Here is a 57079-nt window from a genome sequence, read left to right as displayed (position 1 = left end):
TCGCGTCCATGTTCGTAGTCGAACGGATTCTGTTCGCGCTCGGGTACAAGAAAATTTTAATTCTCGGAATCGCTATGGAAACAGTGGCTATTCTGCTGATCCCCGTATGGGGGAATCTTACGTTCTGGTTTATTTTGCGGTTTATTATCGGATTCGGAAATTCCATCCTACATTACACGACGCAGCTATGGATTCTCACCTCGGCTCCTCCGGAACGACGGGGCCGCTATATTTCTTATTACGGCATGGCCTACGGAGTCGGATTCAGCATCGGTCCGGCGGGCATCAATCTGCTCGCGCTCGGTTCCTACGCGCCGTTTTTGACGGTGGCGGTGTTCTACACGGTCGTTATATTGCTGCTGCAAAGGCTTCCCGACCAGAAGGTTCAGTCGGAAGGAAAGGAGTCTCCCGCCCAGAAGCGGTACGGCATCGCGGCCAAAATCGCCTGGTTCGCGCTTATCCCGACCTTCCTGTACGGCTACACCGAAGCGGTGCTGAACAGCAGCTTCCCGCTCTACGGTCTCCGGCTCGGACTCAGCGATACGTCGGTATCTATGCTGCTTCCGCTTGTCGGTTTCGGCGGACTGATTCTGCAGCTGCCGCTCGGCATGCTGAGCGACAAAATCGGCCGCAAGCCGGTGCTTCTGGCAGCCGCCGCGATGGGAGCCGCCGCTTTCCTGGCCGTGCCGTTCGCCGGAAGTTCCGTATGGGGAATCGGCCTTCTCCTGCTGACGGCAGGGGGGATGATCGGGTCCTTCTTCTCGCTGGGACTCGCGTACGCGGCCGACCTGCTCCCGCGGGAGCTTCTTCCGTCAGCCAACGTGATCGGCTCGATTCTGTTCAGTATCGGCAGCGTTGTCGGGCCTAATCTGGGGGGACTGGGCATCCAGTATATCTCCCTCAGCAGCCTCTTCTTCCTGCTTGGCTCCGTGTATGTCTTGTTCGTTCTTACCGGGCTTGCGGTCCGGACCCGCAAAAGGGGAGGGGCCGACGCCGGAATCGGGCAAGCGTAAACTGTCCCGGGGATTATCATCCGGTTTGCGAGCCGCCGACGGCCGTCAGCGTCTATCTATTCGCGCGGCTGTGCCCATGTGTTGGCAGCCTGCCGGCCGGATGCCTGCTTATAGCAGTCAGCAGACGTCGGCTTACGAGGCGGCGATCCTTTTCCGACATAAAAAAGACCTGAATGCAGCCGAGGCTGTATCCAGGTCTTTTTTTATGCGTCTACGGTTGCAGCCGTTGCTTTGCTTTGGGAGTTAATTAAGATCCGTCAGCAGGGTATCCATGTAGCTTTCCGTTAAGGTGGTGAGCAGGCGTATGCCGATCTCGTTTTCTCCGCCTTCAGGAATGATGATGTCCGCATACTTTTTGGAAGGCTCGATAAAGGCATCATGCATCGGTTTTACCGTCGTGATGTACTGATCGACAACCGATTCCAGAGAGCGGCCTCTTTCGTTCGTATCCCGCATAATGCGGCGCAAAATTCTGACGTCCGGGTCCGTATCGACAAATACTTTGATGTCGAGCGCTTTGCGCAGGTGCTCGTCCGTCAGGACGTGGATGCCTTCGATCACAATGATCGGCGTGCCTTGAATGTGCAGCGTTTCCGAGGAACGGGCATGTTGTGTAAAATCATATATGGGGACCTGAATCTCACGGCCTTTCCGAAGTTCGCCGAGATGCTTCAGCAGAAGTTCATTTTCAAACGCGTTCGGATGATCGTAATTGATTTTGGCGCGTTCATCCATGGACAGCTCGCTGCGGTCCGCATAGTAATTGTCCTGGCAAATGAGTGTTACGTTTTTCGTTCCGAGCTCGTCTATGATCGAACGGGCGACCGTTGATTTCCCCGAACCGGTTCCCCCGGCTATCCCAATGACTAACATAAATTATGAAGGCCCTCCCTGTTCAGCGCCCTTTAAGATAAGGCCGGCGCTTTATATACCCTGAATAGTTTATCATACTGTAGAATTTTTTCAAAAAGAAAAAGCTCCTTTCGGAGCGTAATTCACCGGACTTGCTTAGGCGTATGGTAATGATCTTCGCTTACTTCCAGATCCTGCTTGGCTTGCTGCAGCTGTTCGATCGTCTGTTGGAGCTGCTGACCGTACCGATCCCCGTCGAACGAACGGATTTGGGCGGCCGCTTCGGCTACCTGACGTTTGGCCGAGCCCAGTTTGGCCTGTGCCCGCTGGATGGCATTCGGATCGGCCTGTGTAATGGCCCCCTGAAGCTCGTGCTCCGCTTCCTGCGCCGCCAGAATGGCCGCGTCCGCCGCCTCGACGGCATGCCGGATAAACTGCTGGTGCTGCTGACTTTCTACCATGCGTAACAACCTCCTTTTTCTATACGATGTACATTTGCGGGCAGATTCATTCGGTTATTTCCCTTGGCGGAACTATATTTCCTGGGTAAGCGCAAAACTCGATAAACGTGCCGAAATTTCGACACAATATTCTGACAATTCAAAAGGCAATCCGTAATTGTTGAACAACTCGTTATGGAGCGACGCGATTTGGGCACCCTACGAAAGATAACGACAGCGGAGGTGAATGTGCAATGCCGTTCAACAAATCGACCAAAATAGATGACAAGCAAAACAAAAGCCGGTTGAAATCGGAAGCAGTGACCTTAAATTCACGCAAAGCATCGGAGTATGCGCCGAACTTAAACGAAATTAATAAAAACGAATCGTAAAACCCTGAGGAGAGTTCGCCCGCTTGTGAAATTCTCATGAATAGACTTGATCCGGCGCTGCTTCCGATAAGGACAGCGTTTTTTTTGCTTGGGCCAGAAAAGTTTCTAAAGGTTAAAAAAGTTTCCCTATTGCAATATTTATTGTTTTAGGGAATAATAACAGTGAAAAGAGAACTTTTTTTTGCTCTTTATTTTTCCTTAGGGAAACATATTTTCCTCGAAGAAAGAATGTGTCTAATGAGGGGCAAACCGCTGAATAAGTTCGCTTACTAAGGATCAGGAGGAGAAACAAAAATGAATCGATTGCATGAACGAGCTTCGAAAAGACTCGGGAGATGGAAGAGCCTATCCCTGGTGATTTTGATCGTCGGAAGTGTGATGGCTTTGTCGGCCTGCAGTCCCAAACCTTCCGCAGTGGCCGGGGATAAGGCCGGAGACGCAGGCAAGGTGCGCATTACGACCACGATCGGTATGATTGCCGATATTGCACGCGAGATAGGCGGGGAACATGTAGAAGTAACCAGTTTGATGAAATCGGGGGTCGATCCCCATCTATACAAAGCTTCCCAAGGAGATATCTCGAAGCTTGACAAAGCGGACATCATTTTTTATAACGGTCTGCATCTGGAAGGGAAGATGACGGAGATTTTGGAACAAATGGGAGGCAAAAAACCGACGGTTGCCGTGTCTGATCCCATTGACCGCAAGGAGCTCCGTTCGGGAGACGATGCCGGTACCCAGTATGACCCCCACATCTGGTTTAATGTGAAACACTGGATGACCGCTTCGGAAAAAGTCCGGGATGAACTGATCCGATTCGATTCCGCTCACGAACAGGATTACCGCAGCAAGTCCGACGCCTATTTGGCGAAATTAAAAGAACTGGATACCTACACCCGGTCCGAAATTGCCACCATACCTGAAGGCGCCCGGGTTCTCGTTACCGCGCACGACGCCTTCGGCTATTTCGGCGACGCATACGGCATCAAGGTTATGGGCCTTCAAGGGATGAGCACGGCTTCCGAATACGGGTCTAAGGACGTGACCGATCTGCGCGATTTTCTGGTGGCCAACAAAATCAAAGCCGTTTTTATCGAATCCAGCGTTCCCCAGAAAGCGATAGACGCCGTTATCGAAGGCGCGAAGCAGAAAGGCCATGAGGTCAAGATCGGAGGTACTTTGTATTCCGACGCCATGGGTGAGGAAGGCACGAACGAAGGCACGTATATCGGAATGGTCCGCCACAATGTCGACACGATCGTGAAAGCTTTGAAATAAACGAACCAAGGAGGATCTATCATGCAGATTCAGCATCTCGCGCAGGAAAACCGGCAAAAGCCGCCCCTGCTCATAGAAGAAATGACCGTCGCTTACCGGAAGCAGCCGGTACTCAGGCAAGTCACTTTCGCGGCTCCCGAAGGAAGTCTGGTCGGCATAATCGGACCGAACGGCGCGGGAAAATCGACCCTGATCAAGGCGGCGCTCGGTTTAATCCCGCGGGTAGAGGGGCGGGTGTCCATTTACGGCAAGCCGTACCGGGAACAGCGCAAACGGGTCGGTTACGTTCCGCAGCGGGAATCGGTGGACTGGGATTTCCCGACGAATGCGCTTGATGTCGTCACGATGGGGACCTACGGCCGGCTCGGCTGGTTTCGCAGACCCGGCGGGGCCGAGCGGAAGCTGGCGCTGGATTGCCTGGAAAAGGTCGGGATGGCCGACTTTGCTTCCCGTCAGATCAGCCAGTTGTCCGGCGGGCAGCAGCAGCGCGTTTTTCTGGCAAGAGCTCTGGCTCAAAACGCGGACTTGTATTTTATGGATGAGCCGTTCGTCGGTGTGGATGCCGCAACGGAGCGTGCGATTATTACGCTGCTGGAAGAGCTGAAAAATCAGGGGAAAACGGTGTTGGTCGTCCATCATGACCTGTCGACTGTGGAAGAATACTTCGATACGGTCATGCTGCTGAATGTCAGTCTGATTGCCGCGGGTCCCGTATCCGAAGTATTTAACCGAAACAATCTTCAAAAAACTTACGGGGGTCGTCTGGCTCTGCTGGACCGGCGTTTGTAGAAGCTAACGGAAAGGAGTGGGGTTGCTTTGCTGAATTGGTTAGAAGCTTTGAAGGATCCCAATACGCAGTGGATTCTCTACGGCAGTTCGCTGCTGGGACTTAGCGGCGGTGTGCTGGGCAGTTTTGCTTATTTGCGGAAGCAATCTTTAATGGGAGACGCGCTGTCTCACGCGGCGCTGCCCGGCGTGTGCGCGGCTTTTATGGTGACCGGGTCCAAGTCTATCCTAGGTTTTCTTGCAGGAGCCGCTATCTCGGGTTTATTAGCTACGTTAAGTATCGGCTGGATGACCCGGCACTCCAAAATAAAGCAGGATACGGCTCTAGGCATCGTTTTATCCGTCTTTTTCGGTTTCGGCATTGTTCTGCTGACTCAGATTCAGCACAGTGCCAGCGGCAATCAGAGCGGACTGGATAAGTTCCTGTTCGGGCAGGCGGCATCCATGGTCATGAAGGACGTCTACACCATGGCAGGCGTTTCCGTGCTGCTCTTGCTCGTTTGCTCGCTGTTTTACAAAGAGCTGAAGCTTACCAGCTTCGATACGGGATTTGCCAAAGGAATCGGTTATCCGACCGCGCTGCTCGACCAGTTTGTCCTGCTGCTCATTCTGGTTGCCGTCGTTACAGGCATTCAAGCGGTGGGGGTCGTTCTGATGGCGGCGCTGCTCATCACCCCGGCGGTCGCGGCAAGATACTGGACGGAAAAGCTCGGAACGATGGTCGTTCTGTCCGGCTTGTTCGGTGCGATAAGCGGTGCGCTGGGTACACTGTTCAGCACGATCGGCAGCAATATGCCGACGGGTCCGCTCAGCGTTCTTGCGGCAACGACCTGGTTCCTGGTTTCGCTCGTGTTCGGCACGCGCAAGGGACTCATGCCCAAACTTCTGCTTAAATGGTCGGTATACCGTTCGGTTCAAAAGGCGAAACTCCCGTATGGGGGCAAGGGAGCGCAGAGGGAAGGGGTGAGTGTCGGTGATTAGCGCGTGGATTATTCTAACCGGCGTTCTTGTCGCTTGCGCCTGCTCTCTGGTCGGGTGTTTCCTGGTATTGAGGAATATGGCCATGATCGGCGACGCCATCAGTCATTCCGTTTTGCCGGGTATTGTGATCGCATTTCTGATCAGCAGCTCCCGGGATTCCTTCGTCATGATGCTGGGGGCATCCGCGGTCGGTCTGCTTACTGTTTTTTTAATCCAGTTTTTTAAGCAGAGCGGAGTACAGGCCGATGCTTCCATCGGTGTCGTCTTTACGGCGCTTTTTGCGGTAGGGGTCGTACTTGTCAGCCTTTATGCGGGTCATATCGACCTGGATTTGGATTGCGTTCTGTACGGTGAAATTGCTTACGTGCCCTGGGATACCCTCACGATTGCCGGAATAGCCGCGGGGCCCAAAGCAGTCTGGGCGGTCGGTCTGACTCTTCTCCTCAGCCTGCTGCTCATCGGAATGTTTTTCAAGCAATTTAAACTCTGTTCCTTCGATCCGGCGATGGCTGCCGCTTTGGGAATTCCCGTGGCGTTGTTTCATTACTTGCTCATGGGGCTCGTTTCGATGACGACTGTAGCTTCGTTCGAAAGCGTAGGGGCTATTCTCGTTGTCGGTATGCTCGTCGTGCCGCCTGCGACAGCCTATCTTCTGACGGAACGGCTGAGTCTCATGATTCCGCTCAGTATGGGAATCGGAGCGGCAAGCGCGGTTTTGGGTTACGGGTTAGCCTACCTGCTGGATGCATCCATAGCGGGCTGTATCATTTGTGCCGCGGGAGGGCTGTTCGTCCTTGCTTTTCTGTTTTCTCCCGGTCAAGGCGTCGTAGTCCGCAAGTGGAGCCGGACCCGCCTTTCTGATAACCGGAAACCCGCATAAAGCGGGTTTTTATTTTGCGTTCAGGAAGCGGATTTGATAGGGAAAGCTCGGGACGGCCTCCAAAAGTAAGAAAATCCCCGTAAAATCACGATGCATACCGTTTTGTTTAGCGGTAAAATTGTAGTATGCTAATCATACTGGAACGAGAGATATAAAGGGAGGGGCGGAAATGGCTTCACTTGGTTTGGTGCTTGAGGGCGGAGGAATGCGCGGCGTTTATACCGCGGGGGTTCTCGAGTATTTAATGGAGAAGGACTGGTACGTTCCTTACGTAATCGGCGTTTCTGCCGGCGCATGCAATGCGGCATCGTATCTTTCCCGGCAGCCCGGGCGCAATAAGAAAGTCACGATCGGTTTCATTACCGACCGTAGATATATCAGTTACCGCAATCTGATCCGGGAAAAGAGCATCTTCGGAATGGATTTTATCTTCAACGAGATCCCGAATAACTTGGTTCCATTCGATTTTCAAACCTTTTACGGAGAAAGTCATGAACTGGTCATCGGAACGACGGATGCGCTAAGCGGAGAAGCAGTCTTTTTCCGGAAAAACGAAGCGCCCGAAATGTCGCTTTCGCTTATCCGGGCTTCAAGCTCGCTGCCGTTCGTCTCTCAGCCCGTGCTGTATCAGGAGAGAACGCTGTTTGACGGCGGCATCACGGCACCCATTCCGATTCATCAGTCGATGAAAGACGGGAACGAACGCAACATCGTGGTGCTCACCCGGCCGAAGGGCTACCGGAAGAAACCGTTCAAACAGCAGTGGCTGGCTCAGCGGTTTTATCCGTCCTATCCGGGTCTTGTCCGTGCAATGGTGGAGCGCAGCCTGGTTTACAACCGGACGCTGGATGAAATCGAGCGGCTGGAACGGGACGGCAAAGTCATCGTGATCCGTCCGTCAGCTCCGTTCAAGGTAGGGCGGATGGAGAAAGATGCGTCCAGGCTCGAAGCGCTGCACGATCTGGGCTACAAAGATGCCTCGGAAGCGAAAGAAAAATTGCGGGAGTGGCTGTCTTAGCGGACAAGCCCTGCTCTTTACCTGGACAAACGGGGACCGTATGCTATAATAGACCCAGAAATGCACGACAACCGAATAAGACGCAGGGGTGCTGGAATCGGCCGGCTGAGATTGTATCCCATAAAGATACTGACCCTTACACCTGATCTGGATAATGCCAGCGTAGGAAACCGTACGGATACTATCGACTTTATGTGCGCTCCCGATCAGGGGGCGCTTTTTGGCTTGTCTGCGGATAAAGAAGGAGAGAAGACGATGAAACGGGTCATACGTACAACAGCGCTTGCCGCGGCTTTTGCCGTTGCGCTTGCCGGATGCGGCAAATCAGGGGGAAATGAAGGGGCGCAATCGTCGCCGGAAGCGGCTCAGACGCCTGCAGCGGTTCAGAAAACGGACATCAAAGTCGTTCTGGACTGGTCGCCCAACACGAATCATACCGGCCTCTACGTCGCTAAAGCCAAAGGTTATTTTGCGGAAAAAGGGTTAAATGTAGACATCATCCAGCCGGGAGCGGGAGGCGCGGACGCCATGGTCGCTTCGGGTGCAGCGGACTTCGGCGTAAGCTACCAGGAAGGAATTACGCAGGCCCGTACGCAAAGCGTGCCGATCGTTTCCATTGCGGCGATTATTCAGCACAATACGTCGGGTTTCGCCTCTCCGGCCGCTAAAAATATCAAGAAGCCCAAAGATTTCGAGGGCAAAACATACGGCGGGTGGGGATCTCCGGCCGAGAATGCGATGATCGACTCGCTGATGCAGACCGATAAGGCCGATCCGTCGAAGGTGAAAATCGTCAACATGGGCGACGCGGATTTCTTTACCGCCGTGAAGCGCGATATTGATTTCGCCTGGATTTATTACGGTTGGACAGGCATTGAATCCGAGCTTCGCAAGGAGCCGTTGAATATGGTTTATCTTACCGACTACTCGAAACAGCTCGATTACTATACACCGGTCCTCGCCACCAGCGAGAAAGTGATCAAAGAAAAGCCCGAGCTCGTCAAATCGTTCCTGGAGGCGGCTTCGAAAGGCTACCAGTTCGCGATCGACAAGCCGGAGGAGGCGGCGGGAGTTTTGTCCGAAGCGGTACCGGAGCTGGACAAAAATCTCGTGCTCGCCAGCCAGAAATGGCTGAGCCCGAAATACAAGGACGATGCTCCGCGTTGGGGCGAGCAGAAAAAAGAGGTATGGGAAAATTACGCGAAATGGATGCTCGATCACAAGCTTCTGGAGAAAAGCCTGGAAGCCGATAAGGCCTTTACGAACGAGTTCCTGCCCGCTTCCGGCAAGTAATGTCCGAAGCGGTGAAAATGTTCATCCGATTTGCCTTATACGTTCATACATGATGCCGTTCTGCCAAGTGCGGCGAGGAGGATTTTCTTATGGCTAATGCACTCGTCAGTATTCAGATTATCCCGAAAACGAAAAACGGGGAAGATGTGATCCCTTATGTGGACCGCGCAATCGAAGTGATTCAGCAATCCGGCGTCAAGCACGAGGTTCATCCGCTGGAAACGACGATGGAAGGCGATTTGAACGAGCTGCTGGACGTGATCCGGAAAATGAACGAAGCGATGATCGAGTTCGGCAGCCCCAATGTCATCTCGCAAGTGAAGATCTATTTCAATCCCGAGGGCGCATCGATGGACAAGCTGACGGAGAAATATCGTCCATGATCCGATCCTTATGGAAGAAAGGATGGCCGCCTTTACTGACGGCCATCCTTCTGCTGCTTTTATGGCAGCTTGGCGTCACTTGGGCCGGTACGCCGGCCTGGAGGCTTCCGGCGCCCCTGCAGATCGTGGAGGAAGGCATCCGGCAGGCGCCCCTGCTGGGCAAGCATGTGAGCTTTACGGTCTCCATCACGCTGCTTGGCTTTGCAATCGGCTCGGCGCTCGGGCTGCTCATCGCCTGCCTGCTTCATGTGATCCCCGGAATGAAAGCGGCCTTCTATCCGCTGCTGGTCTTGTCCCAGAACGTTCCGACGATCGCGCTGGCTCCGCTCTTAATGATCTGGTTCGGCTTCGGACTGCTGCCGAAGCTAATTGTCATCACGCTTGTCTGTTTCTTCCCGGTAACGGTAGCGGCGCTCGGAGGGCTGTCAAACCCCGATCCGGGCATGCACCGTTACCTGGAAATGATCGGAGCACGGCGCAGCCAGCTGTTCTGGAAGCTGGAGCTTCCCTACGCGCTGCCGTCCGTCTTCTCGGGGCTCAAAATTTCCGCCACTTACAGCGTCATGGGCGGGGTAATCGCCGAATGGCTCGGTTCCGACAAAGGAATCGGCGTTTTTATGCTGCTGGCCAAGTCTTCTTTCCGCACGGACCGCGTGTTCGTGGCCATCTTCCTTATTGTCGTTCTGAGTCTCCTTCTGTTCGGAGCCATCGTGCTGCTGGAAAAATGGACCGTCCGCTGGAAACCCGATAAACATTAGGAGGAGTGAAACGATGAAAAAGCTGGAATTAAAAGAGATTTCCAAGTCGTTCTCCACAGGTGGGAGCGATACGAAAATTCTTAACGGGATTAACCTTCATGTAAATGAAGGGGAGTTCGTCTCCCTGATCGGTCCTTCCGGCAGCGGGAAAACGACGCTGTTTCATCTCATAGGCGGATTGATCCGGCCTTCGTCGGGACAGATTGTTATGGAGGGCAGCGACGTGACCGGCAGGAAGGGGCTTGTCAGCTATATGCCCCAGCAGGCGTCTTTGTTTCCGTGGAGGAATGTGGAAGAGAACGTGATCCTCGCCCGGGAAACGGCAGGCTTGCCCAAAGCGGAATCGCTGGAGCTGGCCAGGGAATGGCTGGCTAAAGTAGGTCTGCAAGGCTACGAGAAGGAGCATCCTCATGTCTTGTCCGGGGGAATGCAGCAGCGTGTCTCGTTTCTGCGGGCTCTGCTCAGTCCTCAGGAGCTGATGTGCCTGGACGAGCCGTTCGGTGCGCTGGATGCGTTGACGCGTGAGGAAATGCAGCACTGGCTGCTTAAAATATGGGAACAGAATAAGCGCTCCGTACTCTTCATTACGCACAGTCTGGAAGAGGCTCTGCTGCTTTCGGACCGCATCTATCTGCTGTCGGATAAGCCGACCAGGATCGAAAGAGAGGTCATCGTTCCTTTCGAGCGTCCGCGTGCGCTCACGATTACGGAAGATCCGGCGTTTATCTCGATGAAAAGAGAACTGATCAATCTGATGAAGTCCGTAGGAAGCGGAAGCTGAAACATTCAGCTCCTCTGCCTGCGGGCTGTCTTGTATATCCGCACGCAAGTCACGGAGTAAACGGAAACGGAGGTCGAAAGAAATGAACAAAACGATGAGTGAATCGATCAAGGAACCGATGAATGAAATGAAGAGGGACGAACTCGGAGCCGGCGGTGATCGTAAGGCGAACGGCCCGGAAAAACTTCGCTATATCGATGCTCACATCCATCTGGAGCAGTATGGAGAGCAAGAACGTTCCTTGATTTTCCAAGATATTGCGGACGGTATTCCCGTCTCCATGCTGCTAGCCGTGTCCATGAACCTCCCTTCATGTCAGAGAACCCGGGAGCTTTACCGCCGGTATCCCCACATAGTCCGGCCCGCTTACGGATTTCATCCCGAGCAGCCGCTTCCCTCGGAGGATGAGCTTGCGGAGCTGCTGGCCTGGATGGAGCAAACCGTTCACGAAGCCGCGGCTGTAGGGGAAGTCGGTCTGCCTTATTACATGCGAACGGAAGTTGAGCAGGCCGGGCAAGCGTTTTATATACAGCCTTACATTGATTTGCTGGAGCGCTTTATTGCTTTTGCCGCTAAACACAACAAGCCGGTCGTTCTGCACGCCGTTTACGAAGATGCGGACCTTGTGCTTGACCTGCTGGAAAGGTACCAAATAGAACACGCTCATTTTCACTGGTTTAAGGGTTCTGAAAAAACAGTCGAACGTATGATCGGTTTAGGGTATTATATATCTATAACCCCGGATATCTTCTACGAAGAGGAAATCAGGCGGTTGGCGGCCCGCTATCCGCTGGAGCTGATGATGGCCGAAACGGACGGTCCATGGCCGTTCGAAGGAACATACGACGGCAGAATGACACATCCCCTGATGGTGGCTGACGTAGTACGACATATTGCCGGGATTAAATCGGTCGCGGTAGAAGAAGCGGCTGCGCAAATGTACGGCAACACGTGCACCTTCTATAGGCTGCAGCCGCAGGCTTCCGGGTGACAGATTATGCAGGAAACGGGAGGGGTACATACAAATGGAGCTTGTACGATGCGGTTGGGTCAATCAGGACCCGCTCTACGTGAATTATCACGATCACGAATGGGGAGTTCCGCAGAGGGACGACCGGAAGTTGTTTGAAATGCTGTGTCTCGAAGGCGCTCAGGCGGGTTTGAGCTGGTATACGGTGCTTAAGAAGAGGGAGCATTACCGGAACGTTTACGACGGGTTCGACGCGGAGAAAATTGCGGGATACGGCGAGGACAAACTGGCCGAGCTGCTTCAGGACCCGGGAATCATCCGTAACCGGTTGAAAGTAAACGCGTTTGTCCGCAATGCGCAGGCGTTTCTGAAGATCAGGGAGAAAACCGGCAGCTTTGCGGACTATATCTGGAGCTTTGTGGATGGGCAGCCCGTACAGAATCATTGGAGTTCGCTGCACGAAGTACCTGCGAGCACACCTCAATCGGACGCGATGAGCAAAGCGCTAAAAAAAGACGGATTCACTTTCGTGGGCTCGACGATTTGTTACGCGTATATGCAGGCATCGGGACTTGTCAACGATCATTTGACAACCTGCATGTGTCATCCGTCTAACCCTAAATAAAAAAGGCCGTTCTTAAGCGGGTTGAATGGATGCCGGGAAAAATCAAGTTAAAAGAGGAATCATTCATAATCGTTCGAGTGGAACAGGATTGGAATACGAGAAGAAACAAGGGAACCTCCGCAGCCGGGGGTTCCCTTTTGATTACTAGAGGGGGCGAACCGGGCGGTTCAGGCGTACATCAGGATCTTCTCCTGCAGGCTTACACGGATGAATTCGATGCGCTTGCGGATATAAAAATCGAGTGCCGCGCCTTTAAGCTCTTGGGGAGAAACACGAGTGTCTGTATCGTTATCTATAATGGTGACGGAACCGTCATCAAAAAACTTAAAAGTCAAATCATCCCATTGAGCATTCGTTTCGCCCAGCAGGTCGTTGATCTGCCATGAATGAAGAGCTTCCGTATCATTCAACATTTTCTGAAACCAAAAATCGCGTTCGATGAAGCGAACATTTTTCCACAGACTCATAGCAAAACCCTCCTTGGGACGCATACGATAAGTATGCGAACGAATGTTTGTTTTTAGTATATCAAACGTTTGTTCCCGTGTGAAGTAGTTTTGCCATATTTTTTCTGAAAATGGCAATCATTTTCGTGGAAAATCCGTCATTTTCTATCCGAAAGCGGGAATAATAGGGCAAACGAATGTATGGATCAATTGGAAAATACCCAAACCGCTTTGAAAAATACGCTTAAAATGGCGAAAACGAAAGCAGTCGGAAGCAAACAAGGTGTTCTGCAAAGCGGAATGATGAACAATAAGGAATTATTTTCAATATAAAGCGTCCTGAAAAAAGAACAATTTTCCGTTTTATAGAGCGCTTTCAAAAAGAGTGTTTACAGAATCCATGAACGGAGTTATGATAAAAACATATCTTGTATACAAGTATACCAGAAGGGGAATTAGACATCATGAGAATTGGTATGGTCGGTTTGGGTAAGATGGGTTACAATCTCGTTCAAAATTTGCTCCGTCACGGACATGAGGCAGTCGTATTCGATAAAGATCCCGCTCCGGGAAAGCGGCTCGCCGGGCTTGGCGCCGTTTCGTCGGAAAACTTGGAGGAACTGGTAGCGAACCTTCCCGCTCCCAGAACGGTGTGGATGATGGTACCCGCAGGTAAAATCGTCGACAGCGTGATTGATTCGCTGCTTCCGCTTCTTCAGGCGGGCGACGTGCTTATCGACGGCGGAAACTCCCACTATAAGGAATCGGTGGAGCGTTCCGAAAAACTCGCCGCGCACGGGATTCATTACATGGATGTCGGAACTTCCGGAGGAACGGAAGGAGCCGAACACGGCGGCTGTTTCATGATCGGGGGAAACAAGGAAGCGTTCGAGAAAATCGAGCCCCTGTTCCGCGACATGGCCGTCGATAAAGGGTACCTCTATGGAGGCAAAAGCGGTTCGGGCCATTTTCTCAAAATGGTTCACAACGGAATCGAATACGGGATGATGCAGGCGATCGCGGAAGGCTTCGAAGTGCTGGACAAAAGCGGCTTCGACTTCGATTACGAGAAGGTAGCCGAAGTTTGGTCGAACGGTTCCGTTATCCGGGGCTGGCTGATGGAGCTGGCCGGACAGGCTTTCTCCAAAGATCCCAAGCTGGAAGGAATCCGCGGCGTTATGCAGAGTTCAGGCGAGGGCAAATGGACCGTGGAGACTGCGCTGGATCTCGGAGCGAATGCGCCGGTGATCGCGATGTCGTTGTTCATGCGCTACCGTTCGCTGGAAACGGACACGTTCCACGGCAAGGTTGTGGCCGCGCTTCGTAACGAGTTCGGCGGACATGCCGTCGTACGCAGCGGCGATTGAGACGAACGCATACGGACCGCAGGTCGGCTGACCTGAAGCTTGCCCGGCATGGATGCTCCGGCTGAAGATATGCTACAATTGACATGACTTCGGAAGGCGGGAAAAGAAGGCCCTTTGGCCGGCTTTTCAACCGCCGGACAAGGTCAGCGTACCTTTAGCCCATTGGTAAGGAGAGTTGTGCATCATGCGTTATCCGTCTGCGTGGCTCAGAGGCGTTTCTTTGGGAGAGTCCATCGCCAGCGAATTAAGGCTGCAAATTATTAACGGGAGCATCAAACCCGGTGAAGTGATTTCCGAAAACCGCATAGCATCCGACTTCGGCACAAGCCGTTCGCCTGTCAGGGAAGCCCTGAAAGCGTTGTCCATCGAAGGTTTGATCCGTCTGGAACGAATGGGAGCCGTCGTGCTGGGGCTAAGCCAGACAGATGTGCAGGAGCTGTACGATGTCCGTTTTATTATCGAGAGTTTCGTGCAAGACAGGCTCGCACAGGCAAATCAGGCATCTCTGATCGGTAAATTGAACCAGATTATCGACAGGATGGAGCTGGCGGTCAAGCACGGCGACCCCGAGGATTTCGCCTTTCAGGACATCACGTTTCACGAAACGATTATCGAAGCGGCCCGTCATAAAAGGGTGCTGCACTTGTGGACCAGCATCCGGCAAATCGTCATCACGGTTCTGCTGATTACGACGGATGAAATTTTTTCGCAAGGGGAAGAGAAGCTCCTGGACGTAATCGAGAAGCACCGAGCCATCGTGAGAGGTCTTGAAACTCATGATCCGGCGGTCATCGGGCAAGTGGTCCGCAATTATTTCGCCGATTCACGGCAAACTCTTGAAAACAGTTTACCTTCTTAAAAAACAGGGGAAAATGTAAGCGGCCGGTAAAAGGACGCTTGCACACGAATAAACTTGTCGACATGTATACAACATGCCTATGTCGGCGTTAACCGAATGAAAGCGCTATTAGACGATAAAAGTTTTTGAATCACACATCTGGAGGTCAGTCATGAACAGCATTTTCGGACTTAGTCATTCCGTCACTTTATTAGTCTGGACTCTGATTTCGATTGTGTTTTTAGTGGTGTTTATCGCTAAATTCAAATGGAATCCGTTCGTTACGCTCATTATTTCGGCTCTCATGCTCGGCCTCTTGTCCGGAATGAAAGCTCAGGATGTCATTAAGGCGGTCACCGGCGGGTTAGGCGGCACTTTGGGCACGATCGCGATCGTCATCGCGCTGGGCACCATGCTCGGCAAAATGATGGCGGAATCCGGCGGCGCCGAAAAAATCGCGACGACCCTGGTCGACCGGTTCGGTGAAAAACGCGTCCACTGGGCCATGATGGTGGTCGGTTTTATCGTCGGAATTCCCGTATTTTTCGAAGTGGGGCTGATTCTGCTCATTCCGATCGTCTTTACCGTGGCACGCAAAACAAAAATGCCGCTTCTGCAGATCGGGATTCCGATTCTGGCCGGTCTTTCGACGGTGCATGGCCTGGTTCCGCCCCATCCCGCGCCGATGATCGCCATCGATGCGTACAAGGCGGATTTGGGCAAAACGATTCTTTACTCGCTGCTGATCGGACTGCCGACCGCGATTATTGCCGGACCGCTGTTCGGTAAATTTATCGGGAAACGGATTAAGGCCGAACCGCCGGCCAAATTGGCCGAACAGTTTGCCGTAAACGAAAACCGGAATCTGCCCGGCTTCGGTATTACGCTGTTTACGATTCTCCTGCCGGTTATTCTCATGCTGATCGGTTCCGTTGCCAACATTGTCGATCCGAAAAGCACGAGCAGCCTGACCGTTTTCTGCGAATTCATCGGGCATGAAATTATCGCGCTGCTGATCGCCGTCGTGTTTTCTTTCTTCTCGCTCGGCTTTGCCCGCGGCTTCAAAAAAGAAGACATTTCACGCTTCACGAGCGAATGTCTGGCGCCTACGGCGACGATTATCCTCATTATCGGCGGTGGCGGCGCGTTCAAGCAGGTTCTGATCAGCAGCGGCGTGGGGGCGGCAATCGCCGAATTCGCCACGCAGGCGAACGTTAACGTGATCCTGTTCGCGTGGCTCGTGGCGGCGCTGATCCGGGTTGCCACCGGCTCCGCGACGGTAGCGATGACGACCGCGGCCGGTATTGTAGCGCCGGTGCTTGCGCAAACGCCGGGCGCTAACCTGGAGCTTGTCGTGCTTGCGACCGGCGCCGGCTCCATCGTCCTGTCCCACGTCAACGACGCCGGGTTCTGGATGGTGAAAGAGTTTTTCAACCTGTCCGTTCCGCAGACCCTGAAATCATGGACGGTCATGGAAACCCTGCTGTCCGTTATCGGACTGGCTTTTATTATGATGCTCAGCGTGATTATCTAAGAAACGTTCCACAGACAGCCCGGACACATGCGTCCGGGCCGTCAGTCTTAACAGAGAAAGAAGGAGTAGGAAATGAACAGCATGACCCGCTATATGATCGGAGTCGATATCGGAACAACGAGCACTAAAGCGGTGCTTTTCGAAGAAAACGGAAAGGTCGTCGCCAAAGCGGGCGACGGCTATCCTTTATATACCCCGACCTCGTCTACAGCCGAGCAGGACCCGGATGAGATCTTCCAGGCCGTCCTGAAATCGGTGAGAGGCGTCATGGACCGAGCCCGGGTACTGCCTGGCGAGGTTCTTTTCGTTTCTTTCAGCTCTGCCATGCACAGTGTGCTTCCGGTAGACACGGAAGGAAAACCGCTCATGCGCTGCATGACATGGGCGGATAACCGGAGCGCGGAGTGGTCGGGGCGGCTCAAGAAAGACCTGGGCGGCCACGAGCTTTACCTGCGCACGGGCACGCCGGTCCATCCGATGTCTCCGCTGACCAAGCTGATGTGGCTCCGCCACGACCATCCCGAGATTTTCGGCAAAACGGCCAAATTCATTTCGATCAAAGAATATGTATTTGCCAAGCTGTTCGGGACGTATCTCGTCGATCACTCGGTCGCTTCGTCCACGGGCCTTTTCAACCTGCAGGCGCTGGACTGGGACGCGCAGGCGCTCGAGCTTGCCGGGATCACTCCCGACAGGCTGTCCAGGCCCGTACCGACGACTCACATCGTCGAAGGCTTGAGCGCGTCTTACGCGGCCGAGATGGGGCTTGCGCCGTCTACGCCGTTTGTCGTCGGAGCGAGCGACGGCGTCTTGTCCAACCTCGGCGTAAACGCGATTGAGCCCGGAGTCGTCGCCGCGACGATCGGAACCAGCGGAGCCATCCGCACGGTCGTGGACCGGCCCGTAACCGATCCGAAAGGGCGCATATTCTGCTATGCGCTGACGGAGTCGTACTGGGTGATCGGGGGGCCGGTCAACAACGGGGGAATGCTGTTCCGCTGGGTGCGCGACGAGCTAGCCGCCTCGGAAGTGGAGGCCGCCAAGCGGCTCGGCATCGACTCCTACGATCTGCTGACGCAGATCGCCAGGCAGGTTCGTCCCGGGTCCGACGGGCTTCTTTTCCATCCCTACTTAAGCGGGGAGAGGGCTCCTCTGTGGAATCCGGACGCGCGGGGGTCTTTCTTCGGCCTGACCCTGCACCACAAAAAGGAGCATATGATCCGTGCGGTGCTGGAAGGGGTCATTTTCAACCTGTACACGGTGCTGCTGGCCATGGAAGAGAAAATCGGACGCCCGGCGAGAATACACGCCACCGGCGGCTTTGCGCGTTCGGCTCTCTGGAGGCAGATGATGGCCGACATTTTCGATCAGGAGGTTATCATTCCCGAAAGCATCGAGAGCTCCTGCCTGGGGGCGGCCGTGCTGGGCTTGTATGCGACAGGCCGCGCGGATTCATTCGGTGTCGTTTCCGGAATGATCGGAGCAACGCATAAGCATGAGCCGGATAAAGCCAATGCCCGTATTTACCATAAGCTGCTCCCGATCTTCATCGGCCTGTCGCGCAAGCTGGAAGATGAATATTCGGCGATCGCCGCTTTCCAGCAGGAAGTTTTTAAGGATAAAAACGAACCTGTCAATTAGATGGTGAAAATCTTTATAAAATTAAAGCATAACGGAAAATTCCGTTATGCTTTTTTGGTTTAAATAACTATTATTTTGATGTCCGATAAATATAATTAATCAATAGAATTAAAAAAGTGTTCACCTCTTCTTCAAATAAGCTTGAAGACGCTTCCTTTTCATGTAAGAATGGAATAGATTCAACCTTATAGATGTGGAGGAGAAGGAGAAGCATGTCAAAACTTAAAATCGGCGTTATTGGTGCCGGCTCGATTTCCGAACTGCATTTCGGCGCGTACGCCAAAAATGCGCAAGTCGAAATTCATGCCGTTTGCGATTTGAACGAAGAGCGGGCCAAAGAGAAAGCTAAACAATACGGTGCATTGAAAACGTTTACCGATTACAAACAACTTCTGGCCGATCCCGAAATCGATGCCGTCAGCATCTGCACCTGGAACAATACGCACGCGGAGATCAGCAAAGCGGCCGTAGAAGCAGGCAAGCACGTGCTCGTTGAGAAACCGCTGTGCAAAACCGTGGAAGAAGCGCACGCCGTGCAGGAAGCCGTCCGCAAGTCCGGCAAAGTGCTGCAGGTCGGTTTCGTACGCCGTTTCGGCACGAATACGAATGTTGCGAAACGCTTTATCGATTCCGGCGAACTCGGTTCCATTTACTACGCCAAAGCTACCGTGCTGAGACGCCTGGGCAATCCCGGCGGATGGTTTTCGGACGTGGAGCGTTCCGGCGGCGGTCCGGTTATCGACATCGGCGTTCATGTGATCGACCTGTGCTGGTACCTGATGGGCAAACCGAAGGTAAAATCCGTTTCCGCCGTTACATATGACAAATTAGGCAACCGTTCACATATCGAGAATTTGAATTTCTATAAAGCTGCGGATTACGATGCGGCAAAAAATACGGTCGAAGACATGGCGTCCGCCCTGATCCGTTTCGAAAACGGCGCGGCGCTGTCCGTTGAAGCCAGCTTCACGCTGCATGCGAAGAAAGACGAGATTTCCGTCAAGCTGTTCGGAGACCAGGGCGGGGCCGAGATCGAGCCGGAACTGATGCTCGTGACCGAGAAGCACAATACCATTCTGAATGCGACGCCTCAGATCGATCATCTGACGTTCGACTTCGAAGCGGGTTTCCGCCGTGAAATCGAGCACTTCGTGGACTGCTGCCTGGGCAAGCATGAAACGATTTCGCCTGTGGAAGACGGTCTGGAACTGATGAAAATTCTTTGCGGAATCTATGAATCCAGCGCAGCCGGCAAAGAAATTCAAGTGAATTAATTTATAGTTGAGGGGAGAACTCCAATATCATGAGTATCCGCGTTCCGAACCCGATCGGGGTTATCGTAGACAGCTTCGGGCTTCCCGTCCGCGAAGGTCTTCAGAAAGCGAAGGAAGTCGGCGCCGACGGCGTACAGATTTATGCCGTTAAGGGCGAGATGTACCCGGACAACCTGACTGCCGCGCAGCGCAAGGAGCTTAAAGCTTACATCGATTCGCTCGGGCTGCAGGTCTCGGCGCTCGTAGGCGACTTCGGGGGACACGGCTTCCAAGTCCGGGCCGAGAACAAAGAAAAAATCGAGAAATCGAAGCGCGTCCTGGACCTGGCTCTGGAGCTCGGCACCAATATCGTGACGACTCATATCGGGATCGTTCCGTCCGAGAAGGACGACGTTTACGAAGCGATGCAGGAAGCGTGCGAAGAGCTGGGCCAATACGCCAAAAGCGTGGACGCTTACTTCGCGATCGAAACCGGTCCTGAGCCGGCCGCTCACCTCAAGAGCTTCCTGGATACCCTCAGCACGAACGGAGTATCCGTCAACTTCGATCCGGCCAACATGATTATGGTGACGGGCGACGATCCGGTCCAGGGCGTCTATACGCTGAAAGACTATATCGTTCATACGCACGTAAAAGACGGCCTGCGCCACAAAGAATTCGATCCCCGCATCCTGTACGGCGCGGTCGGTTTCGAGCCGATGGCGCATGAACGAATTGCCGATATGCTCCGCGAGGGCGAATTGTTCGAAGAACTGCCGCTTGGAGAAGGCAAGGTCGACTTCGACCGCTACTTCCAGGCGCTGCAAGAAATCGGTTATCAGGGTTACCTGACGATTGAGCGCGAAGTGGGCGACGATCCTGCGGAAGATATCCGCAAGGCGGTCGAATTTATCAAGGCTTATCGTTAAACCGGCAAGACGCCAATAAAAAAACCTTTCCGGCCGGTTATCCGGCGGAAAGGTTTTTCGTTCCTGTTCGTCGTTCTTAGAACGCCGGCAGGACGGAGCCTTGGTATTTGTCTTCGATGAATTTCTTCACTTCAGGCGTTTGCAGAGCTTTGATCAGCTTCTGAACCGCTTCGGACTTCGCATTGTCTTCGCGAGCCGCGATAATGTTGGCATAAGGGGAATCTTTGTCTTCTACGAAGAGAGCGTCTTTGGCAGGAACCAGCTTCGCTTCAAGCGCGTAGTTCGTATTGATCAGGGCAAGATCGACTTCGTCCAGAACACGCGGCAGCATAGCCGCTTCGAGTTCTTTGATTTTGAAGTTCTTCTTGTTTTCTACGATATCTTTCACGGTTCCGGCGATGCCGACGCCTTCTTTCAGCTTGATCAGGCCGTTCTTCTCCAGAAGAACCAGAGCGCGTGCGCCGTTGGAAGGATCGTTCGGGATGGCGATCGTTGCGCCGTCTTTCAGTTCGCCAAGCGCCTTCACTTTACGGGAATAGCCGCCGAACGGTTCGATATGAACGTTGCCAACGCTGACAAGTTTAGAGCCTTTGCTTTTATTGAACTCTTCCAAGTAAGGAAGATGCTGGAAAAAATTGGCGTCCAGCTGTTTCTCGTTAAGCTGCGTGTTCGGCAGAACGTAGTCCGTAAACACTTTAATGTCCAGGTTAACGCCTTCCGCTTTCAGTTTGTCTTTAACGGACTCCAGAATCTCGGCTTGCGGTACGGCAGTCGCGCCGATTTTCAAGGTAACGGCGGCTTTCTCGCCGGTACCTGCGCCGGAAGCCGGTGTAGTCGTAGCCGAAGGTTCGGCTTTTTGTTTGCCGCAGGCTGCAAGAGCCGTCATTGCGACGATCAGAAACAAGACGATCAGTGAACGTTTTTTCATAAGGGTTTCCTCCTTGGATTCGGTTATCTATCGCATCATTTGCGCGTGAAATAGAGAACGAAACGGTCTCCGATCATCTGCAAAATTTGCACGAGAATAAGCAAAATAACGACGGTCGCGATCATGACTTCCGTCTGGAAACGCTGGTACCCGTAGCGGATAGCCAGGTCACCGAGGCCGCCGCCGCCGACCATACCGGACATGGCCGTGTAGGATACGAGCGTAACGGTGGTGATCGTAATGCCGGCGATAAGGCCGGGAAGAGCTTCCGGCAGCAGAACGCGGCGGACGATCTGGAATCGGCCCGCGCCCATGGACTGGGCGGCTTCGATAATGCCGCGGTCCACCTCGCGCAAAGCCGTCTCGACGAGACGCGCGAAGAAAGGCGCGGCCGCGATGACAAGCGGCGGAATCGTTCCCTTGACGCCGATGGAAGTGCCGACGAGAAGCTTCGTCAGCGGAATCGCGGCGATCATCAGAATGATGAAAGGGAAGGAACGCAGCACGTTGACGATAAACGAGATGACGATGTTGAACGTGCGGTTTTCCAGCAGACTTCCTTTCGAAGTCAGATAGAGCAGCACGCCGATCGGCAGCCCGATCACGAACGTGAACAGGGCCGAAAGGCCGAGCATCATCATCGTATCGTTCGTGGCGGTTCCGATTTCGCTCCAATCGATTTTAGACCAATCCATTCGAATACACCTCCACATCCAGGCCGTGCTCGCGCAGGAGACGGATCGTATTCTCCGCCGCATCCCGCGGGCCCTGCAGTCGAACGACGAGCTGGCCGTAAGGCGTGTTTTTCATTCGGGAAATGGTTCCCTGCAGAATGGAGAACGTCACGCCTGTCTGCTGAACCGTTCTGGATAAAATCGGCTCGTACGTAGTTTCACCGAGAAAGGTGATTTTCAGCACCGTGCCGTCCTGGGCGGGAACTCCCGCAGTGTCCGGCTTGTCGATCTCAACCGAATCCGCAACCTGTTCGATGAACTGCCGGGTTACGTCGTGGCGCGGCTTTAGGAATACTTCCGCCACAGGCCCGTGCTCCACGATCTGGCCTTCATGAATGACGGCAACGCGGTCGCAGATGGAGCGGATCACCTGCATTTCGTGCGTAATGAGCACGATGGTGATCTTCAGCTTGCGGTTGATGTCCAGCAGCAGATTGAGAATGGAATTCGTCGTTTGCGGGTCGAGTGCGGAAGTCGCTTCGTCGCACAGCAGGACGTGCGGGTTCGTCGCAAGTGCGCGTGCGATGCCGACACGCTGCTTCTGGCCCCCGGACAGCTGGGACGGGTACTTCTTGCCGTGCTCGGTCAGACCGACCAGGGCAAGGAGCTCGGCGACGCGGCGCCGTGCTTCTGATTTGGCCGTACCGGCCAGGCGAAGCGGGAATGCGATGTTCTCTTCCACCGTGGCGGAGGAGAGGAGATTGAAATGCTGAAAGATCATGCCGATCCGGCGGCGCTGATCTTGAAGCTTCTTGGTACTGAGTTTCGTCAGGTCAACGCCGTCCACGACGACGCTGCCCTCGGTCGGGCGCTCCAGGAGATTGATCGTCCGGAGCAGGGTGCTTTTGCCGGCGCCCGAGTGGCCGATAATGCCGTAAATCTCGCCTTTATCAATCGTGAGATTAATTTCTTGCAGCGCGTGTGTTATGCGGGATCCGCTGCCGTATTGCTTGCGCAGCTTCCTGATTTCGATCAATTGCTTCACCTTCTTTGCTTGAAAATAAGAAAAAGCCCATTTTGTAAAGACAAAAAGGGCTTTTCCGGTATCGAAAACGACCTTCTCATCTGCCAGAATCCGCCTGGATCCTGAAGGAATTGGCACCATTGTCATCGCGCATATTGCTGCGATCGGTTGCCGGGCTTCGCAGGGCCTTGTCCCTCCGCCACTCTTGATAAGAATCGGTATAGTATGAGGTTGTCCTAAATTAGACGGTAAAACGACAATTCCGAGTATAACCTAAGGATTTTTTGAAGTCAACGGTTATTTTACCCCTGGTAAATATAAACAAGTAGGAGATGTGCAGCATGGCTTTCATTCAATGTGATTTTTATTCCGAAGTACTCGGCATGTCCACTTCTATCCAAGTGATTCTGCCTCAGCAGACGACCAGTCAAATCGGGTTGGAAGGCAGCGCAGGGGGGCGTAGGCACCCGACCTTGTACCTGCTGCACGGATTGTCGGACGACGATTCGATCTGGATGCGGAGAACGGCTATCGAGCGGTACGCCGCCCCTCTCGGGCTGGCCGTCGTGATGCCGAATGCGGCGCGCAGCTTCTATACGGACATGGAGAACGGGTACGATTACTGGACGTTCCTGTCCGAAGAGCTTCCGCAGGTTTGCCGCTCCTTCTTTCCGCTGTCGGACCGCCGGGAGGACAATTTCGTGGCCGGTCTGTCGATGGGAGGCTACGGAGCTTTCAAATGGGCGCTGAAAAAGCCGGATCAGTTCGCGGCCGCCGCCAGTTTGTCGGGCGTGACGCAGGTGAAAGAGATTGAAACACGGTTCCCCAAAGATTTCCGGCTCGTGTTCGGAAACAACCAGGAGCTGCTGGGAGCAAGCGATCTGTTTGCGCTGGCCCGTCATGCGGCGGAGAAGAAGACGGAGCTGCCGGCTCTTTACCAGTGCTGCGGGACGGATGATTTTCTATACGAGGAAAATATCGCCTTCCGCGATTATGTGCAAAGTCTGAATATTCCCCTCCTTTATGAAGAGGAAGAGGGGAGGATCCACGACTGGAGCTATTGGGATCAGCAGATCAGCCGGGTTCTGGAATGGCTTCCGCTCAAGCGTCAGACCGAGTAGAACGCCTTGCCGTTACACGGGCTGCGTGCCGCAACCGAAAAAAAGCTTCCCCGCCGTATGGCTGGGGAAGCTTTTTGTTTCGCGCCGGGTTTCGCGCCGGACGTTTATGCTTCGAGTTCAATCTCGAACGTTTTGATTTCATAAGGCTGGAGCACGAAAGAAATCGTTCCATCATGGACGACAGGCCCTTCGGGCTTCTCCATCAAGTTCGTTTCCCGCCAGGAAGCGATGCGGAAATCGCTTGTCAGTTCAAGTGCGTTGCGGCTTCCGGAGTAATCGTGAACACGGACGATGACTTTGCCGGAATCCTCGGCTTTTTTGACGGCCGATATCATGGCGGTGTCTCCCGACAAAGTGAACATCGAACGGGACGGAACTTCCGCGGTTCCCGCTGAAGCCCGGAGCGGGCAGTTCAGCATCCACGCCTCTTTCACGGTCTGGCCCTGCAGCCAATCTCCCCGGTGGGGCAGCAGGGAATAGGTGAAGGCATGATGACCCTGGTCCGCATGGGTATCCGGATGGGTCGCGCATTTGATCAAGGTGAGGCGCATCACGTTCCCCTTGATGTCGTATCCGTACTTGCAGTCGTTGAGCAGGCTGACGCCGTAGCCCCGGTCCGAAAGATCGGCCCACTGGTGCCCGACGGTCTCGAAACGCGCCCAGTCCCAGCTCGTGTTCCAGTGATTCGGACGCTTCACGTTGCCGAACTGGATGTCGAAGGTCGCTTCCGTTGTGCGGATATCGACGGGGAAGGCCGCTTTCAGCAGCTGCTTCTGTTCATGCCAGTCGGCTTCCGTCACGAAATCAATGCGCGGGTGGCTGCCGTACACCACCAGATCTTGGCTGATCGACGAATTTCGGTACACCCAGTTGAAGCGGATCACGGCACGAAGCGGCCCTTCCTCGACCAGTTCGGCGCCCTTGAAATCCCGGATTTCCTGCATGTTTTCCTGATAAAAGAGGTCGATATCCCACGCCTCGTGAGCGAGCGGCTTATCCTCGAAAAGCTGGAGCACGTTGCCCTTTGCGCCCGGCGCCAATACTTCACGCCGCTGATTTTTATCGTAGATGCGGGTCAATTGACCCTGCGCGTTCCATTCCAGCACATAAAACGGCGTCTCAATCCCGCTGTGATTCCACGCGAAAGGACTCGGTGATTCCGCTTGCCCGGAACCCCCTGCGAACTTGACGGTGGTGTAGCCCATCGGCGGAATGTTTTTCACTTCTACGGTCCACACCTCTTCGTGAAGCTGCGCCTGAAGCACGCTGCCTTGCAGGTCGAGCCATTGCCCGGATACTCCCTGCTGCGGAGCCGCAATCGTCACGAGCTCCGTTACCGCCCAGGGAGACGAATTCCAGACGGTGTAGGCAGAAGCGCCGGAAGGGTCCTTGCCTGCGGCGATCGCTTCAACCGCCTGCGTGTCGACGGCGCGGCCGATCGCTTCCGCTTCTTCATACTCGATAACGCTGTCCTCGTACACTTCACGGATAGAAGAACCGGGAATGATGTCGTGGAACTGGTTGCGGAGAATGATTTTCCAGCCTTCGGTAAGTTCCTTGCCTTTGTACAGGCTCCAATCGTTATGCAGAACGCTCTGCATGGCATTCAGCCATTCCGCTTCGCGGTAGGCGAGCTCCAGCTTGCGGTTCATCCGTTTGTTGTAAGCCTGGCTTGTGTAAGTGCCCCGGTGATACTCCAGGTACAGTTCCCCATCCCACGTGTGCATGTATGCATCGGTGTCCGCCGCTGTTTCCTGCAGCCTTTCGAAGTAGGCGTCGGCGCGTCCCGTCTCCACGTTCGGCAGGCCCGGCAGGCTGTTCAGTCTCCGGCGCATCTCCAGCATGTCGCGGTTGACACCGCCGCCTCCGTCCCCGTAACCGTAAGAGAGCAGAAGTTCCTGGTTCATTTCCTTATCGCGGTAGCCGTCCCAGATTCCTTTCACGGTTTTCGGGATAATTTGACCGTTGTACGTGTAGAACCAGGAGTCGGGCCCGGACCACGGCTCCGGCGTCGTAATGAAGTGAGTGAGCACCTCGGAACCGTCGATCCCGCGCCAATGGAACGTGTCGAACGGCATCCGGTTGTACTGGTTCCAGCTGATTTTCGTCGTCATAAACGTATGAATGCCGGATTTCTTCAAAATTTGCGGCAGGGACCAACTGTAGCCGAAAACGTCCGGAAGCCACAAGTATTTGCATTCCGTGCCGAACTCGTCCGCGAGGAAGCGGGTGCCGATCAAAAGCTGCCGGACCAGCGATTCGCCGGAAGTAAGGTTGCAGTCGGCTTCCAGCCACATGCCTCCGCCCGCTTCCCAGCGGCCTTCCGCCGCACGCTCCTTGATCGCTTCGTACAGCTCGGGGTAATCCTCCTTGACGTACTCGTACAGCTGAGGCTGGGTCTGCAGGAAGGTGTAGTCCGGGAACATCTCCATGAGCCGCATCACGGTGGAGAAAGAACGGGCGCATTTCTCCCGGGTATGTTTAAGCCTCCACAGCCAGGCCACGTCGATGTGCGTATGGCCGACACAGGTGACGGTCACATCGGATCTTTTGTCCATCCGCTCGATCCGTGTAGTCAGTTCGGTTCTCGCGGCATTTACCGACACGTAAAAATCTTCGGAACCGGGCTCAGTCCAGTCCATGAGCTTGAACGACTGATTCAGGGCATGAAGCAGCGCCGTCCTTTCGGGAGCGTTGGCATCCAGAATGCGGACGGTATCGAGTGCCGCCTGCGCGGTGAAGTACAGGTCGTCCGTGGCCTCGTCCAGCCAGCAAAATTCGGCCTGCCGGATGGCATGCGTCTGATCCTGGGGCTGCCCGCCACCTTCCAGTCCGGACCACAGGCGGAACAGGAGCTGCCGGGATGTACCCGCCGCATCGTCCGGGAGGAACACTTCCTTGTGATTGGAATCGACGCCCTGATACGGCTTGCCGTTCCAGTAAAACAAGGACTCGAACCCGGAGTTGTTGCCGCCGCCCGTATCGCCGAAATCGAAGCGGCCGAGAATGCGTTTGCCGGACCAGTCTTGCGGGATATGTATTTCAGCGGACAGCCACAAATAAAGATCGCGGCCCGTCCACGTATTTCCGACGTTCATCGTCTTCCAGTCCTCAGCGGGAGCGGGAAGGCTCGGATTGATTTCTTTGCGTTTGTCTTCAAGGGAAAGAAAAGACGGAATGGGATGCTTATCCCGGTAGCGAAGCTCGGATAGTTCACGGATACGCGATTGCAATTTGTGTTCGGTGAGGAACATGTCGAAGAAACCCCCTGTTGGAACCGGATTATAGGGAGCGAGTATAGGAGGAAAATCCTGTTTGATGGAACTGCGGGTGATTATAGGGTAGCTCTATTATAGTCCGCGGAGAGAGGGGAATGCAATTGCCTAATTTCCCCCATCGGTGATAAGCTTATACGCGAATTGACCGAAAGTGACGGTGCTGACCTCATGCCGAGCTTAAAAACGTTTTACCGGATTCACCTGAAAAAACGGATGTTTAACAAAATTCTTCTTTTTTACTCGATTGTCATGGTGCTGCTGTTTCTGGGCGTGTCGATCCTGGCTTATCAGTACTATGAGCAGCGCAGCATGCGGGAGCAGACGGACCGCGTCCTTAAAGATCTGGATATTGTAAGCGTTAACTTGAATCAGCTGTACGAACGGATGTATTCGGCCATCCAGCAGCTGTACACGGACGCGGCGGTTAACGAGGATTTGACTTATTTTTTATCGCACGAGTATGAGGATTATTTGAAAAGGCGGCTGAACCGGTACATCCAGAGCAGCGGAACGGAACCCAAAAATTTCGACAGCCAGCTCCGGTCGTTTCTCAAAGACGAGCCTTCCATCGCGAATATTCTTTTGTACAGCAAGGGGGAGCGCTTTTTTTATTTTATGAATCCCGGCAGCCAGCGGTTTTATTATCCGTCGGAGATTCCGCAGGACAACCCCGGCTGGTTCGATTCCACCGTCAATCATCAGTGGCAGCTGACAGATAAACGATCCGTCCTGTGGGAGGCGCGGAAAGATAGCGGACCGGTCTACTCGTACACCCATATTTTAAAAGATACCGTGTCGCTTCAAAAATACGGGGCCATTGTTTTCGATCTGAATACGGATGCGATCAAGCGTCTGGTAGAAAGCAAGCTGAAAGACCGAGGGGCTAAAATGCTGCTGATGACTTCCGGCGGGCAGGTCATTTACGATTCCGAGAATCGTTATCAGGGACAGATCTATCCGTACTGGCTGCAGCTTCAGGAGCAGAAAGACTGGGTGGAGCTCGAAGAGCCGTCCAAGGTGAACGTGCTGACCGTCGGGAATACGGGAATGACGATTGCGGGGATTATCCCGAAATCCCGGATCGAGCAGAGCATGCACACAATCCGGCTGAGTCTGATCGGGATAACCGCCCTTTGCATTGCGGTGAGTTTTATGTTTACGTTTACGATCATCCGGCAGTATTCCAAAAAGATCCGCAAAATCGTGACGCACATCCGGCGTCTTCAGGAAGGCGATTTGAGCGCACGCATCGTGCTGACCGGCGAAGATGAGCTGCAGGATATTTCGCAAAATTTCAATTACATGTGCGACCGGCTCGAAACGTACATCGACCAGGTGTACCGCTCGGAGATCAAGCAGAAGAATGCCGAACTCGTGGCGATGCAGGCGCAGATCAACCCTCACTTTCTGTACAACACGCTGGAAAGCATCCGCATGAAGGCCATCACGTCCGGGGCGAGAGATGTCGGTCAAATGATCTATATTCTTGCCGCCCTGTTCCGGGACATGATCCGCAAGCAGACGAATGTGACCCTGGCGGAAGAAATGGAGATGAACGGCATGTACCTGAAGCTTTTCCAGTACCGCTTCGAGAACAGGCTGGAGGTCGAGACGTATCTGGATAAAAACGCGGCCAACTGCCAGGTGGTCAAACTGCTCATTCAGCCGGTCGTCGAAAACTACCTCGTGCACGGGTTCCGGCCCGAATCGGATTCGAACCGGATCGCGGTAACTGTCGTGCGCGAAGAGGAGAACATCGTCGTCCGTGTGGCGGACAACGGGAAAGGAATGCCGCCGGAGAAGCTGGCCGAAATCCGCAAGCGGCTGGCGAGGAAGCCGGATTCCGGTGCCCTTGGCGGCGGTTCGCTGGGCCTTCTCAACGTGAACGAGCGGATCCGGTCCCATTACGGAAGCGATTACGGCCTCACGGTAAACAGCGGCCCGGATCAAGGCTGCGAAGTGACGTTGAAGCTTCCGGCCGTACAGGGGGAGATGCTGCCATGAGAAAATTATTTTTTGCCGATGACGAGCCGCTTATCGTCCAAGGGCTGTACAACCTGCTGCCCTGGGAGCAGTTCGACTTGCAAATCGCAGGCTCCGCCCGGAACGGTCTGGAGGCGCTGGAGAAGCTGAAGGAAGAGCCGGTGGACCTGCTCATCACGGATATTATGATGCCGGAAATGACCGGTCTGGAGCTGCTGCGCCGGGTCAAACTGCTGAATCCGCGGACCAAGTTCATTATTTTGAGCGGCTACGACGAATTCAAATATGTAAAGGAAGGCATTTTGCTGGGCATTGAAAATTACCTGCTCAAGCCCATCAATATCGACGAACTGGAAGCGACGATCAAGCACATTTTGCGGGACTGGGAACGGGAAGAAATCAGCCGCTTCCGCCTGGATGAAGACTGGAAAATATTGCGCAACAATATTTTGCACCGCTGGACGAACGGGACCATCGACAACAAGGAGTTCAGGGAGCGCGCGAGAATGCTCGGCATTCCCATCGACCACGAGGTCTATCGCTCGGCAGCGCTGCGGATCGTGACGGAAAACGAGCCTGCCTTCCAGTTTTACCGTCTTCCCGGTCTGGCAGAGGAGTGCGAACGAATCGGCACGGAAGAGCTGCCGGAGAACTGCGAAGTGATCGCCTTTCCGGGGGACGGCGATGAAATTACGCTCCTGTTCGCTTTAAGCGGGAGCGAAGTAAAGGTGCTTCCGGCCTTGCGGAGAATGTCGGAGTGGATCGCCGGCTTCACCGGGTTTCGGGTCTGGTGCGCGGCGGGTCATCCCGAAGAGCTGTACCAGGGCTATCCGGCAAGCGCCCGCGCCGTGCAAGCGTGGTATCAGGCACACTTGATGAATGAGCAGCCCGGTGTGATCGTCGACGACTTGGCGGCTTACGCCTTCCGGGAAGAAGACCGTCCGGCTCTTCAGGAGCCCGCGATGGACCGGTTCGTCAAGCTGCTGGCGGAGGGGAGGCGGGATGAGATCGACGAGTTCGCGGACCTGTTTTTTGTCCGGGGCGACAGCGCTCATCCCGTACCGAGGCACCCTTACTTCAATGCGGCCATCCAGCTTATGCTGGCGGTCAAGGAGATGGAGAAGCAGCCGGATTACAGCGAAGTTTTCGCGGCACTCTTCCGGATTCAGACGCGGAGCGGGCTTGCCTTGCAGGTCAAACGGGTAGCAGCCGGGATGCTGGACAGCCAGTCCGATGCGGCCCGCGAGTACAGCCCCCATGTAGCGGCGATGCTGGAGCAGGTGAAAGAGCACTACTCCCGGGAGCTGTCGCTGAAGACGCTCAGCCAAAAGCTGCACATGCACCCGAATTATCTCGGGCAATTGTTCCAGCAGGAGATGGGGACCAGCTTTTCGGATTATGTGAACCAATACCGGGTGGAGCGGGCTACGCACCTTCTTCTCCATACGGACCGGAAGACGGCCGAAATCGCTCAGGAGGTCGGCTATTGGGACTCGTCGTACTTTTACAGGACATTTAAGAAATACGCCGGCGTATCGCCGACGGAACTCCGTTCCATGTACACTAAAAGGTAAAAAAGGGAAAAAGCATGCGTGTGCATTTGCACCTGCATGCTTTTTTTTATGATATCGCTAAAGATTTCTTTAATTTCTCCATCTTGGATTAGATTTTTCAACTATACGGGGGAGGCGGTCAGCGGGGATAATGAAAACGGGAGCGAGACGGAAAGTCCCGCGTGAGCTGCCGTTGTTGATTATAGGGGATTAACAACCGTAGAAGACAACCTAAGAAAAGGCAAAGGAGGGAAAAGCGCCGTGCCTGGCATCGTGAAAAGTTTAGTGAGAAACCGGGCGTTTCTCTTGTTGGTGCTGCCGGGAGCGATCTGGTTTATCATTTTTGCCTACCTGCCCATGTTTGGTACGATCGTGGCGTTTAAAGACTTTCGTATTCATCCGGACGGCTTTTTTGCAAGCGTTTTTAACAGCGAATGGGTAGGTCTGAAAAACTTCGAATTTCTGTTCTCCACCAATGACGCGTTTATCATCACACGCAATACGATTTTGTACAATCTGGCTTTGATTTTTCTGGGGCTGGTCTGTGCGGTCGGGTTCGCGATCGTCATGAACGAGCTGCTGAACAAACGGCTGACCAAAGTGTATCAGACGGCCATGTTTATGCCGTATTTCCTGTCTTGGGTTATTATCAGTTACTTCGTGCTGATTTTTCTCAATATGGAAAAGGGTGTGTTCAACCAGCTTCTCGCGTATTTCGGAGCCGATCCGGTCAACTGGTACAGCGAGCCGAAATATTGGCCGTACATCCTGATTTTTATGGGCATCTGGAAAAACATCGGCTACGGCAGCGTCGTCTATCTCGCCGCCATTGCGGGGATCGACCGTTCGTATTACGAAGCCGCAATGATCGACGGAGCCAGCAAATGGCAGCAAATCAAGTACATAACGCTTCCGCAGCTCAAACCGCTGATGATTATTTTGACCGTGCTGGCGCTTGGCGGCATTTTCCGCTCGGACTTCGGCTTATTCTTCCAGGTGACGAAAAACTCGGGTGCTTTGTATCCGGTTACAGACGTGATCGACACGTTCGTTTACCGCGGACTGACGGTTATGGGCGATACGGGAATGAGTACGGCTACGGGACTTTACCAGTCGGTTGTGGGCCTGATTCTGGTCCTGACGGCCAATTATGCGGTGCGGAAGATCGAAAAAGAATATGCCGTTTTTTAAACGTAAAAGCAGCAAGGATCCGGCTAGGGGGTGCCAGCAATGTCAGACTTGAGCGGATCGGTTAAGGCAGGAGCGACGGCGCAAGCCCGGAAGGGCAGGAAGCCGAAAGATTTGAATGCGATTTCGCCGTTCTGGAATTTCGTGTTCTCGACGGGCGTGGGTTTGTTCGCTTTGTCCTGCGTGTTTCCGTTTCTGTTTATTATTATCATTTCGTTTACCGACGAGAAAACGCTCGCTATCGAGGGATTCAGCCTGGTGCCGAGCCAGTTAAGCACAGCTTCGTACCGGTTTCTGATGAACTCGGGGCAGCAGCTGCTTCAGTCGTTCGGAGTCACGCTTCTGGTGACAGTGCTCGGCACTTTGCTCACGCTGTATCTCGTCGCCACGTATGCGTACGCCTTATCGCGGAAAAGTTTCGAGCAGCGGAGATTTTTCAGCTTTCTCGCTTTCTTCACGATGCTGTTCTCCGGAGGCCTGGTGCCTTCGTATATCGTGGTCACCCAATTTCTGCATCTGCGCGATTCGATTTGGGCGCTCATTCTGCCGTCCGTGCTGAACGCTTTCTACATTCTGGTGATGCGGACGTTCTTCTCCACGACGGTTCCGGACGCCATTGTAGAATCGGCCAAAATGGACGGTGCGACCGAATTCGGCGTATTCACGCGAATCGTGCTGCCGATTTCACTGCCGGGCATTGCGACGATCGGCTTGTTCAGTACGCTCGCGTTCTGGAACGACTGGTTCAATGCGCTGCTTTATATCGACAAGCCGACGCTGATTCCGCTTCAAACGATGTTGATGCGCATTCAGAACAACATGGATTTTGTCGTTCAGAACAGTTCCAAGGTCGTGTCGTATGATATTGCGGCCTCGCTTCCCACGGAAACGGTGCGTATGGCGATGGTTGTATTAGCCACACTGCCGATTGCGCTCGCTTATCCGTTTTTCCAGAAATATTTTATTCAGGGGCTGACGATCGGTTCGGTCAAAGAGTAGGGATTAGGGCTTACGGCCTTCTCTTCCGAAGGGCTGAAGGAGAGGTCACACCAATAAAGAAAGCGTTATCATTATGATGTTGTCAGGGGGAATTAAGCATGGCGGGAAAAAAAACGCTTGTGTTCATGCTCGCACTGATGCTGGCATTCGGGTCTTTGCTCGCAGGCTGCGGAAGCAAGAGCGAGGGCGGAGACAGCAAACAGGGGGCCGGCGATTCGACCGAGAAGGAAGTTAAATTAAAAGTGTACCTGATCGGCGGTCCGCAGCGGGATTTGCCTAAAGTTCAGGAAGAGATCAATAAATATGTGAAGGAAAAAATCAACGCGACGCTCGATATCACCATGATCGACTGGGGCGATTATTCCAAACGGATGCAGGTGCTTTCCGCTTCCGGCGAAAACTTCGACATCGCCTTCACGTCTTCGTGGGCGTTCGAGTACCGCACGAATGCGGCTAAAGGCGCGTTCATGCCGCTGAACGATCTGCTCGATAAATACGGCAAGGGGATCAAAGAAGAGCTGGACCCCCGTTTTCTCGAAGGAACCAAAATCGACGGAAAGAATTACGCCGTTCCGGTCAACAAGGAGCTCGGCGAGCAGTGGGTATGGCGCTTCAACAAGAAATACGTGGACAAATACAAGATCGACATGACCCAAGTACGTACTCTTCAAGACCTGGAGCCGTACCTGAAGCAGATTAAAGAAGGCGAACCGGAAGACATTACACCGCTTGCCGTACCGAAAGGATTTAAGCCGTATATTCCGTACGACTTTATTCTCGGGGATGAATTCCCGGTCGGAATGAAAATTCAGGACAACGCTTCGGACTTCAAATTCGTCAATATTTTGGAGACCCCCGAGCTGAAAGCTTCTCTGGAAACGATCCGCAAATACTACCAGGCGGGATACCTGCGCAAAGATGTCGCTACGCTTGACGGCATCGACAATATCAAGACGGGCAAATGGTTCGTGGACCGCGAAATTACGCAGCCATACGCGGATCTGGGCTGGTCCCGGAGCGCAGGCTACGACATCGTATCGACTCCGATGCAGGATCCGGTCGTGTTCACCGGTTCGGCTTCCGGCGCGATGCATGCGATTTCCGCGAACTCCAAAAATCCGGAGCGCGCCATGATGTTCCTGAATCTGCTCAACACGGACAAATATCTGCGCAACCTGTTCAGCTTCGGAATCGAAGGCACGCACTACAAGAAAGTGTCCGAAAATGTCATTGAAGACCTGCCTGCGATGAAGGACGGCTTCCAGATGCCGGGCTTCGCGCTCGGAAACATGTACTTGACGTACCTGCACAAAGAAGAACCGGCCGACAAGTGGGAGGCGTTCAAGAAGTTTAACGATTCGGCGAAAGTCTCGCCGACGTTCGGATTCAACTTCGACGTCGATCCGGTCAAAACCGAAGTGGCGTCCATCTCCGCCATCGCCCGCGAGTTTTACCCGGCCATTATGACAGGGTCGGTAGATCCGAACGAGTACTTGCCGAAAGCGATGGAAAAAATGAAAGCGGCCGGGCTTGATAAAGTCATAGCCGAAGCTCAAAACCAGTTCGACAAATGGAAAGCGGAGAAGAAGTAAGCGTACGTTCTCCTTATCAAAGAAGCGGCCGCGGATGTGCGGCCGCTTTTTTTACATGGATTCCGGACACGGCGAGGACGTGAAGGAAATTTCCGCCAAACGTATTTAATATGTACATACAACCTTTAATTCGTCCACTAGGAACGGAATTTGTCCGGTTGTTATAATGAAAGCGTAATCATTACCAAGCCGGCGACAAACAGGAGGGAAATTATTCGGTAATTCTCATCCGGCAGGGAAAGTCGGTCCGGCGCCTCATTCTCTAGCCGCGATTGCCGCCCCGCTGTGCGTGCAAGTCTCAACTTACATAGGAGGTCACAAATGAAAAAGATTGGCGTTAGTCTGGCTGTATCCATCACGGCGTTCGCGGCGATGGGGTTATCCGCATCCGCAGCGCAGCCCCATTCCTCGTACTGGTATCCGGAGCAGTTGCTGAAATGGAGCCCCGGGGCCGATCCCGACGCGAAATTCAACCGCGGCTCGATCCCGCTGCAGGAACGTTTTACGGGCGACAAGGTGAATGCGAACGCGTCCAAGGAGCCCAAAATCGTGGCGCTTTCCGCCCTCAACGCGGGAACGAGCGGCGTTCCTTCGCAGGGCTCGGACAAATTCACAGCCAACACGTTCGGTTATTGGCAGTATGTCGACAAGCTGGTCTATTGGGGAGGCTCGGCCGGTGAAGGCATCATCGTGCCTCCAAGCGCCGACGCGATAGACGCCGCCCATAAGAACGGCGTGCCGATCATGGGCACCGTCTTTTTCCCGCCGAGCGTGTACGGGGGCAAATACGACTGGGTGAAGCAGACGCTTCAGCAGAAACCGGACGGCTCGTTCCCGGTAGCCGACAAGCTGATCGAGGTGGCGAAAACATACGGCTTCGACGGCTGGTTCATCAACCAGGAAACCGAGGGCGGCACTCCGGCGGATGCCCAGAAAATGAAGGAATTCCTGAAATATCTGGAGGCCCGCAAATCCTCGTCCATGCAGATCATGTGGTACGATTCCATGACCAAAGACGGCGCGATCAGCTGGCAGAACGCGCTGAACGACAAGAATGAGATGTTCCTGCAGGACAAACAGCAGAAGGTTTCGGACAGCATGTTCCTTAACTTCTGGTGGAGAGATCTGGCGGGTTCGGCCGCCAAAGCGAAAAGCCTGGGCCGGAGCCCGTACGAGCTGTTCGCGGGCATAGACGTCGAGGCCAAAGGCTACGACACCGGCATCCAGTGGGACATGCTGTTCCCGAAAGGCAAGCCGGCGGCGACTTCGCTGGGCATCTACCGGCCCGACTGGGCGTTTAACAGCGCGGAGAACATGAAGGACTTTTTCGCCAGGGAGAATAAATTCTGGGTCGGCCAGAACGGCGATCCTTCCCGCACGGATACGAACCAGGCCTGGAAAGGCATGGCCAATTATGTGGTCGAACAATCTCCGGTCAACCGGCTGCCGTTCGTGACGCATTTCAACACGGGAAGCGGCCAGCAGTACTACGCGGACGGCAAACTTGTGCGCGACAAAGGCTGGAACAACCGCAGCCTGCAGGATATTTTGCCGACCTGGCGCTGGATGGCGGAGAGTAAGGGAACCGCACTTAAACCGAGCCTCGACTGGTCGGACGCCTATTACGGCGGCAGCTCTCTTAAGGTGGAAGGGACGCTGAGTCCGGCCAATGCCACGACGCTTAAGCTGTACCGGACGGACCTGGCTATCGAACCGGCCACTAAATTGTCGGTTACGTATAAAACTGCGCAAAAGCCGGGCATGAAAGTGGCCCTGACTTTTGCCGATCCGAAGGATGCGGTCGTTTATTTGGACGTAAAGGATAAAGTTCAGCCGGGCTGGACGACCGAAACGTTTAATTTGACGCCTTATAAAGGAAAACGCATTTCGTCGATTTCACTCGTGTTCGACTCGAAAGAAACGATCCCGGCCTACGCGATCAACATCGGCAAGCTTTCAATCAGCAGCGCGAAGCAAGAACAATCGTCGTCTCTGCCGGCCGTGAAGGACCTCAAGGTCACCGGTTCCGACTTCCGCGACGGCATCTATGGAGATGCCCGCCTGGAGTGGACGGCCCCGGACCAAGACGTGAAGCAGTACGAAATTTATCGCGTGCTTCCGGGCGGTAATGAGGAGTTCCTGGGAGCTACTCCCAACAACGTTTACTATGTACCTGAAATGAAAAGAAGCAATAAAGAAGACACGACCGTGCTTAAGGTCGTTGCGGTCAACGGACAGTACCGGGCAGGGCAGGCGGCAACGGCGGCGATCAAGTGGCCGGCTTATCCGAAACCGGCGGCCCGTTTTAAAACGGACAAAACGCTTGTCGCTCCCGGTGAGCAGGTGACGCTGATCGACCAGTCGACGGAAGTCACCGAAGAATGGCTGTGGACGATAGATGGCGCGAGCCCTTCCACAAGTACGGACAAACAGCCGGTTGTCACATTTGCCGAAGAGGGCGCTTACAGCGTGACACTCACGGCCAAAAACAGCGCCGGTCAAGATTCCGTGACCAAGCAAGCGCTTATTACCGTCCGCAAAGACGCGACCGCGGCCGTAAACCTGGCGCTCGGCAAAACCGCTAAAGCGGACAACGCCTGCGGTCCTGCCGAAGGAGCGGCTAACGCGGTGGACGGCAAAGTCACCGGCAACAGCAAATGGTGCGCGCTGGGCAATCTGCCTCACTGGCTCACCGTGGACCTGGGGACGGAGAAGACGATCAGCGGATTCGTGCTGAAGCATGCCGAAGCCGGCGGCGAATGGGCAGGCTTCAACACGAGCGACTATACCGTGCAGGTGAGTGCGGACGGCGTTACGTGGACGGACGTTCTGGAAGTAAAAGGAAACCGGGCGGGCGAGACGAACGACGCAGTTGCGCTGGTAAAGGCTCGTTATGTGAAGCTGAACATCGTTAAAGCGAGCCAGGGCGGGGATACGGCGGCCCGGATTTACGAATTTGAGGTGCGCGGACTCCAGTAAGCCGGAGTTTAACGGATTTGCAAAGCATCCGGAAGAAATTGGGGTAAGAAAAAAGGACCGTTTCGTCAGCCGGCAATAAACGGGTACCCGTACACGGGACACTTCCAAAAAAGTGTTTAGCGTACGGGTACCTTTTTGTATATAGGAGATAACGGTGGGGGCGAACAAGATGAGCAAAAAACATGTCAATCAAAACGAACGTGAAAAAGATGACTCCTGTGCAATGCAGGAACCATCTCTTAAGTGCTGCTTAGCTCTTTTTTTCAAGTGTCCTTGTCTAAGGGGCCAGTTTACAGAGGCCGTGCGGAGCGGAGCGGCTAATTCGCCGGTACGCGGTCAGTCGGCGGGGTGATCGGGCGTTCTCGCGTCCGTCGCTTTACGCACCGGACGTCCCGGTTCCACCCGCGCGCGCCGGGGTCATCCGGCGCTCTCCGCCCCCTCGGCGGCGGCGGCTGTCCCTCCGGCCGACAGCCTGGGCCAGGCGGCCTGCCACTCGCGGAGGCCCGATTCGACTTCGTCGCGGGGAAGCTTGCCCGCTTGCAGCTTCTCGTCGCTGCAAGCAAGCAGCCGCCTGTAGAAGGCAAGGCCCCACTCGGGAAGCTCTCCGTCTCCCGAGGACTCTCTGCCTTTCAGCTCGTAGAGGAGGTTTTCCGCTTCGTCATAGCTTCCGGCAGCGGTGCAGTACTCCATGAGCTTGTACAGGACAGTGGCGGGCTGGCGGTACGCTTTCAGCCGGTGGTTCAAGTAGGCGATCTCCGCGTGAAGGGACACGTCGTCCGATTCCGCGCCCAGCTCTGCCGCCGTCAAATAAAAGTACAGCGCATTGACCCTGCGCTGGTACGCCTCGCGCTCCCCGGACATTTCTTCGTAAATGTCCGCTTCCTCGCGGAGCAGCTTGCCGGCCGCCAGAAGCTTTTCGCCGCTTAGCGAGGCTCCCGTCATCATCATGCGGAGGGCGTCCTCCTCCGGAACGGAGCCGAGCAGCTTGGACGGCGGAAGCTGCATCCGGCCGTACAGCTCGCCGAGCTCGGCCAGAGCTTCCGCATGCTTCTTCTCTTTGCGAAGCTTGAGGATGCGGGTTGCAATCGCTTCGGTCATCTGCGTGATCATCGTCAATAAGTAATCTTTCCGTTCGAACAAGCGGGTTCCTCCTTATCGCGGCGGCGCATGCCGCCAGGCAGCGGCAGCCGGGTTGATTTAGCTGGATGAAGCGTTCTGCCCCTTCGAGGCGATATGCTGCGCGATGGCCACGCCATGTTTGCGGCCGGTCTCGATGAAAATCTCGTTGGCGTTGTGGCCCGAGGCGATAACGCCGGCGACATACAGACCCGGCACGCCCGATTCCATCGTCTCCGGATTATAGAGCGGCTTCAGATGCTCGCCCTGCAGCTCCACGCCCGATCCGATCATCAAGGTCCGGTCGGGCCGGAAGCCGGTGAGCGCCAGGACGAAATCGTTATGAAGCACGGTTTGCGTCCCGTTCGTGTCGACGGTTACCGTCAGATCGTCGATCCGGACGACACGGGAAGAGTAAAGCATGCGGATGTGGCCCTTGGCGACCATGCTCTCGAAAATCGGTCTCACCCAGGGCTTGATGGACGGGGACATCTGCTCCTGCCGGTACACGACCGTAACTTCCGCGCCGACGCGCATCAGATCAAGAGCCGCATCGATAGCCGAATTGTTGCCCCCGATAATGACGACTTTCATATTCGTATAAGGGTGGGCCTCCCGGTAATAATGGGTTACTTTCGGAAGCTCCTCCCCGGGTATTCCGAGCAGGTTCGGCGTATCGAAATAGCCGGTTGAAATGACTACATGTTTCGCTTCGGTTACGATTTGCTGCCCGCCGCGGTTTACGGAAGTGACGACAAAGTGGCCGTCCTTCTTACGGATGGAAGTGACTTCTTCGTAGCTCCGGATGTTTAAATCGTAATGCCTGGCAACGTTGCGGTAATAAAAAAGAGCTTCCTGGCGGCTGGGTTTGTCGCTCGGCGTCGTAAACGGGATATCGCCGATTTCCAGCAGATCCGGCGTACTGAAAAACTGGAGATGGGTCGGGTACAAATAAATGGAATTCACGATACAGTGCTTCTCGATCACGAGCGCGGGGATGCCCGCTTTCTTCAATTCGACGGCAGCCGAGATTCCGCAAGGGCCGGCTCCGACAATGATGACTTCTTCCATAAGATGGTGGCCTCCTTCCGTCACGGATGAAGACAGGCGTAAATATTCCTACTTGCGTCTGACAGTAAGCAGCGACGGTTTTTATACCATAGTAACGCAATCGGAGATAAAAAGACAACCTGCCGGCCGGCCCGCCTATGACCAGGGCTTCTCTTCCGCACGTGAGTGAGAACCGGCAGATGTGAACAACCGGAGGTTACGCCTCCCATGTGTATAACAAAAAGCGCATCCCGGTGTAAAAACCGGAATGCGCCGCTTTATCCGTGTCCGCCCGGGGCCGCAAGGCCGACGCGCTCTACGAGCCGGCGGCTCTCTTCGTTGAGTCCCGTGATAGACACCTTTTTATGAAGAAGATCGTATTTCAGCACCACTTTGGAAATAGCCGTGACGGCCGAATGATCCCAAATATGGGAATGGGAGAAATCAATCGTGATCCGCTCCGGATCGTTCATGTAGTCGAACTGCTCGATGAAATGCGTCATCGTGCCGAAAAACATCTGGCCGGATACCGTGTACGTCTTGGTTCCGTCCGCACTTACCTTGGCCGTCGCACGGATCTTGGCCATTTTCCAGGAGAAAACGACGGCGCTGATCAGAACGCCCGCGAACACTCCCTTGGACAGGTCGTGAGTAGCGACGACAATCGCTACCGTGACGATCATAACAAACGCATCGGACAGCGGAATTTTCGTCAGCCGGGGGATGGACTTCCAGTCGAACGTACCTATTGAGACCATGATCATCACACCGACAAGAGCGGCCATAGGAATCTGCTCGACAACGGGACCGAGCGCAAGGATCAGGAACAGCAGGAACAGACCCGCAACCAGCGTGGACAAACGGGTCCGCCCGCCGGATTTGATGTTGATGACGGATTGTCCGATCATGGCGCAGCCCGCCATTCCGCCGAAGAAGCCGGTCACGATATTGGCCGCGCCCTGACCGCGGACTTCGCGGTTTTTATCGCTTGGCGTGTCGGTCATTTCATCTAAGATCGTAGCTGTGAGCAGCGATTCGAGAATGCCGACGAAAGCAAGAGACAGGGAATACGGGAAAATAATTTTCAAGGTATCCCACGTAAACAGGACTTGCGGCACATGGAACAAGGGCAGCGAGCTTGTGATCCGTCCCATGTCGCCGACCGTATTGACCGGGATGCCGAAAGAAATGGTGACAATCGAAACGAGAATGATAGCCGCAAGCGCGGATGGCATCGCCTTCGTAAATCTCGGCAGGATATAAATAATGGCAAGCGTGACGCCGACGAGGGCATACATGACCCAGCCTTGACCGACAAAATGAGTGAGCTGTGCCGTGAAAATAAGGATCGCCAAGGCGTTCACGAAACCGGTCATAACCGATTGGGGCACGAATCGGACCAGTTTGCCGAGCTTAAGCAGGCCGAGAATATATTGAAGGATTCCGGTCAAAACCGTCGCGGCGAACAAGTACTCCAGGCCGTATTCTTTGACAAGCGGAGCCATGACCAGCGCCATTGCGCCCGTAGCCGCTGAAATCATGCCGGGTCTGCCGCCGAAGAATGAAATGACGAACGCCATCGTAAACGAGGCGTAAAGCCCGACCATGGGATCGACTCCGGCGATAATCGAGAAAGCGATCGCTTCCGGAATAAGCGCCAGCGCTACCGTAATCCCCGACAATATATCGCTGCGGGGATTGGAAAACCACGTTCTATTCAGTTGTCTAAGCAAGTTGAAAATCCTCCTCTGTTCTGGGTTCAACTGGTTAATAGGTGACTTTCCACTCTCAGGAAAGTCGGGGCCGGTGATCACTAAAAGACATTATAACGGAAGAGAGGGAAGCGATTCATTTCTTTAAAAGCTGATGATAGCGCTTTAATAATCGGTTTTCTAGTGTTTGCTCACTTTTTCTTAAAAATAAGGTCTTCTTATAAGAGACTTGTACGCAAGGCAGCGGAAAGTGGAGAAATTCAAGAAGACTTTACGCAAATGGAGCGGACTTTCTTTTTTGGAGACAGAGGAGTAGAGTAAAAGGGTGCATCCGTAATCATTTACATAGGGGGTTGTCATTCATGACATCATTCCAGAAACAGCTGGAGAAATATGCCGAACTGGTCGTAAAAGTAGGCGTTAACATTCAACCGGGACAGATTCTGTACATTGAATCGCCGATCGAAAGTGTGGAGTTTACGCGTCACGTCGTAAGAAAAGCTTACGAAGCGGGAGCCAAATTCGTCGAGGTGAACTGGAGCGACGAGCAGACGACACGCATCCGGTACGAATCCGCGCCTGACGAGTCGTTTGATTTCTATCCGGAGTGGACGGCCAGAATGATGGAACAGCTTGCCGAAGGCAACGGCGCCCTGCTGAACATCAAGGTACCCGATCCGGAGCTGTTCAAAGGCATCGATCCGGGCAAGATTTCACGTGCAGGCAAAGCGGCCTCGATCGCAAGACAACGCTTCCAGGGTTATGTCCGCAACCATAAATTCAGCTGGTGTCTCGTCAAAGCGCCGACTAAAGCGTGGGCGGATAAAGTGTTCGCCGACCTGCCTGAGGACGAACGCGTTTCCGTCATGTGGGAAACGATCTTTAAAATGAACCGCGTCGATAAAGACGATCCGGTCGCCGCCTGGAAAGAGCACATTGCGCAATTGTCCGAGACGCATGAGCGGCTGACCGCCAAGAAGTACCGCCGTCTGCACTATAAAGCGCCGGGAACGGATCTGTCGGTGGAGCTGCCTGAAGGCCATCTGTGGCTCGGCGGCGGAGGAGAAAACGAGCAGGGCGATTATTTCGTCGCCAACATGCCGACCGAAGAAGTGTTCACCATGCCGAAGCGCGACGGAGTCAACGGTACGGTATCGAGCACGATGCCGCTGAATCTGGGCGGCCGTCTAGTCGATAAGTTCAAGCTCACGTTCAAGGATGGGGTCGTGGTGGATTACTCCGCCGAAGTCGGACAGGAGCATCTCAAATCCCTGTTCGATACCGACGAGGGGGCGAAACGTCTCGGGGAAGTGGCGTTGGTGCCGCACGATTCGCCGATTTCGAATCTGAACCGGATCTTCTACAACACCGGTATCGACGAGAATGCCTCCTGCCACTTTGCCGTCGGAAGCGCCTACCCGTTCACTCTGGAGAACGGGACCAAGATGAGCCAGGAGGAACTTCTGGCGAGAGGAGCCAACGTGAGCCTGACGCACGTCGACTTTATGGTCGGCTCCGCCGATCTCGATATCGACGGGGAACTCGCGGACGGGACAATCGAGCCGATCTTCCGCAAAGGCAACTGGGTCTAAGGAGTTATTCCATGCAAAAAGCGCCGGGGACTTTTCAGTCCCGGCGCCTTTTTTTACTTTGCCTGCCGTACAGGGTTCCGTTCTTACAAATTGCGGCTGTTCTCGTCCTGATGAGTGCCGCTGATCTTGTTGCGTGTATTCCATTCCTCCGCCTGAGGCTCGATGTCCTGCTTGCGGTCCACCTTATGCTCCTGCTCGGGAGAATTGTGATCGGGATTTTTCTCGTTGCGCACTTCTTGTCCTTTGGGCTGTTCCATGTCCATTCCCTCCTAAACGTGTGGGTTACCTATACATACCCGTCCTAAAGCCGGGGAAAACAAGAGGCACTTGCGTGGCAGGGCCTTGTACGGTTTATAATAAGAAGGAAGGCGGACCGAAACCGGGTCCGGAACGGAACCATTTACATAGCCGGACTCATCTTGAACACGGGATTCAGAGAGTCATCAGAAGGAGGGGCCTGAGTATGCAAATCAAGATCACGGAAGCGGCATCGGATCTTTTCAGGAAAGACTGGGGATTTGGCGGCGGGGATCATGTGCGCATTTTTGTACGTTACAGCGGCGGGGGCGAGGATGCCTTTTCATTCGGGATCATTAAAGATGCTCCGCATTATCCGGCCGTGACGGCCGAGGCCGGCGGCGTCACCTTTTTTATGGAAGAAAAAGACGTCTGGTATCTGGACGGCAAAGATCTCCACGTAGACGGCATTGCCGAAGAAATTGTTCTAAAACGGCTGTGAAAACGGCTTTGAGTTAAAGACCGGAAGGAGACGGGACCCATGGCCCCTGTAGTTGCTTTTATATACGCGCATCCGGACGACGAATCGTTCGCGAGCGCCTGTCTGATCCGCTCTCTGGCGGATCGGGGAATACGCAGCGTGCTGCTCTGCGCTACGCGCGGAGATGCGGGGAGACCGGGGCCGCTCGGTCCCATGACCCCGGAGCAGTTAGCCGCCGCACGCGAAATCGAGCTGCGGACCGCCTGCGATCTGCTGGGCGTATCGGCCGTGAAGCACCTCGGGCTGCCGGACGGCAAGCTGGCCGGGATGGACAGGCCGGCGCTGGCGGATGCGGTGGCCGAATTCCTGAACGCAACGGAAGCGTCCGTCGTCGTCACATTCCCGGAAGACGGAATCAGCGGCCACCCGGATCACATCGCCGTCCACCATGCGGTAAACGAAGCCGTTCTCGGCGGACGTTGTCCTCACGTTCAGAAATACTATTACAACCTGCCCTTTGCGGGCGTAAAGGCGGATGCGCCTTCCGTGCTCAGGCTCGAAACCGCGCCCTACTGGAAGGTCAAAGCCCAGGCGCTTCTGGCGCACCGGTCCCAGCAGTTTTCCGTGGAGAAGGCGTTCGGCCAAACCGAAACGCTCCCGGAGAGCACAGATTTTCCTTATGAAAACTTCGGGCTCGTCTGGCTGCGCGGCGAGAAGAACCCGGTCCGCAAAGAAGAATCGGTACTGGATGATTTGATTTAGCGAAAAGATACGCCAAAAAGCTCCGTACAAGCTGCTGCATGCAGCCTGTAACGGAGCTTTTGTGTGTAAATCGTGGCCTGCCGGTGTTACGCCTGCTGGAAGGAGAAAAATTTCTGGATCGTTTCGTTGACGGTCCGGCTGAATATCGGCTTGCTGATATAGTCGTCCATGCCGGCCGCAAGGCATTTTTCCCGGTCGCCTTTGAGTGCGTTTGCCGTAACGGCCACGATGATCGGATATTCTTCGGGCCTGAGCGCCTCCTTAATCATCCGCGCCGCATCCAGGCCGTTTATTTCCGGCATGTGCACATCCATAAACACGAGATCGTACCGTTCGGTCAGCGCCGCTTCGACGACCTCGCTGCCGTTGTCCACCACGCGCACGGTATGGCCCTGGTTGGTGAGCATTTTGACAAGCACAAGCTGATTGATCCGGTTGTCTTCCGCTACGAGGATTTTGAGGGAGTGGCCGTAAGCTTTCTCCGCCGCCGTCTTGTCTTTAGGAAACGGCACAGCCTCCCGCGCGGCTTCTTTCAGAACGACGGTGAAAAGGAAATGAGCGCCGGGTTCTTCCGGCTGCTCTACCCAGATATCGCCTCCCATGAGCTGGACCAGCTTCTTGCAGATGGCGAGTCCGAGCCCGGTTCCCTCCGTTTCGCGCGTCATGAAATTATCCAACTGATAGAAAGGCTGGAACAGCTTGTCGGCTTTTTCCTTCGGAATTCCGATTCCCGTATCTTTAACCTGGAACAATAGCTCGACGGTTCCCTGCGAATGAGCCTGCTTTTTGACGGAAACCATGATGTTTCCCGCACTCGTGAATTTCACGGCGTTCCCGATCAGGTTAATGAGCACCTGCTTTAACCGTTTGGCGTCGCCAAGAAGGGTAGACGGCATATTCTGGCTCAAGGCGCAGGTCATCTCGAGATTTTTTTCTATCGCTTTGGGCGTCAGAAGATCGACGGACTCCAGGATGCAAGTGCGGATATCGAACGGTTCCTCGACCAGTTCGGTTACACCCGACTCGATTTTGGAGAAGTCCAGAATATCGTTGATGATGACGAGCAGCGTGTCGCCGCTTTTGCGGATGATATTCAAGTATTCTCTCTGCTCCGAGCTGAGGGAGGTCGTTTCAAGCAGAAGATCCGTCATGCCGATCACCGCATTCATGGGTGTGCGGATTTCATGGCTCATCATGGCAAGAAACTCGCCCTTTGCCTTGTTCGTGGCTTCCGCGCTTTCCTTCTCGATCATCAGCTTTTTCTGTTCCCGGATATCTTTGGCGATAATGTAATACCCGACGTTCGCTTCACTGATGATGATGGGGGCGATCGTTGTCAGCACTTCCACGGTGTTGCCGTACTTATCCGTAATTTTGTCGATGCGTTTCTCGGCGGAATTGTCTTTTAAGGAGGCCTCGAGGATATCCGTAATCTCCTCCGTTCCGAGCAGCTCCGTGAAGCAGGCGCCGATCATTTCGTGAACCGCATAACCCGTCATTTCCTGGGCCATCAGATTGGTGTTCAGGATTTTTCCTTCCAGATCCAGCGAAAAAACGGCGTCGTGGTTGTATTTTTTCAGCGACGTATAGCGTTCGACCGTTTCCTGAAGCTTGCGTTCAACCAGCTTGCGGTCCGTAATATCTTGGATCGTGCCGTTGATTTTAAGGGGAATTCCCTGGTCCGAGTACGTAACAAGGCCGCGGATATGCAGGTATTTGTCTGCGCCGGCTTCCTTCCGGCTCCGGTACTCGAAACTGAGCTCCTTGTCCACCAAGGCTTTATCCAGCTCTTCTTTAAAAGCAGGGTGGAGATCTTCGCTGACCAGGCTCAGGATGCCGTGAACAGCGGTGCTTTCCGGATCAATTCCCGACACCAGGAAGAACTGGTCCGAGAAAAGAATCTCGTTGCTTGAAATGTCCCATTCCCAGCTTCCCATCAGGGCGATGCGTTGGGCTTCCGCTATGAATTGTTCGTTCTTTTTGCGGTCCGAAATTTCTTGGCCGATTTTCAGAGAAAGTTCCTCGCCGTTGTCGCCGATTATTGTCTTCACGGTCAAGTCGAACCAGATGTGGTGGCCGTCTTTGTGAAGCAATTTGACTTGCCGCGCACATTCTTCATTTACGGCGGAAACGGACTGCTGCGTTTGTAAACTGGGGGGGAAGGAGTAAAGCACATCCTCGGTGATCCCGATGAGCTCGTCCGGAGAATACCCCAGTATCCGCCGGATGGAAGGCGCGCAGTCCAAAATCGTCCCGTCCGGAGCCGTATGGTAGAAGAGATCCCGGGAATGCTCGGACATCAGCCGGTACTGCTGCTTGATTCTGTTCCAGGTCTGTACGTCATCTTGGACAGGCGAGAGCTCGGACGCCTGCAGGACATAACACTCGGTTGTTTCGGACGAATTCCCGATCAGACGGCTTATTGTAAGCAGGACGGGGATTTCGCGCTTGGATTTATGAAATAAGCGAACTTTTTGTACGTCACTGTCCGTTGCGGGCGCTTCCGGCCATTCATCCTTCCAGTCGTCCGGATGCACAAGGTCTTTTAAAGCAATGCGGGCGAGTTCCTCCGGAGAATAGCCGCAAAGGCGGCACCAAGGTTCGTTTACCTGCATCCAAACTCCGTTCCGGGAATACAAGGCAAGGCCGTCTGTCGTATAGGCAAATAAGTGGTCCACCAGGGACTGAGGATTAATTTGCAGGCTGGTCATGTAAGTCACCATCTCCTTGAGACTGAATATTGAAGATTCAAAATTAATCCATTGGGGTTATATACCCGAATTTTAACGAATGAAACAGACAAATTTCAACAAAAAAAGATGAACAGCATTCCGGCTGTTCATCTTCGCATAGTTAACCGGTCAGGAAGGCTGGCCGGTCTTTTCTTTGGCGGGTACGACCCGGGCGTTCCCCATGAGGAACACAATGATCACGGCCAGAACGATCGGAATCAGGGCGACCATGAAAGTAAAGGCGATCGACTCGGACAGGGCGTGAATAATTTTGTTTAAAATATCCGGCGGAATCAAAGCGCGTTTGTCCGCCTGGAAAATCTGCTGCGGATTGCTCATATCGATTCCGGCCATCCCGCCGCCGTTCATTCCCTGGAAGGCGGTTTTGATTTTGTCGGTGAAGACGTTCGCTTGAATGCTTCCGAAAATCGTAATGCCGATCGTCATCCCGAACGATCTCAGAAACGAGTTCGTGGATGTCGCCGTGCCGCGGTACCGCGGTTCCAGGTTGAAGGTGGAAGCGGTAGGCAGCAGGGAGAAGGAGAAACCGACGCCGAAACCGGCAATGATCATAAACACGGTCAGGAGAGCTCTGCTCGTCTCGGGCGTCAGTCCCCCGAGCAGGTACATGCCGGCGAGGAACGAGAAGACGGAAATAATCATCAGGTTCCGGAAGCTCGTTTTCGTCTGGAAAATTCCTCCCATCGCGCTGCCCGCCACGCTGCCCAGCATCATCGGCGTCAGGATCAGGCCCGCGTTCGTTGCGGAACCGCCGAAGACGGCCTGCACATAAATGGGGATATACACCGTCAGAATAATGAAGGTGGCCCCGTAAAGCAGCGCAAGAAGCTGAGAGGTCGCGAACAGGCGGCGTTTGAACAGCCAGAACGAGATGATCGGGTCTTTCGCTTTCCGTTCGATGATGAAGAACAGAATGAAGAATACGGCAAAGCTTGCAAACAGGCTTACGATGGGAACCGAATCCCAGGCGTATTTCTTGCCGCCGAGCTCCAGGGCGAACATGAGACTGACGACCGCGACGACGAGCGTGATTGCCCCCCACCAGTCGATGCGCTGTTCGACATGCTGAGGAGATTCCTTGTATGCGCGCATAATAAGGTACAGGGATACCAGACCGATCGGCAGGTTGACGTAGAACACCCAGTGCCAGCTTATGTATTCCGTGATATAAGCCCCGAGCAGGGGACCGAGCACACTCGCCGAGCCGAACACCGCACCCAGCAGACCGGTCATTTTACCCCGCTTCTCGGGCGGGAAAATATCGAAGACGATCGTGAACGCGATCGGCAGCAGCGCGCCGCCTCCGATTCCCTGGATCGCCCGGTAGATGCTGAGCTGGACGATGCTCTGGGCAATTCCGCACAGGGCGGAGCCCAGCAGGAAGACGATCAGGCCGAAGATGAAAAAGCGTTTGCGGCCGTACATATCGGACAGCTTGCCGAAGATCGGCATTCCGGCCATCGTCGTCACCATGTAAGCGGACGTGACCCAGACGAATTTGTCAAAGCCGCCCAAATCGGAAACGATGGTGCCCATGGCGGTAGCGACAATCGTGTTGTCCATGGCCGACATCAGGATAGCCAGCAGCAGCCCGGCTACGACCTGGTTAAGATTGTTGTCTTTCTGAATCAAGGGGAAATCCTCCTCTGAATAAGTTGCGATTTCAAGTTTAGCGATCCTTCTCCGGCGTCTGGAAGTCATCTCCTTTGCAAAAAAAGGTTTATTCGTTAAAATAAATAAACAATCCCGTCAACCCCATTATCTTGATTGTCAAGATAATTTCTAGTTTATGAGGAGGAATTTTACTTGTCAAGCGTTTTGCCCGAATCAGAAGAGAAAGTGCTGGAGCTGATCGGTCATATGCGTAAAATGTCTACGCGAATCGTTCTTTTTCAGCAAAATGCGGCACATTCCCTAGGGGTCATACATACCGATTTGAAAACGGCGGACATCCTGAACGAAAAAGGACCGATCACGGCCGGTGAACTTGCCAAGCTGACCGGATTGACTACGGGAACCGTCACGGCTCTGATCGACCGGCTGGAGCAAGCGGGATTCGTGCGCAGGGAAAAAGACCCTCACGACGGCCGCCGCGTCATCATCGTTCCGGTCAGAGAGAAGCAAAAGGCTATCGGGGCGCTATATAAGCCGCTGGGAAATATGACCCGGGAAGTTTGCGAGGCTTATACGCCGGAGCAGCTGGATCTCATCAATGCGTTCCTCTCGCGAATGGTCGGCGTATTCGAACAGGCGAATAGCGGCGTGAGCGGGCCGAAGCCGGACGACCGGTGCTGTAAGAACGACCGGTCCGAGAGACATGATTACGAATAGGCCGGTATCGGAAACGGAGAGGCGTTCGGACGGCGACAGCTTTTTCCAGGGCGTCGAAGACCGATAGCTGCGGCACGTGCCGGTTGCGGTTATGGCTGCGCAGCCGGCCCGAGGGCTTCTCTTGACAGACGGCCGGGTGTCCGCGGCGGATCATGCGTACAAGCTGCCGGCCATCCTGCCCGCCATCCTGCCCGCTCCGGCCGTTGCGGTTTATACGCGCAGCCTGTTCGGAACTGTGATCGCGGGGATGCTGTCACTGGCCGCACACCGATTTTATTCTAAGGCACACCAAAAAAAGACATCAAGTCCCGCCTAATCGGCTGGTCCGGATGTCTTTTTGTTTGCTGAATCCGCTTTCGCGAATACGTAGGGGGCAGCAGCCCGCCCGAACGATCCGCATGCGGGCTATTAGCAGGGGGCGAGGTCCGCTACGATATCGGCCAGGGTAACGCCGGCAAGCTCCCGCTCCATAGCGAGCTGAGCCCGGTTGAACCGGGTTTCGAGCGTGCTCTGGATGTTCTTGCCGACCGGGCAGTCCGGATTCGTATTCTCGTGCATCGCGAACAGTTCGTCCTGCATGTCCGCCTGAACCGCCCGGTAAATATCGAGCAGAGTGATTTCGGCAGGAGTCCGGCCCAGAGCGGCTCCGGCGACTCCGGGGCTCGTCCGGGTCAAGCCCGCTTTATTCAGCATGCCGGTAATCCGGCGGATGACGACCGGATTCGTATTGACGCTTCCGGCTATATACTCGGACGTGTTGCGTCCTTCTTTATTCAGCTCCAGCAGCGATAAAATGTGAACGGCTACGGCAAAGCGGCTGCTGATGGTCATGGGTCTCACCTCCGTCAAACAGATGCGGACGATAATCATTTACGCGCATATGTGAACATCTAAATAGTATAGGTACGCGTATTCCCGCTGTCAATCCTCGTGTGTCATTCGGGCTGAAGCCAGGCGGAAGACCATTGTTCCACTCCGCGGATGATCGGCTCCAGGGCAAGTCCTTTCTCCGTGAGCGAGTACTCGATTCTTACCGGCGTCTCGGGATACACATTCCGCCGGATAACGCCTTCCTGCTCAAGCTCTTTCAATCTTTCGGACAAGATTTTCCCGCTTAAAGGCAGATTCGATTCTATCGTACAAAAACGCTGCGGTCCCGATAAAAGCTGATACACGATGAGGCCGGCCCAGCGTTTGCTGATGAGCTGCATTCCTTTTTCAAAGCGGGGACATAAGTTAGATTCCTTCACTAGGCATCCCTCCTTCCCCCAGTATACGCTCATTTAGCTAATAAAAATATAGTAACAGTAAATAAATAAATTGCTTGACATTATAAAGTTACAATTATACACTAGGTTACGAAAAGTAACTTAATAAACTTTAAAGGAGGCTCGCACCATGATTCCTTCGTTGTTTTTAGCCCACGGTTCACCTGCGCTGGCTATTCAAGATACGGAGTATACGGCTTTTTTACGGAAACTGGGACAGCAGTGGAAACCGAAAGCGATCGTTATTTTTACGGCTCACTGGGAGAGCGAGGTTCTGACTTTGACTTCGACCGACGAGACGTACGAGACGATTTACGATTTTTACGGTTTTCCCGACGAACTCTATAGGATTGCCTATCCGGCCAAAGGGTCCGTGAAGCTGGCATCGCGGCTGGAAGGGCTTTTCCGGGAACGGGGGATCGAAGTCGCTGCCGACTCCGGAAGGGGACTCGACCACGGTTCGTGGACGCTGCTCTACAAAATGTTTCCCGAAGCGGACATCCCCGTGATCCAGCTCTCCGTCAATCCCTATCTTCCGCCGGATAAACAGACCGCTATCGGTGAAGCTCTGCGCGGGCTGGGGGAAGAGGATATCCTGGTCATCGGCAGCGGAGTAACGGTCCACAATCTGCGGATGGTCAACTGGGGACAGGAGGAACCGGAACCGTGGGCCGTCGAATTCGACGACTGGCTTATCCGGCACACGCTGGAGCGGGATACGGACACCCTGTTCCGCTATGAAACGCTGGCTCCCCACAGCCGTATGGCCGTGCCTAGAGCGGAGCATTTCGTCCCGTTGTTCCTTGCGCTCGGAAGCGGAAGCGTAGAACGGACGCCTCGGGTGATTTATCGCGGTTACGAATTCGGAACTTTGAGTTACTTGTGCTTGCAGTTTTGATTCTGATTTCCGGGCGGAGTCCATATGAATAAACCGAAAACCAATTAGAACCATTAATGGGAGGATGTTGATGATGAACGGAAAAACAGAAATCGGTCTGCTGATCGTCAGACTGGTATTAGGGGTAACGTTTCTGGTCCACGGGCTGGACAAATTTCAAAGCGGGCTGGGGAACATCGCCGGCTGGTTCGAGAGCATAGGCCTTCCCGGATTTCTTGCGTATGTAACGGCTATTATCGAAACCGTAGGGGGTGCCGCAATCATTCTCGGCCTCGGAACCCGGATCGCTGCCGCGCTGTTCGGCGTGCTGATGATCGGAGCGATGTTCAGCGTCAAGTTTTCCGCCGGGTTTACCGGCAACGGCCAATCCGCGGGCTTCGAGCTGGATCTGGCGCTTCTCGCTCTCTCCGTGCTGCTCGCATTGACCGGCAGCCGCTATCTGGCGGTAGACAGTCTGCTTCCGGGCTCCAGGCAGACGGAGAGCTGATGCGAAGCGGCGGTGAACCGTTACCGCCGCGAAGCTGAGCGCAGCTCGAACCGGGCCGGCCAGAGGCTGGCTGCAAAAACGAGTCCAGGCCAATGGACCGGTCCGACTAAAGGGGGCTTACCGGGCTTTCCAAGCCCGATCCGAATCCACTCAGCATCCATGCGATGCTGAGTTTTTTTTGCGTGCGGAAGCGGTCCTTACCGGGGAACGATCGGGTACAAGTATCCCTTGGAAGCAAAAGAGACGCGCCCTGTTTCCTCCGAAACGACCAGGACAATGGCGTCGCTCAGCTCCGTGATGCCGATGGCCGCCCGGTGCCGCGTGCCGAGTTTAGGATCCGCCTGGACGATATGGGAGAGGGGCAGAATGTTTTTGGCGGAGACGATCTCGTTGAACTTGATCAGGACGGCCCCGTCGTGAAGCGGCGTTCCGGGATAAAACAGCGATTCCAGCAGGGACTGCGTAACCGACGCCCCGATGGCGACTCCAGGCTGGATCAGCCCGTCAAGCGAGTCGTTGCGCTGAACGACGATCAAGGCGCCGTGACGCCGCTTGGACAAGTTTTGTACACTGACGGACAGTTCCGTATATTTATCGGTAAAAGGGGAGAGGTAGCAGTTCAAGTAAAAGGTGGACGCCCGGGACTCGATATTCAGGAAATTTTCTTTGATGCCTTCAATTTCGCTCAGCATGCAGTGATTTTCTTCGTCCAAAGTTTGAATACTGCGATGAAGACGGAGAATCAGCTTCTCCAGATCGTCTTTCAAATTCTGTTTCATCGGTGAAAAATCGCAATCGGCATAAGGGATCGCCAAAGGGTACACATCCTTTTCGCACAACGATAGTTGGTTTCATTGTTTGCAGACTTGCGCAATATTACACGGAAGCCCCCAGCTAAGTCCTGCCACCCGCATTCCCGTAAACGGGAATGACGCAAAAAAAGCTCTGCCGGCCCGAGCCGGCAAAGCTTTTATGATCACGGTCAGAAGCCTTGATATTGCGGTTCTTCGTTTTCCAGCTGCTGAACGCGGCCTTGTACCTGGGTGACGACTTCCTGGGTGGTTTTGGCGGCATTTTCGAACAGCGATTTCGCTTCCTGATTTTGAGTGCTCAGGGCAAACCCTTCCAGGCTCGCTTGCGCGCTTTTCAGGGAAGCCAGACAAGTTTTCACTTGGGAGCCGACTGTCATCGTATACACCTCCTTTTCCGTAAAATCTTTTGATAGGACAAAAAGTAATCTAACCGGACAGCCCCGGTTTCATTCACGCGCAGGTCTGGAAATCGACCGGCCGAGATGGCCCGGCGGAAGAATAAAACGCCCCGGAAAAGGACAACTTTTTTAGGAACCGGAAAAGATAAAACTTAAGGAGATACGACAGAAGGAGGGACCGGATTATGCCGGATTGGATCGTGGTTGTTTTACGGACCTTGATGGTCATCGTGATCGTACTGGCCGCAGCCAAGCTGCTCGGAAAGAGGCAGAACAGCCGGTTGTCGTTCTTTGAAGTGACAACGGGGGTCGCCGCAGCCGTCCTGGCCGTCTATATAACGCTGAGCCGCACCGCCGATTGGTATTTGGGAATTATAGCTCTGTTCGTGTGGATTCTGGCCGCCGTCGGAATCGGGTTTCTCCAGATGAAAAGCAAAGCGGCCCGGGATTTCATCGATAACCGGGAAACGATTCTCATCAAAAAAGGAAAGATTATGGAAGAAAACCTGAAGAAGGAACGGCTGACTACGGACGATCTGCTGCAAAGCCTGCGCAGGAAAAACGTGTTCCAGGCGGCCGACGTCGAATTTGCGGTGATGGAAGCAAGCGGGGAGATCAACGTGCTTCTGAAAAAGGAAAACCAGCCTCTGACCCCGAAGCACCTCGGCATTAAAGTCGGCCCGGCGGAAGAGCCGCAGGCCGTGATTATGGACGGCAAGGCGCTCGACGAGCCTCTGGCCGCCATCGGTCTCAACCGGGGCTGGCTCCAGACGCAGCTGGAAACGATGGACGCGACCATCGACAACGTTTTTCTGGGTCAGGTGGACTCCTACGGGGAGCTTTACGTCGATTTGTTCGACGACAAGCTGCAGGTTCCCCAGCCTCAGAAAAAAGCGGTCTTGCTCGCCCTGCTCAAGAAATGCGAGGCGGACATCGAGATGTTCGGCCTTTCCACAAACGATCCGGAAGCCAAACGGATGTTTGAGGAATGCTCCAGGTCCATGGAGGAGATGATTTCCGAAATCAAGCCGCTTTTGTCCCGCTAGCAAGGGAGGAACGAAGGCGAGAAGTGTCCGGGCACCCGCGGGGATTGAGCTTCCCTGTACGGGTGTTTTTTTATTTTGGGAAACAAGTTTGATTTTTACGGCAGGAAGCGTGTACATTTAGAGGAGGAAAACGCAGCACTTACATAACGGTTTGTTTCACGCATTTATAAGGAGGAGGAATGTGTAATGTCCGGTCAAGGAGAACGTTTGCTGGTCTTTGTCGGTTCTTATGCGGAACCGGAAGGCCCGGGTGTGTATGTGATGGAATTAAATGAAGAAACGGGTGCGCTTACGAAGCTGGATGAGGTATCCGGCCTTAAAAACCCCACGTTTCTGAACTTGGATGTCCAGGGACGCAAGCTTTACGCCATTTCCGAGGGAACGACAAGCGAGGGCGCCCGGACCGGGTCCGCTTACGCGTATACCGTTGATCCCGGGCAGGGGAGCTTGACCGAAATGAACCATGCTGTCACCGTGGACGCGCCGACCTGCCATATCCAGAGGGATGCGAGCGGACGCTACCTCGTCGTGGCGAGCTATCACGGCGGCCTTGTCGGGCTCGTCGAGCTGCGTGCGGACGGCACGATCGGCAGACTGCTCGACGTGAAGCAGCATGAAGGCCACGGGCCGAATCCCGAGCGCCAGGAGCAGCCTCATCCGCACTCGGCTTTCTTCAGCCGGGACAACCGGTTCGTGTTCGTACCGGATCTGGGGCTGGACCGCATCGTATCCTACGCCCTGGATACGGAGAACAACGTGCTGAAGCCGCATGGCGAAACCGCCGTGCCTCCTGAAGCGGGCCCGCGCCATATGGCGTTCCATCCCGGCGGCAAGCTGGCGTTCGTCATCAACGAGATGGACTCCACGATAACGTCTCTTCGCTACGACGAAGAGACGGGGGTGCTTGAGCCGATCGAAACGGTGACGACGCTGCCCGAAGGGTTCACGGGCGAGAGCTACTGCGCCGAGATCCTGGTGTCGGAAGACGGCGCATACGTGTACGGCTCCAACCGCGGCCACGACAGCATCGTCGTCTTCGCGGCGGATCAGGCAAGCGGGAAACTCACGCTTGTGGAACATGTATCCGCGGAAGGCAAGCATCCGCGCAACTTCGCCTTGACGCCGGGCGGCGCGTTCCTGATCGCGGCAAACCGCGACACGGACAACATCGCGACGTTCCGTGTAGACCGCTCCAGCGGCAGGCTGCAGTATACCGGGCAGTCGGCCGCGGTGTCGAAGCCGGTCTGCGTGCGGCCGGCTTATCTGTAAGAGGCGCCGTTACCGGCCCGGGAAGAAAAGGAAAAGCGGAACGTCTGCATGCGGACGTTCCGCTTTTTTCTGTGGGATTCCCGGAAGGGTGTTGACAGCTTGTAACTTTATAAGTTACAGTAAACGTTGTTCTTTTTACGGGAGCTTTCGTTTATAGTAGGAATCGGACAAAGCAATCCAAATTTACAAGATAGGGTTGAATCGGATGAGTAACCACAGTCTCGCCGCAGCGGAAGGAGCAGGCCGTTCGCGGAAACTTACGCTTGCCGTCATTCTCGGTTCTCTGTCGGCTTTCGGACCGCTGTCGCTGGATATGTATCTGCCGGCGCTTCCCAGGCTGGCGGACGATCTGCATACGACGGCTTCGCTGGCTCAGCTGAGCCTGACCTCTTGTCTGCTTGGCCTCGCCATCGGGCAGGTGTTTGCAGGCTCCATCAGCGATATCAAAGGCCGCCGGGGGCCGCTTATGATCGGCCTCGCCATTTATACGGCCGCATCTCTGCTCTGCTCTATCGTGCCTTCCATTTGGGGGCTTATCGTGCTCCGCTTCATACAGGGGATGGCCGGATCTGCGGGGATCGTGCTGTCACGAGCGGTTGTGCGGGATATGTACAGCGGACCGGAATTGACGCGGTTCTTCTCGCTCCTCATGCTCATTAACGGAGTGGCGCCGATCCTTGCGCCCATAGCGGGCGGGCAGCTGCTCCAGTTCACCTCCTGGCAGGGCGTGTTTATCGTGCTGGCTTTGATCGGCGTGGTCATGCTGCTCGCATCCTGGAAGGGCCTTCCCGAAACGCTGCCCCCGGGCAGGCGGACGAAGGGCGGCGTCAAGCAGACGGTCGCCACGTTCAAAACGCTGCTGCGCGACCGCATGTTCATGGGCTACGCGCTGTCGCAGGGCCTGGTGGCCGCGGCTATGTTCGCTTATATTTCGGGATCCCCGTTCGTGATCCAGAATATATTCGGCGCTTCGCCCCAGATGTTCAGCCTCTTCTTTGCCATCAACGGCTTGGGCATTATTCTGGCGGGTCAGATTGCCGGACGCCTGGCCGGAAGGGTGAGCGAGACAAAGCTGCTGATCAGCGGCCTG

The 57079-nt window shown here is 54.5% G+C and carries 53 protein-coding genes and 2 riboswitches (2 of these 55 only partly in view); of the genes, 36 read left to right on the top strand and 17 right to left on the bottom strand.

Going from position 1 to position 57079, the window contains the following annotated elements; translation table 11 throughout:
- Window positions 1-1013, top strand: partial view of an MFS transporter gene (locus tag HMPREF1207_RS02820; RefSeq protein ID WP_009672692.1) — the 3' portion only. The gene continues 184 nt to the left of window position 1, outside the view; 1013 of the gene's 1197 nt are visible here — the last part of the coding sequence; the start codon falls outside the window, past its left edge; its stop codon occupies window positions 1011-1013.
- 243 nt (window positions 1014-1256) lie between these two features.
- Here HMPREF1207_RS02820 and udk read toward each other — a convergent pair whose 3' ends face one another.
- Entirely contained in the window at window positions 1257-1886 is a 630-nt protein-coding gene (udk, locus tag HMPREF1207_RS02815; RefSeq protein ID WP_009672846.1) for a uridine kinase, read from the bottom strand.
- A gap of 122 nt (window positions 1887-2008) precedes the next feature.
- Window positions 2009-2326 (bottom strand): hypothetical protein, encoded by a 318-nt coding sequence (locus tag HMPREF1207_RS02810; protein ID WP_009672723.1) that lies wholly within the window; start codon window positions 2324-2326, stop codon window positions 2009-2011.
- Window positions 2327-2991: 665 nt separating this feature from the next.
- Here HMPREF1207_RS02810 and HMPREF1207_RS02805 point away from each other — a divergent pair.
- The 11 genes from HMPREF1207_RS02805 to HMPREF1207_RS02755 all read left to right on the top strand — a co-directional run bounded on the left by HMPREF1207_RS02805 (window position 2992) and on the right by HMPREF1207_RS02755 (window position 12450).
- Window positions 2992-3975: a metal ABC transporter solute-binding protein, Zn/Mn family gene (locus HMPREF1207_RS02805; protein ID WP_009672767.1), complete on the top strand. Its 984-nt coding sequence runs from the start codon at window positions 2992-2994 to the stop codon at window positions 3973-3975.
- A 21-nt stretch (window positions 3976-3996) separates the two neighbouring features.
- Complete coding sequence (locus tag HMPREF1207_RS02800) at window positions 3997-4764, top strand: metal ABC transporter ATP-binding protein (protein WP_009672907.1); 768 nt, start codon at window positions 3997-3999, stop codon at window positions 4762-4764.
- Between the two features lie 27 nt (window positions 4765-4791).
- On the top strand, window positions 4792-5742 hold the full coding sequence (locus HMPREF1207_RS02795) for a metal ABC transporter permease (protein WP_009672833.1): 951 nt from the start codon (window positions 4792-4794) through the stop codon (window positions 5740-5742).
- Entirely contained in the window at window positions 5735-6622 is an 888-nt protein-coding gene (locus HMPREF1207_RS02790; protein ID WP_170318621.1) for a metal ABC transporter permease, read from the top strand. The genes HMPREF1207_RS02795 and HMPREF1207_RS02790 overlap by 8 nt, the downstream gene beginning before the upstream one ends.
- A gap of 169 nt (window positions 6623-6791) precedes the next feature.
- On the top strand, window positions 6792-7640 hold the full coding sequence (locus HMPREF1207_RS02785; protein WP_009672801.1) for a patatin-like phospholipase family protein: 849 nt from the start codon (window positions 6792-6794) through the stop codon (window positions 7638-7640).
- A 74-nt stretch (window positions 7641-7714) separates the two neighbouring features.
- A riboswitch (TPP riboswitch) is annotated at window positions 7715-7827 on the top strand.
- 68 nt (window positions 7828-7895) lie between these two features.
- Window positions 7896-8933, top strand: a complete 1038-nt coding sequence (locus HMPREF1207_RS02780; protein ID WP_016423434.1) for an ABC transporter substrate-binding protein — start codon at window positions 7896-7898, stop codon at window positions 8931-8933.
- Window positions 8934-9022: 89 nt separating this feature from the next.
- A complete protein-coding gene (locus HMPREF1207_RS02775) occupies window positions 9023-9316 on the top strand; it encodes an MTH1187 family thiamine-binding protein (RefSeq protein WP_009672780.1) in 294 nt (97 codons plus the stop codon).
- On the top strand, window positions 9313-10074 hold the full coding sequence (locus HMPREF1207_RS02770; RefSeq protein ID WP_009672896.1) for an ABC transporter permease: 762 nt from the start codon (window positions 9313-9315) through the stop codon (window positions 10072-10074). Before HMPREF1207_RS02775 ends, HMPREF1207_RS02770 begins: the two co-directional genes overlap by 4 nt.
- Before the next feature lie 13 nt (window positions 10075-10087).
- Window positions 10088-10855, top strand: coding sequence for an ABC transporter ATP-binding protein (locus HMPREF1207_RS02765; RefSeq protein WP_009672710.1), 768 nt, complete (start codon window positions 10088-10090; stop codon window positions 10853-10855).
- Window positions 10856-10937: 82 nt separating this feature from the next.
- Complete coding sequence (locus tag HMPREF1207_RS02760) at window positions 10938-11846, top strand: TatD family hydrolase (RefSeq protein ID WP_016423433.1); 909 nt, start codon at window positions 10938-10940, stop codon at window positions 11844-11846.
- Window positions 11847-11880: 34 nt separating this feature from the next.
- Window positions 11881-12450, top strand: coding sequence for a DNA-3-methyladenine glycosylase I (locus tag HMPREF1207_RS02755; protein WP_009672879.1), 570 nt, complete (start codon window positions 11881-11883; stop codon window positions 12448-12450).
- Between the two features lie 167 nt (window positions 12451-12617).
- Here HMPREF1207_RS02755 and HMPREF1207_RS02750 read toward each other — a convergent pair whose 3' ends face one another.
- A complete protein-coding gene (locus HMPREF1207_RS02750) occupies window positions 12618-12917 on the bottom strand; it encodes a hypothetical protein (protein ID WP_009672748.1) in 300 nt (99 codons plus the stop codon).
- Between the two features lie 180 nt (window positions 12918-13097).
- On the opposite strand from HMPREF1207_RS02750, the gene HMPREF1207_RS30520 reads away from it, so the two are divergent.
- The 7 genes from HMPREF1207_RS30520 to HMPREF1207_RS02720 all read left to right on the top strand — a co-directional run bounded on the left by HMPREF1207_RS30520 (window position 13098) and on the right by HMPREF1207_RS02720 (window position 20458).
- On the top strand, window positions 13098-13229 hold the full coding sequence (locus tag HMPREF1207_RS30520; protein ID WP_269212163.1) for a hypothetical protein: 132 nt from the start codon (window positions 13098-13100) through the stop codon (window positions 13227-13229).
- 131 nt (window positions 13230-13360) lie between these two features.
- Complete coding sequence (gene gnd / locus HMPREF1207_RS02745) at window positions 13361-14263, top strand: phosphogluconate dehydrogenase (NAD(+)-dependent, decarboxylating) (protein WP_016423432.1); 903 nt, start codon at window positions 13361-13363, stop codon at window positions 14261-14263.
- Window positions 14264-14447: 184 nt separating this feature from the next.
- Window positions 14448-15122 (top strand): GntR family transcriptional regulator, encoded by a 675-nt coding sequence (locus HMPREF1207_RS02740; RefSeq protein WP_009672720.1) that lies wholly within the window; start codon window positions 14448-14450, stop codon window positions 15120-15122.
- A 151-nt stretch (window positions 15123-15273) separates the two neighbouring features.
- Window positions 15274-16635, top strand: a complete 1362-nt coding sequence (locus HMPREF1207_RS02735; protein WP_009672839.1) for a GntP family permease — start codon at window positions 15274-15276, stop codon at window positions 16633-16635.
- Window positions 16636-16707: 72 nt separating this feature from the next.
- Window positions 16708-18276: a gluconokinase gene (gntK, locus tag HMPREF1207_RS02730; RefSeq protein ID WP_009672699.1), complete on the top strand. Its 1569-nt coding sequence runs from the start codon at window positions 16708-16710 to the stop codon at window positions 18274-18276.
- A 212-nt stretch (window positions 18277-18488) separates the two neighbouring features.
- A complete protein-coding gene (locus HMPREF1207_RS02725) occupies window positions 18489-19550 on the top strand; it encodes a Gfo/Idh/MocA family protein (RefSeq protein ID WP_009672843.1) in 1062 nt (353 codons plus the stop codon).
- A 29-nt stretch (window positions 19551-19579) separates the two neighbouring features.
- Window positions 19580-20458 (top strand): sugar phosphate isomerase/epimerase family protein, encoded by an 879-nt coding sequence (locus tag HMPREF1207_RS02720; protein WP_009672725.1) that lies wholly within the window; start codon window positions 19580-19582, stop codon window positions 20456-20458.
- 76 nt (window positions 20459-20534) lie between these two features.
- Here HMPREF1207_RS02720 and HMPREF1207_RS02715 read toward each other — a convergent pair whose 3' ends face one another.
- The 3 genes from HMPREF1207_RS02715 to HMPREF1207_RS02705 are packed head-to-tail and all read right to left on the bottom strand — an operon-like array spanning window position 20535 to window position 23096.
- Entirely contained in the window at window positions 20535-21386 is an 852-nt protein-coding gene (locus HMPREF1207_RS02715; protein WP_009672888.1) for a MetQ/NlpA family ABC transporter substrate-binding protein, read from the bottom strand.
- 35 nt (window positions 21387-21421) lie between these two features.
- A complete protein-coding gene (locus HMPREF1207_RS02710) occupies window positions 21422-22081 on the bottom strand; it encodes a methionine ABC transporter permease (protein ID WP_009672848.1) in 660 nt (219 codons plus the stop codon).
- Entirely contained in the window at window positions 22068-23096 is a 1029-nt protein-coding gene (locus tag HMPREF1207_RS02705) for a methionine ABC transporter ATP-binding protein (protein WP_009672706.1), read from the bottom strand. The genes HMPREF1207_RS02710 and HMPREF1207_RS02705 overlap by 14 nt, the downstream gene beginning before the upstream one ends.
- A gap of 82 nt (window positions 23097-23178) precedes the next feature.
- Window positions 23179-23299, bottom strand: a riboswitch (SAM riboswitch).
- 126 nt (window positions 23300-23425) lie between these two features.
- On the opposite strand from HMPREF1207_RS02705, the gene HMPREF1207_RS02700 reads away from it, so the two are divergent.
- The gene (locus HMPREF1207_RS02700; RefSeq protein WP_009672790.1) at window positions 23426-24205 is read left to right on the top strand and encodes an alpha/beta hydrolase; all 780 of its coding nucleotides are present in this window, start codon (window positions 23426-23428) and stop codon (window positions 24203-24205) included.
- A 104-nt stretch (window positions 24206-24309) separates the two neighbouring features.
- Here the strand turns inward: HMPREF1207_RS02700 and HMPREF1207_RS02695 are convergent, their stop codons facing one another.
- Window positions 24310-27459, bottom strand: a complete 3150-nt coding sequence (locus tag HMPREF1207_RS02695) for an alpha-mannosidase (RefSeq protein ID WP_009672741.1) — start codon at window positions 27457-27459, stop codon at window positions 24310-24312.
- 192 nt (window positions 27460-27651) lie between these two features.
- Here HMPREF1207_RS02695 and HMPREF1207_RS02690 point away from each other — a divergent pair, with 192 nt between their 5' ends.
- From HMPREF1207_RS02690 to HMPREF1207_RS02665, 6 genes are all read left to right on the top strand, one after another.
- A complete protein-coding gene (locus tag HMPREF1207_RS02690) occupies window positions 27652-29487 on the top strand; it encodes a cache domain-containing sensor histidine kinase (protein WP_016423431.1) in 1836 nt (611 codons plus the stop codon).
- Window positions 29484-31040 carry a response regulator transcription factor gene (locus tag HMPREF1207_RS02685; protein WP_009672704.1) on the top strand — a complete coding sequence of 519 codons (1557 nt, stop codon included), beginning with the start codon at window positions 29484-29486 and terminating at the stop codon, window positions 31038-31040. Before HMPREF1207_RS02690 ends, HMPREF1207_RS02685 begins: the two co-directional genes overlap by 4 nt.
- A gap of 240 nt (window positions 31041-31280) precedes the next feature.
- On the top strand, window positions 31281-32210 hold the full coding sequence (locus HMPREF1207_RS02680; protein ID WP_009672831.1) for an ABC transporter permease: 930 nt from the start codon (window positions 31281-31283) through the stop codon (window positions 32208-32210).
- A 39-nt stretch (window positions 32211-32249) separates the two neighbouring features.
- Window positions 32250-33206, top strand: coding sequence for a carbohydrate ABC transporter permease (locus HMPREF1207_RS02675; RefSeq protein WP_009672749.1), 957 nt, complete (start codon window positions 32250-32252; stop codon window positions 33204-33206).
- 98 nt (window positions 33207-33304) lie between these two features.
- Entirely contained in the window at window positions 33305-34798 is a 1494-nt protein-coding gene (locus HMPREF1207_RS02670; RefSeq protein WP_009672716.1) for an ABC transporter substrate-binding protein, read from the top strand.
- Between the two features lie 321 nt (window positions 34799-35119).
- On the top strand, window positions 35120-37777 hold the full coding sequence (locus HMPREF1207_RS02665; RefSeq protein WP_009672884.1) for an endo-beta-N-acetylglucosaminidase: 2658 nt from the start codon (window positions 35120-35122) through the stop codon (window positions 37775-37777).
- A 417-nt stretch (window positions 37778-38194) separates the two neighbouring features.
- On the opposite strand, the gene HMPREF1207_RS02660 is transcribed toward HMPREF1207_RS02665, so the two are convergent.
- The 3 genes from HMPREF1207_RS02660 to HMPREF1207_RS02650 all read right to left on the bottom strand — a co-directional run bounded on the left by HMPREF1207_RS02660 (window position 38195) and on the right by HMPREF1207_RS02650 (window position 41676).
- On the bottom strand, window positions 38195-38917 hold the full coding sequence (locus HMPREF1207_RS02660) for a DUF6483 family protein (RefSeq protein WP_009672772.1): 723 nt from the start codon (window positions 38915-38917) through the stop codon (window positions 38195-38197).
- A gap of 57 nt (window positions 38918-38974) precedes the next feature.
- The gene (locus HMPREF1207_RS02655) at window positions 38975-39964 is read right to left on the bottom strand and encodes a YpdA family putative bacillithiol disulfide reductase (RefSeq protein ID WP_009672714.1); all 990 of its coding nucleotides are present in this window, start codon (window positions 39962-39964) and stop codon (window positions 38975-38977) included.
- A gap of 257 nt (window positions 39965-40221) precedes the next feature.
- Window positions 40222-41676 (bottom strand): SulP family inorganic anion transporter, encoded by a 1455-nt coding sequence (locus HMPREF1207_RS02650; RefSeq protein ID WP_009672814.1) that lies wholly within the window; start codon window positions 41674-41676, stop codon window positions 40222-40224.
- A gap of 341 nt (window positions 41677-42017) precedes the next feature.
- Here HMPREF1207_RS02650 and HMPREF1207_RS02645 point away from each other — a divergent pair, with 341 nt between their 5' ends.
- Window positions 42018-43247, top strand: coding sequence for an aminopeptidase (locus HMPREF1207_RS02645; protein ID WP_009672903.1), 1230 nt, complete (start codon window positions 42018-42020; stop codon window positions 43245-43247).
- Between the two features lie 83 nt (window positions 43248-43330).
- On the opposite strand, the gene HMPREF1207_RS29620 is transcribed toward HMPREF1207_RS02645, so the two are convergent.
- Window positions 43331-43504 carry a hypothetical protein gene (locus tag HMPREF1207_RS29620; protein ID WP_009672764.1) on the bottom strand — a complete coding sequence of 58 codons (174 nt, stop codon included), beginning with the start codon at window positions 43502-43504 and terminating at the stop codon, window positions 43331-43333.
- Between the two features lie 206 nt (window positions 43505-43710).
- Here HMPREF1207_RS29620 and HMPREF1207_RS02640 point away from each other — a divergent pair, with 206 nt between their 5' ends.
- Together HMPREF1207_RS02640 and HMPREF1207_RS02635 are read left to right on the top strand one after the other, a co-directional pair.
- Complete coding sequence (locus tag HMPREF1207_RS02640) at window positions 43711-43986, top strand: HesB/YadR/YfhF family protein (RefSeq protein ID WP_009672746.1); 276 nt, start codon at window positions 43711-43713, stop codon at window positions 43984-43986.
- Window positions 43987-44025: 39 nt separating this feature from the next.
- Window positions 44026-44727 carry a PIG-L deacetylase family protein gene (locus HMPREF1207_RS02635; protein ID WP_009672886.1) on the top strand — a complete coding sequence of 234 codons (702 nt, stop codon included), beginning with the start codon at window positions 44026-44028 and terminating at the stop codon, window positions 44725-44727.
- An 86-nt stretch (window positions 44728-44813) separates the two neighbouring features.
- Here HMPREF1207_RS02635 and HMPREF1207_RS02630 read toward each other — a convergent pair whose 3' ends face one another.
- Together HMPREF1207_RS02630 and HMPREF1207_RS02625 are read right to left on the bottom strand one after the other, a co-directional pair.
- Window positions 44814-47438 (bottom strand): PAS domain S-box protein, encoded by a 2625-nt coding sequence (locus HMPREF1207_RS02630; RefSeq protein ID WP_009672762.1) that lies wholly within the window; start codon window positions 47436-47438, stop codon window positions 44814-44816.
- 150 nt (window positions 47439-47588) lie between these two features.
- The gene (locus tag HMPREF1207_RS02625; RefSeq protein ID WP_009672869.1) at window positions 47589-49112 is read right to left on the bottom strand and encodes an MDR family MFS transporter; all 1524 of its coding nucleotides are present in this window, start codon (window positions 49110-49112) and stop codon (window positions 47589-47591) included.
- 228 nt (window positions 49113-49340) lie between these two features.
- On the opposite strand from HMPREF1207_RS02625, the gene HMPREF1207_RS02620 reads away from it, so the two are divergent.
- Together HMPREF1207_RS02620 and HMPREF1207_RS02615 are read left to right on the top strand one after the other, a co-directional pair.
- Window positions 49341-49811: a MarR family transcriptional regulator gene (locus tag HMPREF1207_RS02620; RefSeq protein ID WP_231392053.1), complete on the top strand. Its 471-nt coding sequence runs from the start codon at window positions 49341-49343 to the stop codon at window positions 49809-49811.
- A 76-nt stretch (window positions 49812-49887) separates the two neighbouring features.
- A complete protein-coding gene (locus tag HMPREF1207_RS02615; protein ID WP_009672697.1) occupies window positions 49888-50127 on the top strand; it encodes an AzlD domain-containing protein in 240 nt (79 codons plus the stop codon).
- Between the two features lie 92 nt (window positions 50128-50219).
- Here HMPREF1207_RS02615 and HMPREF1207_RS02610 read toward each other — a convergent pair whose 3' ends face one another.
- Both HMPREF1207_RS02610 and HMPREF1207_RS02605 read right to left on the bottom strand, forming a co-directional pair.
- Window positions 50220-50642, bottom strand: a complete 423-nt coding sequence (locus HMPREF1207_RS02610) for an Rrf2 family transcriptional regulator (RefSeq protein ID WP_009672853.1) — start codon at window positions 50640-50642, stop codon at window positions 50220-50222.
- A 104-nt stretch (window positions 50643-50746) separates the two neighbouring features.
- Window positions 50747-51061, bottom strand: coding sequence for a winged helix-turn-helix transcriptional regulator (locus HMPREF1207_RS02605; protein WP_009672690.1), 315 nt, complete (start codon window positions 51059-51061; stop codon window positions 50747-50749).
- 148 nt (window positions 51062-51209) lie between these two features.
- Between HMPREF1207_RS02605 and HMPREF1207_RS02600 the strand changes: the two genes are divergently transcribed.
- Together HMPREF1207_RS02600 and HMPREF1207_RS02595 are read left to right on the top strand one after the other, a co-directional pair.
- A complete protein-coding gene (locus tag HMPREF1207_RS02600; protein ID WP_009672899.1) occupies window positions 51210-51977 on the top strand; it encodes a DODA-type extradiol aromatic ring-opening family dioxygenase in 768 nt (255 codons plus the stop codon).
- A 73-nt stretch (window positions 51978-52050) separates the two neighbouring features.
- On the top strand, window positions 52051-52464 hold the full coding sequence (locus HMPREF1207_RS02595) for a DoxX family protein (protein WP_170318620.1): 414 nt from the start codon (window positions 52051-52053) through the stop codon (window positions 52462-52464).
- Window positions 52465-52661: 197 nt separating this feature from the next.
- On the opposite strand, the gene cdaS is transcribed toward HMPREF1207_RS02595, so the two are convergent.
- Both cdaS and HMPREF1207_RS02585 read right to left on the bottom strand, forming a co-directional pair.
- Window positions 52662-53279, bottom strand: a complete 618-nt coding sequence (gene cdaS, locus HMPREF1207_RS02590) for a sporulation-specific diadenylate cyclase CdaS (RefSeq protein ID WP_009672689.1) — start codon at window positions 53277-53279, stop codon at window positions 52662-52664.
- 167 nt (window positions 53280-53446) lie between these two features.
- Complete coding sequence (locus HMPREF1207_RS02585; RefSeq protein WP_009672906.1) at window positions 53447-53653, bottom strand: DUF1657 domain-containing protein; 207 nt, start codon at window positions 53651-53653, stop codon at window positions 53447-53449.
- Window positions 53654-53859: 206 nt separating this feature from the next.
- On the opposite strand from HMPREF1207_RS02585, the gene HMPREF1207_RS02580 reads away from it, so the two are divergent.
- From HMPREF1207_RS02580 to HMPREF1207_RS02570, 3 genes are all read left to right on the top strand, one after another.
- Window positions 53860-54720: a DUF421 domain-containing protein gene (locus HMPREF1207_RS02580; protein WP_009672915.1), complete on the top strand. Its 861-nt coding sequence runs from the start codon at window positions 53860-53862 to the stop codon at window positions 54718-54720.
- A 186-nt stretch (window positions 54721-54906) separates the two neighbouring features.
- Window positions 54907-55989, top strand: a complete 1083-nt coding sequence (locus HMPREF1207_RS02575; protein ID WP_009672842.1) for a lactonase family protein — start codon at window positions 54907-54909, stop codon at window positions 55987-55989.
- A 205-nt stretch (window positions 55990-56194) separates the two neighbouring features.
- On the top strand, window positions 56195-57079 hold the 5' portion of the coding sequence (locus HMPREF1207_RS02570) for a multidrug effflux MFS transporter (protein WP_009672679.1). Its footprint extends 372 nt past the window's final position; 885 of the gene's 1257 nt are visible here — the first part of the coding sequence; it begins with the start codon at window positions 56195-56197; its stop codon lies off the right edge, out of view.

The sequence above is a fragment of the Paenibacillus sp. HGH0039 genome (assembly GCF_000411255.1).
Taxonomy (GTDB): Bacteria; Bacillota; Bacilli; order Paenibacillales; family NBRC-103111; genus Paenibacillus_F.
This window is presented reverse-complemented; position numbering and strand designations above follow the sequence as displayed.

What these genes read in the sequence shown, in the direction of transcription:
- HMPREF1207_RS02620 (WP_231392053.1), top strand. Translation starts at nt 49,341, where the DNA reads ATGCGTAAAATGTCTACGCGAATCGTTCTTTTTCAGCAAAATGCGGCA.
- udk (WP_009672846.1), bottom strand. Translation starts at nt 1,886, where the DNA reads ATGTTAGTCATTGGGATAGCCGGGGGAACCGGTTCGGGGAAATCAACG.
- HMPREF1207_RS02720 (WP_009672725.1), top strand. Translation starts at nt 19,580, where the DNA reads ATGAGTATCCGCGTTCCGAACCCGATCGGGGTTATCGTAGACAGCTTC.
- HMPREF1207_RS02805 (WP_009672767.1), top strand. Translation starts at nt 2,992, where the DNA reads ATGAATCGATTGCATGAACGAGCTTCGAAAAGACTCGGGAGATGGAAG.
- HMPREF1207_RS02800 (WP_009672907.1), top strand. Translation starts at nt 3,997, where the DNA reads ATGCAGATTCAGCATCTCGCGCAGGAAAACCGGCAAAAGCCGCCCCTG.
- HMPREF1207_RS02670 (WP_009672716.1), top strand. Translation starts at nt 33,305, where the DNA reads ATGGCGGGAAAAAAAACGCTTGTGTTCATGCTCGCACTGATGCTGGCA.
- HMPREF1207_RS02765 (WP_009672710.1), top strand. Translation starts at nt 10,088, where the DNA reads ATGAAAAAGCTGGAATTAAAAGAGATTTCCAAGTCGTTCTCCACAGGT.
- HMPREF1207_RS02645 (WP_009672903.1), top strand. Translation starts at nt 42,018, where the DNA reads ATGACATCATTCCAGAAACAGCTGGAGAAATATGCCGAACTGGTCGTA.
- HMPREF1207_RS02725 (WP_009672843.1), top strand. Translation starts at nt 18,489, where the DNA reads ATGTCAAAACTTAAAATCGGCGTTATTGGTGCCGGCTCGATTTCCGAA.
- HMPREF1207_RS02750 (WP_009672748.1), bottom strand. Translation starts at nt 12,917, where the DNA reads ATGAGTCTGTGGAAAAATGTTCGCTTCATCGAACGCGATTTTTGGTTT.
- gnd (WP_016423432.1), top strand. Translation starts at nt 13,361, where the DNA reads ATGAGAATTGGTATGGTCGGTTTGGGTAAGATGGGTTACAATCTCGTT.
- HMPREF1207_RS02675 (WP_009672749.1), top strand. Translation starts at nt 32,250, where the DNA reads ATGTCAGACTTGAGCGGATCGGTTAAGGCAGGAGCGACGGCGCAAGCC.
- gntK (WP_009672699.1), top strand. Translation starts at nt 16,708, where the DNA reads ATGAACAGCATGACCCGCTATATGATCGGAGTCGATATCGGAACAACG.
- HMPREF1207_RS02575 (WP_009672842.1), top strand. Translation starts at nt 54,907, where the DNA reads ATGTCCGGTCAAGGAGAACGTTTGCTGGTCTTTGTCGGTTCTTATGCG.
- HMPREF1207_RS02780 (WP_016423434.1), top strand. Translation starts at nt 7,896, where the DNA reads ATGAAACGGGTCATACGTACAACAGCGCTTGCCGCGGCTTTTGCCGTT.
- HMPREF1207_RS02600 (WP_009672899.1), top strand. Translation starts at nt 51,210, where the DNA reads ATGATTCCTTCGTTGTTTTTAGCCCACGGTTCACCTGCGCTGGCTATT.
- HMPREF1207_RS02810 (WP_009672723.1), bottom strand. Translation starts at nt 2,326, where the DNA reads ATGGTAGAAAGTCAGCAGCACCAGCAGTTTATCCGGCATGCCGTCGAG.
- HMPREF1207_RS02585 (WP_009672906.1), bottom strand. Translation starts at nt 53,653, where the DNA reads ATGACAGTCGGCTCCCAAGTGAAAACTTGTCTGGCTTCCCTGAAAAGC.
- HMPREF1207_RS02760 (WP_016423433.1), top strand. Translation starts at nt 10,938, where the DNA reads ATGAACAAAACGATGAGTGAATCGATCAAGGAACCGATGAATGAAATG.
- HMPREF1207_RS02665 (WP_009672884.1), top strand. Translation starts at nt 35,120, where the DNA reads ATGAAAAAGATTGGCGTTAGTCTGGCTGTATCCATCACGGCGTTCGCG.
- HMPREF1207_RS02635 (WP_009672886.1), top strand. Translation starts at nt 44,026, where the DNA reads ATGGCCCCTGTAGTTGCTTTTATATACGCGCATCCGGACGACGAATCG.
- HMPREF1207_RS02700 (WP_009672790.1), top strand. Translation starts at nt 23,426, where the DNA reads ATGGCTTTCATTCAATGTGATTTTTATTCCGAAGTACTCGGCATGTCC.
- HMPREF1207_RS02715 (WP_009672888.1), bottom strand. Translation starts at nt 21,386, where the DNA reads ATGAAAAAACGTTCACTGATCGTCTTGTTTCTGATCGTCGCAATGACG.
- HMPREF1207_RS02640 (WP_009672746.1), top strand. Translation starts at nt 43,711, where the DNA reads ATGCAAATCAAGATCACGGAAGCGGCATCGGATCTTTTCAGGAAAGAC.
- HMPREF1207_RS02735 (WP_009672839.1), top strand. Translation starts at nt 15,274, where the DNA reads ATGAACAGCATTTTCGGACTTAGTCATTCCGTCACTTTATTAGTCTGG.
- HMPREF1207_RS02655 (WP_009672714.1), bottom strand. Translation starts at nt 39,964, where the DNA reads ATGGAAGAAGTCATCATTGTCGGAGCCGGCCCTTGCGGAATCTCGGCT.
- HMPREF1207_RS02740 (WP_009672720.1), top strand. Translation starts at nt 14,448, where the DNA reads ATGCGTTATCCGTCTGCGTGGCTCAGAGGCGTTTCTTTGGGAGAGTCC.
- HMPREF1207_RS02755 (WP_009672879.1), top strand. Translation starts at nt 11,881, where the DNA reads ATGGAGCTTGTACGATGCGGTTGGGTCAATCAGGACCCGCTCTACGTG.
- HMPREF1207_RS02710 (WP_009672848.1), bottom strand. Translation starts at nt 22,081, where the DNA reads ATGGATTGGTCTAAAATCGATTGGAGCGAAATCGGAACCGCCACGAAC.
- HMPREF1207_RS02685 (WP_009672704.1), top strand. Translation starts at nt 29,484, where the DNA reads ATGAGAAAATTATTTTTTGCCGATGACGAGCCGCTTATCGTCCAAGGG.
- HMPREF1207_RS02775 (WP_009672780.1), top strand. Translation starts at nt 9,023, where the DNA reads ATGGCTAATGCACTCGTCAGTATTCAGATTATCCCGAAAACGAAAAAC.
- HMPREF1207_RS02785 (WP_009672801.1), top strand. Translation starts at nt 6,792, where the DNA reads ATGGCTTCACTTGGTTTGGTGCTTGAGGGCGGAGGAATGCGCGGCGTT.
- HMPREF1207_RS29620 (WP_009672764.1), bottom strand. Translation starts at nt 43,504, where the DNA reads ATGGAACAGCCCAAAGGACAAGAAGTGCGCAACGAGAAAAATCCCGAT.
- HMPREF1207_RS02770 (WP_009672896.1), top strand. Translation starts at nt 9,313, where the DNA reads ATGATCCGATCCTTATGGAAGAAAGGATGGCCGCCTTTACTGACGGCC.
- HMPREF1207_RS30520 (WP_269212163.1), top strand. Translation starts at nt 13,098, where the DNA reads ATGGATCAATTGGAAAATACCCAAACCGCTTTGAAAAATACGCTTAAA.
- HMPREF1207_RS02690 (WP_016423431.1), top strand. Translation starts at nt 27,652, where the DNA reads ATGCCGAGCTTAAAAACGTTTTACCGGATTCACCTGAAAAAACGGATG.
- HMPREF1207_RS02695 (WP_009672741.1), bottom strand. Translation starts at nt 27,459, where the DNA reads ATGTTCCTCACCGAACACAAATTGCAATCGCGTATCCGTGAACTATCC.
- HMPREF1207_RS02595 (WP_170318620.1), top strand. Translation starts at nt 52,051, where the DNA reads ATGAACGGAAAAACAGAAATCGGTCTGCTGATCGTCAGACTGGTATTA.
- HMPREF1207_RS02610 (WP_009672853.1), bottom strand. Translation starts at nt 50,642, where the DNA reads ATGACCATCAGCAGCCGCTTTGCCGTAGCCGTTCACATTTTATCGCTG.
- HMPREF1207_RS02580 (WP_009672915.1), top strand. Translation starts at nt 53,860, where the DNA reads ATGCCGGATTGGATCGTGGTTGTTTTACGGACCTTGATGGTCATCGTG.
- HMPREF1207_RS02630 (WP_009672762.1), bottom strand. Translation starts at nt 47,438, where the DNA reads ATGACCAGCCTGCAAATTAATCCTCAGTCCCTGGTGGACCACTTATTT.